Raw genomic sequence first — 56464 nt, forward strand, 5'->3', positions numbered from 1 at the left:
CCCGGGTGCCGCGGTATCGCGAAATCGCTGACAGGCCGGCGGTGATCCGCTCAGCTCTTGCCCTTCGTGTCCTTCGTACCCTTGGCCCCCTTGGCGCTCTTCCCACCGGCAGCGCCCACGGCCTCCTCGGACCGCCTGGCCACCGGGCCCCGGCGCACCGCACCCGGCGCGTTCCAGTCCGCCCGCTTCTTCGCCCGCTTCTTCGCGAGTTCCGAGGACTCCAGCTGGTACGGGACCGAGGTGACCATGACACCGGGGGTGAAGAGCAGCCGCCCCTTCAGGCGCAGGGCGCTCTGGTTGTGCAGGACATGCTCGTACCAGTGCCCCACCACGTACTCGGGGATATAGATGGAGACCACGTCCCGCGGGCTCTCGCGCCGCAAGCCCCGTACGTACTCGATGATCGGCCGGGTGATCTCGCGATAAGGGGAGTCCAGGATCTTCAGCGGCACATTGATGCCGCGCCGCTCCCAGTCCTCCTTGAGCGCCTTCGTCTCGGCCGGGTCCACGCCGATGGAGAGCGCCTCCAGGTGGTCGGAGCGCATCAGCTTCGCGTAGCCGAGCGCGCGCAGCGTCGGCTTGTGGAGCTTGGAGACCAGCACGATCGAGTGGACGCGCGACGGGCGCAGGCTGTCATCGGACGGCTCGTCCGGTGCCGCGATCTCTTCGGCCACCCGGTCGTAGTGCTTGCGGATGGCGGTCATGGTCCCGAAGAAGATCACCATGCCGAGCAGAGCGACCCAGGCGCCGTGAGTGAACTTCGTGGCCAGGACGACGACCAGCACCAGACCGGTGAAGAAGGCGCCGAAGGCATTGATCGCACGCGAACGGACCATGTGGCGGCGCTTGTTCGGGTCCTTCTCCGTCGCCAGGTGGCGGTTCCAGTGCCGGACCATGCCGGTCTGGCTGAGGGTGAAGGAGACGAACACGCCGACGATGTACAGCTGGATCAGCCGTGTCGAGTCGGCGCCGTAGATCACCACGAGCAGCACGGCCGCGCCCGCCAGCAGCACGATGCCGTTGGAGAAGGCCAGCCGGTCGCCGCGGGTGTGCAGCTGGCGCGGCAGGTAGCGGTCCTGGGCGAGGATCGAGCCGAGCAGCGGGAAGCCGTTGTACGCGGTGTTGGCGGCCAGGAAGAGGACCAGCGCGGTCGCAGCGGCGAGAACCACGAAGAAGAAGGTGCCGTTGCCGAACACGGCGGCGGCCACCTGCGAGATCACCGGGTCCTGGTTGTAGCCGGACCCCAGCGGGACACCGTGGTTGAGCAGATCGGTGGCGGGGTTGGACGCCATCCGCACCTTGGTGGCCATGGCGAGGCCGATGATCCCGCAGAACATCGTGACGGCCAGGATGCCCATCAGCGCCAGCGTGGACGCGGCGTTCTTGCTCTTCGGCTTGCGGAATGCCGGTACGCCGTTGCTGATCGCCTCGACACCGGTGAGCGCCGCACAGCCGGAGGAGAAGGCCCGCAGCAGCAGGAAGACCATGGCGAAACCGCCGAGGCCGCTCCGCTCGGCGTGAATCGTGAAGTCCGCGGTCGGGGCCTTCATGGTGTCGCCGAGCACGAAACCCCGGAAGGCGCCCCACGCGATCATGATGAAGACACCGGCGACGAAGACGTACGTCGGAATAGCGAAAAGCTTCCCCGATTCCTTCACACCGCGCAGGTTCATCAGGGTCAGCAGCACGATCGTGCCGACGGCGCAGAGCACCTTGTGCTCGACGACGAAGGGGATCGCCGAGCCGAGGTTCTCGACTCCGGAGGAGATCGACACCGCGACGGTGAGGACGTAGTCGACGAGCAGGGCACTGGCCACGGTGAGCCCGGCCTTCGGCCCGAGGTTGGTGGTGGCGACCTCGTAGTCACCGCCGCCGCTCGGGTAGGCGTGCACGTTCTGCCGGTAGGACGCCACCACGGTGAACATCAGCACCACAACGGCAGCCGCGATCCACGGGCTGAAGTGGTAGGACGACACCCCCGCCACGGAGAGGACGAGCAGCACTTCTCCCGGGGCGTACGCCACCGAGGACAGGGGGTCGGAGGCGAAGACGGGAAGCGCGATGCGTTTGGGGAGAAGGGTCTCGCCCAGCTTGTCGCTGCGCAGCGCCCGGCCGATCAGGATGCGTTTGGGCACGTCGGTCAGTTTGGACACGGTGAGGATCGTAAGCGTTCGATATAGGGGTCGCGCACCCCCACCCCCTCATCACCACGGACTCGTCACGAAGGAACTTCCCCGTCCTTGTCAGAGGCTTTCCGCACAGGGCTCCCCACCCCGCACCGCGCGTGTGTAGCTTTGCCGCTTGTCTGAGAGTCTTTATTCCTCGGCCGGGGCCATTTTCCGGTGGAACAGTTATGACCGAAAATTTACGGACGTGTGGAAGGACGGTCGTGCACATCGTCATCATGGGCTGCGGGCGAGTGGGAGCCGCTCTCGCGCAGACCCTGGAACAGCAGGGGCACACGGTCGCAGTGATCGACCAGGACCCCACGGCCTTCCGCCGTCTCGGCGCCGGGTTCGGCGGCCGCCGGGTCACCGGCGTCGGTTTCGACCAGGACACCCTCCGTGAAGCGGGTGTCGAGGAGGCCGGTGCGTTCGCCGCGGTGAGCAGCGGGGACAACTCGAACATCATCGCGGCGAGGGTCGCCCGCGAGATGTTCGGGATCGAGAACGTCGCCGCCCGCATCTACGACCCCCGCCGTGCCGAGGTCTACCAGCGCCTGGGCATCCCGACCGTGGCGACGGTCCGCTGGACCGCCGACCAGATGCTGCGGCGGCTGCTGCCGTCCGGCTCCGAACCCCTGTGGCGCGACCCGAGCGGGGGTGTGCAGCTCGCGGAGGTGCACACGTCGGCTGCCTGGATCGGCCGCAGGATCAGCCAGCTCCAGGAGGAGACGGGCGTGCGCGTCGCGTTTCTCACACGTCTGGGGGAGGCGACGCTGCCCACCTCCCGGACCGTGCTCCAGGAGGGTGATCTGGTGCACGTCATGATGCACACGGACGAGGTCGAAAAGGTCGAGGCGGCCTTCGCCCGAGGTCCCGAGGAGGGCGGTCACTGATGCGTGTGGCTATTGCCGGGGCCGGCGCGGTGGGGCGTTCCATCGCGGGCGAGCTGCTGGAGAACGGGCACGAGGTCCTGCTGGTCGACAAGGCACCCACCGCCATCTCGGTGGAGCGGGTGCCGCTGGCCGAGTGGCTGCTCGCGGACGCCTGCGAGATCACCTCGCTGGACGAGGCGGCGCTGCAGCGGTGCAACGTGGTGATCGCCGCGACCGGTGACGACAAGGTCAACCTGGTGGTCTCGCTGCTCGCGAAGACGGAGTACGGGGTACCGCGGGTCGTGGCCCGGGTGAACAACCCGAAGAACGAGTGGCTGTTCAACGAGTCCTGGGGCGTCGATGTCGCGGTCTCCACACCGCGGCTGATGTCGGCGCTGGTCGAGGAGGCCGTGAGCGTCGGCGATCTCGTACGGCTGCTGCGCTTCAGCCACGGCGACGCCAACCTCGTCGAGCTGACGCTGCCGCCCGAGTCGGCGGTGGCCGGTACCCAGGTCAGTGATGTGGCGTGGCCCGAGGACACCTCGCTGGTCACCATCATCCGCGGCACGCGCGTCCTGACGCCGAGCCCGGAGGAGACCCTGGAGGCGGGCGACGAGCTGCTGTTCGTGGCCGCGCAGGCGCGCGAGGAGCAGTTGGAGGACCTGCTGTCGGTACGCCGCGAGGGCGCGGCCGGGTAACTGCTCCGGCCGGGCACACCGTACGAGCTGCCCGCACACGCAGAACGCCGTACCGGGATCGATCCGGTACGGCGTTCTGCGTGTGCGGGTGACTCCGTGGCTCTGTATGGCTCTGTGGCTCTGTATGACCCTGTGGCTCTGGGCTGACGCCGTTTACGCCTCGCCGCGCTGTGCCTCGGCTGCGGCCGCCCTCCGGGCCTTCTCGGCCTTCTCGGCCTTCTCCTCGGCTTCCATCTCCGCGAACACGTCGATGGGCGGCGGCGCCTTCGCCAGGAAGACCCAGGTGAGGTAGACCGCGAGCAGGAACGGCGGGATCTTCAGCGCGATCAGCACCCAGCCGAACTGCGTGGTGTCGGCCCACCAGTACAGCGGGAAGAGGATCGCGCACTTGGCGAGGAGGATCAGTCCCCAGGCCCAACTCGACTTCGCGTACGCCGACTTGCGGCCGGGGTTGCGGTTGCGCCAGGAGAGGTTCTCCTTGAAGACCGGCCCGAGGATCACGCCGATCAGCGGGAAGCCGACCGCCGCCGTGATGAGGTAGGCGAGAGCCAGCCCCAGCGTGTAGAGCATGCCCGGCAGATAGAAGTCCTTGGCATTGCCGGTCATCATCGCGAAGACCACACCGAACGCGACGCCGAAGACACCGCTGAAGGCGTGCTTGACGGTGTCCCTGCGGACCAGTCGCACCACGACGAGCACCAGGGAGACCGCGGCGGCGGCGATCGCGGAGGTCTTCAGGTCCTTGTTGATCGTGAAGATCGTCACGAACAGCAGGCCCGGGAGCACGGTCTCGACCATGCCCCGCACTCCGCCGAAGGCTTCGAAGAGAGCTGCCTCCGTGACGGCTCTGTCAGCGGTGTCCTGGTCGGTTGTGGTCGGCTTGTCGGGAGACGTCACCGGCTACTCCTGTCCGAGCGGTCGCAGTTCGTATTTGGGGTTGAACAGCACCCGCCGGCCGTGGCTCATGGAGATCCGGCCGGAGGCGATCAGCTTGCGGCCGGGCTCTATGCCGACGATCGAGCGCCGTCCCAGCCAGACCACGTCCAGCGGGGCCGTGCCGTCGAACAGCTCGGCCTCCAGGGCGGGCACACCGGCCCGGGGACGCAGGGTGACCGTGCGCAAGGTACCAGTCACCTTGACGATCTGGCGGTCGGTGCACTCGGAGATCCGGGTGCACCCCGTGGCCTGCGAGTCCTCCTGCAGCTCCGCGGAGTGCAGATCCTCCTGCGAGGTCGACAGCCGGTCGATCATCCGGCGGAAGCGGCCGGTCGGCTTAGCGCTCATACGTGAAGGGTACCGGGGCCCCGGTACCCCGGTGCCCCCTGCCGCCCTCCCGGTCTCAGTGCTCGGAACCGCCTCAGCGCTCGGACTGTCCCGGTGCTCGGAACCGCCTCAGCGCCGAGCTGTCTCAGTGCTCGAAGCGGTACCCCATGCCGGGCTCGGTGACGAAGTGCCTGGGGTGTGAGGGGTCGGCCTCCAGTTTGCGGCGCAGCTGGGCCATGTAGACGCGCAGATAGTTGGTCTCCGTGCCGTACGAGGGGCCCCAGACCTCCTGGAGCAGCTGCTTCTGGCTGACCAGCCGGCCAGTGTTCCGTACGAGCACCTCCAGGAGGTGCCACTCGGTCGGCGTCAGGCGGACGTCGCGGCCCGCGCGCTGCACCTTCTTGGCTGCCAGGTCGACCGTGAACTCCGCGGTCTCCACCAGCGAGACGTCCTCACCCCCGGCGCCGGAATCCGGTCCGACGGGCTCGGCCCTGCGGACCGCGGCTCGCAGCCGGGCCAGCAGCTCGTCCATGCCGAAGGGCTTGGTGACGTAGTCGTCGGCGCCCGCGTCCAGCGCCTCGACCTTCTCGTCCGATGTGTGGCGGGCGGAGAGCACCAGGACGGGCACCCGGGTCCAGCCGCGCAGGCCCTTGATGACCTCCACACCGTCCATGTCGGGCAGTCCGAGGTCCAGGAGGACCACGTCGGGGTGGCGGGCGGCGGCGAGCCGGAGTGCGGTGGCCCCGTCCGGGGCGGCGTCCACCTCGTACTTGCGCGCCTTCAGGTTGATCACAAGGGCGCGCACAATCTGCGGATCGTCCTCGACCACGAGCACCCGGGTCATAGCTGGATCTGCCTTTCTGCCGATGGGGTGGCCGCGGTGGAGCCGGCCGGCGGTGCGGAGCCCGCGCCTGCCGGTCCCGCGGCCGCTCTCAGGGTGAGGACCATGGTCATGCCGCCGCCGGGGGTGTCCTCGGCGCCGAGCGTGCCGCCCATGGCCTCGGCGAAGCCGCGGGCGACCGCGAGTCCGAGTCCGACGCCCACGCCGCGCGGGGCGTCGCCGAGGCGCTGGAAGGGTTCGAAGATGCGTTCCTTGGCCTCGTCGGGGACGCCTGGCCCCCGGTCGGCGACGCGCAGCTCCACGCGGTCGCCCAGCGCGCTGGCGGCCACGGTGACGGGCACGTCGCCCGGGTTGTACTTGACGGCGTTCTCGACGACGTTGGCGACGGCCCGCTCCAGCAGGCCCGGGTCGACGGCCACCATGGGCAGCGACTCCGGGATGTCCAGCTCGGCGCTGCCCTCGGGGACCCCGCCCAGCGCCATCGGGACGACCTCGTCGAGGTCGATCTCGCGGATCAGCGGGGTGACGGTGCCGGTCTGGAGCCGCGAGACGTCCAGGAGGTTGCCCACGAGATGGTCGAGGCGGTCCGCGCCGTCCTCGATGCCCGCGAGCAGCTCCGCCTCGTCCTCGTCCGACCAGGAGACGTCGTCGGAGCGCAGCGAGCTGACGGCTGCCTTGATGGCGGCGAGCGGGGTCCGCAGATCGTGGCTGACGGCCGCGAGCAGCGCCGTACGGATGCGGTTGCCCTCGGCCAGCCTGCGGGCCTCCTCGGCCTCGCCGACGAGGCGGCTGCGGTCCAGTACGACAGCGGCCTGGGCGGCGAAGGCGCCGAGCACCCTGCGGTCCTCGGCGGGCAGCACCCGGCCGGTGAGCGCCATCGCCATATGGTCGCCGATCGGCATGTCCACGTCCGCGTCCTCGGGGCGGGCCAGCGGCCGGGGACCGACGCTGCCCACGCAGACCCAGGGATCGACGTCGCTCTTCCGTTCGAGGAGTGCCACGGACTCCATGGCGAACGTCTCTCTCACCCGTTCGAGCAGAGCGTCCAGCGAGGTCTCGCCGCGCAGGACGCTGCCGGCCAGGAAGGAGAGGATCTCGGACTCGGCGCGCAGCCTGGCCGCCTGGTGGGTGCGGCGGGCCGCCTGGTCCACCACGGACGCCACCGCCACGGCCACCGACACGAAGATCACGATGGCGACGATGTTCTTGGAGTTCGAGATCGTCAGCAGATGCAGCGGTGGCGCGAAGTAGTAGTTCAGCAGCAGCGAGCCGAAGGCCGCCGACGCGAGCGCCGGCAGCAGCCCGCCGAGCAGCGCCGCGGCCACCGTCAGCGACAGGAAGAGCAGCATGTCGTTGGCGAGGCCGAGCTGGGCGTCGACATTGGTCAGCAGCACGGTGAGGAGGGCCGGTCCGACGACCCCGGCCAGCCAGCCCCAGATGATCCGTACGTGCCCCAGGCGCGCCCCGCGTGCGACCGGCAGCCCGCGCCCCTTGGCGACCTCCTCGTGGGTGACGATGTGGACGTCCAGGTCGGGCCCGGAGTCCCGGGCGACGGTCTGTCCGACGCCGGGGCCGAAGATGTACTGCCAGGTCTTGCGGCGGCTGGAGCCGAGCACGATCTGGGTGGCGTTGACCCCGCGGGCGAATTCCAGCAGTGCGGAGGGGATGTCCTCCCCTATGACGTGGTGGAACGTGCCCCCCAGGTCCTCGACCAGGGTCCGCTGGAACGCCAGCTCCTTGGGCGATGCGGAGGTCAGGCCGTCGCTCCGGGCGATGTAGACGGCGAGGATCTCGCTGCCGGAGCCCTTAGCGGCCATCCTGGCCGCGCGGCGGATGAGCGTACGGCCCTCGGGGCCGCCGGTGAGTCCCACCACGATGCGCTCGCGGGCCTGCCAGGTGGAGCGGATGTTGTGCTCGCCGCGGTACTGCTGAAGGTACTCGTCCACCCGGTCGGCCACCCAGAGCAGCGCGAGTTCGCGCAGGGCGGTGAGGTTGCCGGGGCGGAAGTAGTTGGAGAGGGCCGCGTCGACCTTGTCGGGCTTGTAGATGTTGCCGTGCGCCATCCGGCGGCGCAGCGACTGGGGCGACATGTCGACCAGTTCGAGCTGGTCGGCCCGGCGGACCACCTCGTCGGGGACGGTCTCGCGCTGGGCGACGCCCGTTATCGACTCGACGACGTCGCCGAGCGACTCCAGATGCTGGATGTTGACGGCCGAGACGACGTCGATACCGGCCTTGAGCAGCTCCTCCACGTCCTGCCAGCGCTTGGCGTTGCGCGAGCCCGGGACATTGGTGTGGGCCAGCTCGTCGACCAGGGCGACGGCCGGCGCGCGTTCCAGGACCGCGTCCACGTCCATTTCGGTGAAGACGCCGCCGCGGTAGCCGATCTCACGGCGCTGGACCTGCTCCAGGCCATGCAGCATCACCTCCGTGCGCGGCCGGTCGTGGTGCTCGACGAAGGCGACGACGCAGTCGGTTCCCCGCTCCACCCTGCGGTGGGCCTCGGACAGCATCGCGTACGTCTTCCCGACGCCCGGCGCCGCGCCGAGGAATATTCGAAGCTTGCCTCGTGCCATGGCCCCATTGTCTTTCCAGCAGCGTCTTCCGGAGAGCAGGCCTCCCGGAGAACGTCGCCTCCCGGAGAACAGCTGAGTACTCTCCGTCGACCTTACGGCCAGGGATTCCGGCATAACGGACGGGGGGCCGCCCGCGCGGGTGTCTTGACGCGATCCTGATAACGGCGGCGGGACCCGTTCCGCCCTGGTCGGACAGGGCCGAACGGGTCCCGTGGCACGGGTGGACGCTGAGCGTCACAGCGCTCTGCGCGTCGCGTCCTGAGCTCGCACGGCCGCCGGCCGCCGGCCTTCGGTCCGCCCGTGGACGGCATCCCTCAGGCAGCCGCCACGCGCCCGTGCTCTCCCCCACCGTGAATCGGGTTGTCCGAGCCCGTCAGCGGGGCGCCCGTCCCTCCCCGCCGGGCCGCCACGATCTCCGCCGCTATCGACAGGGCGGTCTCCTCGGGTGTGCGGGCGCCCAGGTCGAGGCCGATCGGTGATCTCAGCCGGGCCAGCTCCCCCTCGGTCAGACCGACGTCACGCAGCCGCCGTTCACGGTCCAGATGGGTGCGTCGCGACCCCATCGCGCCGACGAACGCGACCGGCATCCGGAGCGCCTCCTTCAGCAGAGGTACGTCGAACTTGGCGTCGTGCGTGAGCACGCACAGGACCGTGCGCCCGTCGGTCTGGGCCCGCCGCAGATAGCGGTGCGGCCAGTCGACCACGATGTCGTCGGCCCCGGGGAAACGGTCCCGCGTGGCGAAGACGGGCCGGGCGTCGCACACGGTCACGTGGTAGCCGAGGAACTTGCCCGCGCGCACGAGCGCCGCGGCGAAGTCGACCGCACCGAAGACGATCATGCGGGGCGGCGGCACGTTCGCTTCGACGAGCAGGGTGAGACCGCCGGGGCACTGCGATCCGTCCTCCGAGAGGCCGACCGCGCCGGTACGCCCGGAGTCCAGCATGGCCCGGGCCTCGGCCGCCGCTGTCCGGTCCAGTTCCGCCTCGCCGCCGAGTGTCCCTTCGTACGGGCCGTCGGGGCGTACGGCGAGGGCCCTGCCGAGGAGTCCTGCCGGGCCCCTGACGACCCGGGCGACCGCCACCGGCTCCCCGCCGGCGGCGCCGGCCAGCGCCGACCGGAACACCGTCCGCCACGGCGCGTCGGCTGCGACCGGCGTGACCATGACGTCCACGGTCCCGCCGCAGGTGAGGCCGACCGCGAAGGCGTCCTCGTCGCTGTAGCCGAACCGTTCGACGACCGTCTCCCCGTCCGCCAGCGCCTGTCGGCACAGCTCGTACACCTCCGCCTCCACACAGCCTCCGGAGACCGAGCCGATGACCTGCCCCTGGCCGTCGACGGCCAGGGCCGCGCCGGGGCCTCGCGGGGCGCTGCCACCGACGGCGACGACGGTGGCGACGGCGAAGTCCCGGCCCTGCTCGGCCCAGCGGTGCAGCTCATCGGCTATGTCAAGCACGCGTATCCCCCGTACCGGCCAGGATGACGCGGTCGGGCCTGATGGGCAGGGCCCGGTGGCGTACGCCCGTCGCGTGCCAGACGGCGTTGGCGATGGCCGCCGCGGCGCCCACGATGCCGATCTCGCCGATGCCCTTGATGCCGACCGGGTCGTCGGGGTCGTCGGTGGCCGGGTCCTCGATCCAGTCCGCCTCGATATGGGGCACATCGGCATGCGTGGCGACGTGGTACCCCGCGAGGTCGGCGCCGTAGTGGCCGCCGGAGGCGCGGTCCCGGACCGCCTCCTCGTGCAGGGCCATGGAGATGCCCCAGGTCATTCCGCCGAGGAACTGGTTACGGGCGGTGAGCGGGTTGACGATCCGGCCCGCCGAGAAGATGCCGAGCATCCGCCGTACGCGTACCTCCCCGGTGGCGACATCCACGGCGACCTCGGCGAACTGCGCCCCGAAGGAGTGCCGTTCCTTCTTCTCGAGGGCGCTGACGGCCTCTGTGGTGTCGGACCGCACCGTGATGCCCTCCGGCGGGATGTCGGTGCCCGGGACGAGCCTCTCGCGCAGTTCGCCGACCGCGGCCGTGATCGCCCACGCCCAGGACCTGGTGCCCATCGACCCGCCGGCGATCATCGCAGGACCGAAGTCGCTGTCGCCGATCTCCACCCGGACACGGTCCGGGGCGGCCTCCAGCGCGTCGGCCGCCACCAGGGTGAGCGCGGTCCGCGCACCCGTTCCGATGTCCGCGGCCGAGATCCGTACGGTGAAGGTTCCGTCCGCCTCCGCCGTCACGGCGGCCGTGGACGGTGCGGCCCCCGCCGGGAACGAAGCCGCCGCCGTGCCGGTGCCGAGCAGCCAGCGCCCGTCGGTACGGACGCCGGGGCGGGGGTCCCGGTCCGCCCAGCCGAACCTGCGCGCGCCTTCCCGGAAGCAGCCGTGCAGGTTACGGCCGCTGAAGGGCAGGCCGGACACGGGGCCCAGCTCGGGCTCGTTGCGGGCGCGCAGCTCGATCGGGTCGATTCCGCACTTCTCGGCGAGTTCGTCGAGCGCCGACTCCAGCGCGAAGGACCCGGGCGCCTCGCCCGGTGCGCGCATGAAGGTGGGCGTCGGTACGTCGAGACGTACCACCAGATTGGCCGTGTGGTGGGTGTCGGCGTCGTACATGACCCGTGGGACCCCGGCGCTCGGCTCCACGAACTCGTGCACGGTGGAGGTGAGGCTCAGGGAGCGGTGTTCCAGTGCGCGCAGCCGCCCGTCGGGGTCCGCGCCCAGCCTGATCCGCTGCGCCGTGGGGCTGCGGTAGCCGGCGAGCGAGAACATCTGACGGCGGGTCAGCACGACGCGCACCGGGCGCTGGAGGACGGTCGCGGCCATTACCGCGGCCACCTGGTGGGCGCGCGCGCCCTTGCTCCCGAACCCGCCGCCGACGTGTTCGGACCGTACGCGGACCGAGGCGGGGTCGAGCGAGAACATTCTCGTGAGCTCGTCCGCGACCCAGGTGGTGCCCTGGTTGGAGTCGACGACTTCGAGCCGGCCGCCCTCCCAGAGAGCCGTGGCCGCGTGCGGCTCCATCATGCTGTGGTGCTCTTCGGGGGTGGTGTACTCCTCGTCCACGACGACGGCGGACGCCGCGAGCCCGGCCTCCAGGTCCCCCTTCGCGGTCACGCCCGGCATATGGCCGTCCACGGGGTACGCCTCCGGACGGTCGGCCGAGAACGCGATGTCGTGGGGTTCCGCTTCGTACTGCACGACCAGCGCCTCGGCGGCCTCCCTGGCCTGTTCGGACGTCTCGGCGACGACCAGCGCCACCGGCCATCCCATGAACGGCACCCGGTCCTGCTGGAAGAGCGCGCTGGTCGGGTCCGGCGGCCCCATGCGGCCGATGTAGTCGGAGTCGACACGTGGCGCGTTCCCGTGGTGGAGGACGTCGAGAACACCCGGCATCGCGAGGACCTCGTCGGTCTCCACCGAGCGGATCCGGCCACGGGCGACGGTGGACAGCACCAGCCAGCCGTGGGCCAGTTCGGCGAAGGGGATCTCGCCCGCGTAGCGGGCGGCACCGGTGACCTTGTCGCGGCCCTCCACCCGGATGTGGGCGGTTCCGACCGCGCTCTTCAGCCTGTTGGTCGTGGTGGTGGTCATCGGGCGGCCTCCTCGGCAAGTTCGGTCAGCACCGCCACGACGAGGTTGCGCATCAGCGCCACCTTGTATCCGTTGTGCGGCAGCGGCTCGGCGGCCGCCAGTTCGGCGTCCGCGGCGGCGGCGAACGTCTCGGCGTCAGCAGGCGCCCCGGTCAGCACCGCTTCGGCCGTCCGGGCCCGCCACGGCCGGGACGCGACCGCTCCGAAGGCCAGGCGTACGTCGTGGACCACTCCGTCCCGGACATCGAGCGCGGCGGCGATCGAGCCGATCGCGAAGGCGTACGAGGCGCGCTCGCGCACCTTCCGGTAGCGGGAGAGGGCGGCGACCGGGACGGGCGGCAGGGTGACGCCGGTGATCAGCGCCCCCGGCGGCAGAGCGGTCTCCAGGTGCGGTGTGTCGCCGACGGGCGCGTAGAACTCCGTGAGCGGCAACTCGCCGGGGCCGTCGGCCGTTTCGTACGACACGACCGCGTCGAAGGCGGTCAGCGCCACACCCATGTCGGATGGATGGACCGCCACGCAGTGGCCGGAGGCACCCAGGATGGCGTGATTGTGGTGCTCGCCCTCGATGGCGGGACAGCCGCTGCCGGGGACGCGCTTGTTGCACGGCTTGGACACGTCCGTGAAGTAGCCGCAGCGGGTGCGCTGGAGCAGGTTCCCGCCGACGGTGGCCATGTTGCGCAGCTGCCCGGAGGCGCCGGCCAGCACCGCCTGCGTCAACGCCGGGTAGTTCCGGCGGACTTCGGGGTGTGCGGCGAGGTCGCTGTTGGTGACGGTCGCGCCGATGCGCAGACCGCCGCCGTCGGCCGCCTCGATACGGTCCAGGGGCAGTTCGCGTACATCGACGAGGCGGGTGGGGCGCTCGACCCCTGCCTTCATCAGGTCGACGAGGTTGGTGCCGCCACCGAGACAGCGGGCGCCGGAATCGGCGCCGAGCAGCGCTACGGCGCCGGAGACGTCGAAGACACGCTCATACTCGAACTCCTTCATGCCGCCGCTCCATCTGCCGCCGAGGCCGCAGCCTCTGTGTCTTCTGTGGATTCCGTGGCCGGCTCATGGGCCGCCGCCGCGCGGGCGACCGCCTGCACGATCGACACATAGGCGCCGCAGCGGCACAGGTTGCCGCTCATCCGCTCCCTGATCTCCTCGGCGGTCAGCGGGGGCGGCCCCGCCTCGGGCCGCACATCGCCGGTGACTGCGCTCGGCCAGCCCGCCGCGTGCTCCTCGATCACCGCGACCGCCGAACAGATCTGCCCCGGCGTGCAGTAGCCGCACTGGTATCCGTCCAGGTCGAGGAACGCCTGCTGGACCGGGTGCAGTTCACCGCCTTCGGCGACACCTTCGATGGTGGTGATCTCACGCCCTTCGGCCGCCACGGCCAGCTGCAGACAGGCCACGGCACGGCGCCCGTCGAGCAGGACGGTGCAGGCGCCGCACTGCCCCTGGTCGCAGCCCTTCTTGGTGCCGGTCAGATCGAGCCGCTCGCGCAGGGCGTCGAGCAGGGTGGTGCGGTGGTCGACGGGCAGTGTGTGCTTCTCGCCGTTGACCTTCAAGGTGATGGTGGCGCTGTACGCCGTCGGGGTGGCTGGGGCAGGGGCCATGATCAGCCTTCTTTCGCGTATGCCGGAGTCCGCCGGGAGGACGGGCCGGCAGTCGGTCGAACATGGAGACGTAAGAGGGACCCCGGGCCGGCGGCCGTGGAGGCCGCCGGGCGGGCTCGGGAGAACCGCAGGCAGGGGAGGAACAGGGCGGGCACCGGCGGCGGCCGGCCGGCCGTATCGCCGACGGCCGCATCGCCGCTATGGTGAATAGAAGCGGACAGCTGTCCATTTGCAGGGAGAGTAGTGGACAGGTGTCCGGTTAGCAAGGGTCAAGATCGGCCACGCACCGCCGGGAGGACGAGTGGAACAGAAGAAGGACGTCCCCCTGCGGTCGGACGCCCAGCGCAACCGCGAGCGCATCCTCGAAGTGGCCGTGGTCGAGCTGACACAGTGCCCGGACGCCTCACTGAGCGCGATCGCCAAGAAGGCGTGCGTCGGGCAGGGCACGTTCTACCGCAACTTCCCCAACCGCGGGGCGCTCGTCCTGGAGATCTACCGCTACGAGATGCAGCAGGTCGCCGACATGGCGACCCAGTTGCTCGCAACGCGGGAACCGGACCGGGCGATGCGCGAGTGGATGGACCACCTCACCAGGTTCGCCATGACCAAGGCCGGCCTGGCGGACGCGATACGCCTGGCCACCGGCGGGCCCGGGGGGCCGCCGAAACCGGGACACACCCCGGTGACCGACGCGGCCGGCCTCCTGCTCCGCGCCGGCGAGGAGGCCGGCACCATCCGCCCGGGGGTGACCCCCGACGACTTCCTGCTCGCCATCGCCGGCCTCTGGCAGATCGACCCGCACTCGGACTGGCAGCCGCGCGCCACCCGGCTGATGGACCTGGTGATGGACGGGCTGCGGGCGGGCGCACCGGGGTAGTGCCCGCCGGGCGGCATCCCGGCGGGCACACGGTCAGGACGTGCGGGCGCCCGGGAACCGTACGCGATCGGTTCCCGGGCGGAGTCCGCCGCCGGACAGTCGGCCGCTGATCAGCCTTCGGTCAGCTGCCTCAGCGCCACGTTGAGTTCCAGGACGTTGACCCGGGGCTCCCCCACGAAGCCGAGCGTGCGGCCGGTGGTGTGGTCGGCGACCAGCCGGTCGACCCGCGCCACCGTGAGATGGTTGCGCGCGGCGATCCGGTGCACCTGGAGCTTCGCGTACTGCGGGGAGATGTCCGGGTCGAGACCGGAGCCGGATGAGGTGACGGCGTCGGCCGGCACGTCGGAAGGCCGCACCCGGTACCCGGCGGTCGAATTGTCCTTGATGACGGCGGACTTGGCGTCCTTGACCCACTTGATCAGTTCGGCGTTGTCCCCGGACCGGTTGGTCGCGCCGGACACCAGCAGCTTGTACTGGGTGTTGACGCTGTTGGTGCCGAGGCCGTTGGAGGGGCGCGGCTGGAACCACCTGAGGTCGGGCGCCGGGGTCTGCTGCCCCTTCTCCAGCGGCAGCGTGTAGCTCTGCCCGATGAGGGAGGAACCGACGACCCTGCCCCCGGACTTGATCTCCGAGCCGTTGGCCTGATGGCCCATGAACGCCTGGGCGACGCCGGTGACGGCGAGCGGGTAGATCACCCCGCAGACGACGGTGAGGACGAGGAGGGCGCGCAGACCGGCCCAGAGCAGACGGCCCGTTCCGCTCACGGAGTTGTTCATGATGGTCACCCGATACCAGGTATGAGGGAGATGAGCAGATCGATGATCTTGATGCCGATGAACGGTGCGACCAGGCCGCCGAGCCCGTAGATCCCGAGGTTGCGGCGGAGCATCCGGTCGGCGCCGGTCGGCTTGTACCGCACGCCCTTCAGCGCCAGGGGCACCAGCGCGACGATGACCAGCGCGTTGAAGACGACGGCCGAGAGGATCGCGGTCTCGGGCGACGAGAGACGCATGATGTTCAGCTTGTCGAGGCTCGGGTACGCCACCGCAAACATCGCGGGGATGATCGCGAAGTACTTGGCGACGTCGTTGGCGATCGAGAAGGTCGTCAGCGCGCCCCGGGTGATGAGCAGTTGCTTGCCGATCTCGACGATCTCGATCAGCTTGGTCGGGTTGGAGTCCAGGTCCACCATGTTCCCGGCCTCCTTGGCGGCCGAGGTCCCGGTGTTCATGGCCACCCCGACGTCCGCCTGGGCCAGCGCCGGGGCGTCGTTCGTCCCGTCACCGGTCATCGCGACGAGCTTGCCGCCGGCCTGCTCGCGCTTGATCAGCGCCATCTTGTCCTCGGGGGTGGCCTCGGCGAGGAAGTCGTCGACACCGGCCTCCTGGGCGATGGCCCTGGCCGTCAGCGGGTTGTCGCCCGTGATCATGACGGTCTTGATGCCCATCCGGCGCAGCTCGTCGAACCGCTCCCGCATCCCTTCCTTGACGACGTCCTTGAGGTGGACGACACCCAGCACCCGGGCGCCCTCGCCGTCCTCGACGGCGACGAGCAGCGGGGTGCCGCCCGCCTCCGAGATCGCGTCGGTGAGCGTCTGCGCGTCCTCGGAGACCTGGCCGCCGTTCTCCCTGACCCAGGCCACCACGGAGCCGCTCGCGCCCTTGCGGATCCGACGGCCGCCGGTGTCCACGCCCGACATCCGGGTCTGGGCGGTGAAGGAGATCCAGTCGGCGCCGGTCAGCTCACCGCGGCTGCGCTCGCGCAGCCCGTACTTCTCCTTGGCGAGTACGACGACCGAGCGGCCCTCGGGCGTCTCGTCGGCCAGCGAGGAGAGCTGCGCCGCGTCGGCGAGTACGGCCTCGGTGACGCCCCTGACCGGGACGAACGCGGCGGCCTGCCGGTTGCCGAGGGTGATGGTGCCGGTCTTGTCGAGCAGCAGGGTCGACACGTCGCCCGCGGCCTCGACCGCACGTCCGGACATGGCCAGCACATTGCGCTGGACGAGCCGGTCCATGCCCGCGATGCCGATCGCGGAGAGCAGCGCTCCGATGGTGGTCGGGATCAGGCAGACGAGCAGTGCGGTGAGCACGATCATCGACTGCTTCGCACCGGCGTACGTCGCGAACGGCTGGAGGGTCACGACCGCCAGCAGGAAGACGATGGTGAGTGAGGCGAGCAGGATGTTCAGCGCGATCTCGTTGGGCGTCTTCTGCCGGGCGGCGCCCTCCACCAGCTTGATCATCCGGTCGATGAAGGTATCGCCGGGCTTCGTCATGATCTTGACGACGATCCGGTCGGACAGCACCTTCGTACCGCCGGTGACGGCCGAGCGGTCACCGCCCGACTCCCTGATGACGGGGGCCGATTCACCGGTGATCGCGGACTCGTCGACCGAGGCCACCCCTTCGACGACGTCGCCGTCCCCGGGGATGGTGTCACCGGCCTCGCAGACCACCAGGTCGCCGATGCGCAGCGCGGTACCGGGCACCTGCTCCTCGACGGCGCCGTCGAGGCGCCGGGCGACGGTGTCGCTCTTGGCCTTGCGAAGCGTGTCGGCCTGGGCCTTGCCGCGGCCCTCGGCGACCGCCTCCGCCAGATTGGCGAAGACCGTGGTCAGCCAGAGCCAGCCGGTGATGGCCCAGCCGAACCAGTCGCCGGGGTCCTTCAGGGCGAACCCCGTGGTGACGACGGAGCCGACCTCGACCACGAACATCACGGGCGACTTGACCATGATCCGCGGGTCGAGTTTGCGCAGCGCGTCGGGGAAGGACCTGAGCAGCTGCCGGGGGTCGAAAAGGCCGCCGCCAACGCGGCCCTCGGCCTTCTGTGACGGGTCCTGATGGGGGACGCGGGCCGGGGTGAGGGTACTCATGACGCCAGCCCTTCAGCGAGCGGGCCCAGCGCGAGCGCCGGGAAGTAGGTCAGACCAGCGATGATCAGGATCGTGCCGACGAGGAGCCCGGCGAAGAGCGGCTTGTCGGTACGGAGGGTCCCGGAGGTCTCGGGTATCTGGCGCTGCTCGGCGAGCGAGCCCGCCAGCGCCAGGACGAACACCATGGGCACGAAGCGGCCGAGCAGCATCGCCAGCCCGATGGTGGTGTTGAACCACTGGGTGTCGGCGCCGAGTCCGGCGAAGGCCGAGCCGTTGTTGTTGGCGCCGGACGTGTAGGCGTAGAGGATCTCCGAGAAGCCGTGCGCCCCGGAGTTGGTCATCGAGTGGCCGGGGGTCGGGAGGGCCATCGCGGCCGCGGTGAAGCAGAGCACCAGCGCCGGGGTGACGAGGATGTAGCAGGCCGCGAACTTGATCTCGCGGACGCCGATCTTCTTGCCCAGGTACTCGGGCGTGCGGCCGACCATCAGTCCTGCGATGAACACCGCGATGACCGCCATGATCAGCATCCCGTAGAGGCCGGAGCCGACGCCGCCCGGCGCGATCTCGCCGAGCTGCATACCGAGCATCGTGATGCCGCCGCCGAAGCCGGTGAACGACGAGTGGAAGGAGTTGACAGCGCCGGTCGAGGTGAGCGTGGTCGCCACCGAGAAGATCGACGAGCCGCCGATCCCGAAGCGGGTCTCCTTGCCCTCCATGGCGCCGCCCGCGATGTCGAAGGCGGGGCCGCCGTGGTGGAACTCGGTCCACATCATCAGGGCGGTGAAGGCGATCCAGATGGTCACCATCGTCGCCAGGATCGCGTACCCCTGCTTGAGGGAGCCCGCCATGCGGCCGAAGGTGCGTGTCATCGCGAAGGGAATGACCAGGATCAGGAAGACCTCAAGGAGGTTGGAGAGGCCGTTGGGGTTCTCGAAGGGGTGCGCGGAGTTGGCGTTGAAGTAGCCGCCTCCGTTGGTGCCCAGCTCCTTGATGGCCTCCTGGGAGGCGACGGCGCCGCCGTTCCACTGCTGCGATCCGCCGCCGAACTGGCCGACCTCGTGGATCCCCGCGAAGTTCTGGATGGCGCCGCACGCCACCAGGACCAGCGCGCCGACGACGGCGACGGGGATCAGGATGCGGACGGTGCCGCGGACCAGGTCGGCCCAGAAGTTGCCCAGTTCACCGCCGCCGGACGCGGTGGTACGGGAGCGGGCGAAGCCCCGTACGAGGGCGATCGCGACGGCCATGCCGACGGCGGCCGAGACGAAGTTCTGCACCGCGAGGCCGCCGGTCTGCACGACGTGGCCCATGGCCTGCTCGCCGGAGTACGACTGCCAGTTGGTGTTGGCGACGAAGGAGGCCGCGGTGTTGAACGCCTGGTCCGGGTCGATCGACCGGAATCCCAGCGAGCCGGGCAGACCGCCCTGCACCCGCTGGAGCAGATAGAGGAAGAGGATGCTCACCAGGGAGAAGGCGAGGACCCCGCGGAGGTACGCCGGCCAGCGCATCGCGGAGTCGGGGTTGGCGCCGATGGCCTTGTAGATCCACTTCTCGACCCGCAGATGCCGGTCGGAGGAGTAGACACGGGCCATGAAGTCGCCGAGCGGTCGGTAGACCAGACCAAGCGCCACGATGAGCGCGAGCATCTGGAGCACACCGGCGAGGACGGGGCTCATCAGGACTCAGAACCTCTCCGGGTGGACGAGGGCGAGAACGAGGTAGCCCAGCAGGGCGACGGCCACCACGAGGCCGATCACCGCTTCCACAGCAGAACCGGTCACAGCTTCGACACCCCCTTGGCGATGAGCGCCACCAGCGCGAAGACCGCGACCATGGTGACGACGAAGGCCACATCGGCCATCGTGAGCTCCTGAAACAGTTCGAGGATTCGAAAGAACGGACTCCCTGAGCAAACCCCCTCGAACGGCGCGCCAGCCGTTCGTTGACGCCTCCCATACGGCGATCGCCCCGCCCTTGACGCGATCCCTACGCAGCGGCCTGTGACCGGGCCCACACGGCTTTGACCAGCAGAAAGGCCGGTGGCCCGTACTCCCGTCGAGGAGTGCGGGCCACCGGCCCTGCTGTGCTGCGTCAGGCTGTGGTGCTGTGGTTCAGGCTGTGCTGTGGTTCGGGCTGTGCTGTGTTTCAGCAGTGCGGCGGTTCAGCGCACCTCGGTGATCTCCGGACCGCGCTGGAGCTGCCCCATGCCACCGGAGAAGCGCGAGCCCTCCTGGTCCTCCTGCTGGACGCCGTCGGGCATCATCTGCGCGTCGTCCGGCAGCTTGAGGACGATCGGGTCCCGGGGAGCCATCGGCCCCTCGCCCCGGACCACCACGGTGTCCCGGAAGATCTGCTCCAGTACCCCGGCCGCCTCGGGCTGGACAGCGCCCTGCCCCGAGATGACACCGCGCAGGAACCAGCGCGGCCCGTCGACGCCGACGAAGCGCACCAGCTGCACGCCGTTCGTACCGTCCGGGAGCTGGACGGGCACCTGGGCCCGCAGCTCCCAGCCGAGCGGGCCCTCGACCTCGTCGATGATGCCGCCCTGCTGGGTGATGCCCGAGGCGATCTCCTCGCGCACCTCACCCCAGATGCCTTCCTTCTTCGGTGCCGCGAAGCCCTGGAGCTGGACGGCACTGTCGCGCAGGACGACCGTGGCCGCGACGATCGCGTCGCCCGCGACCTCGACGCGCAGCTCCATGCCCTCGACTCCGGGGACGAACAGACCGCCGAGGTCCACCCGCCCCTCGGCCGCCTCACGGACCTCGGAGATGTCCCAGGGGCCGTCGGGCCGCGGGGCGGGGGGCAGGCCGGACCTGTGTGCCCCGCTCACCTCTGCCGACTCATCGCTCCCGGCGCCGTCGTCGAACTGCCCGGCCTCGCCCGTCGCGTCCTCGTCGGAACCGCTGTTCTTGCGACGTCCGAACACGTCACTGTCCTTCCCGGTCGGATACGACCGATGCGTATCGATTCCCACCCTGTGGCCCGCCCACAGCGGCATGTCCGCCGGTGGACCCGAAGCCCCCTCCGGCCCGTGCCGAGCCGGGAAGCTCCGCCACCTCATGGAAGCGCACCTTCTCGACCTGCTGTACTACCAGCTGGGCGATCCGGTCGAAGCGCTCGAACCGCACCGTCTCGCGCGGATCGAGATTGACCACGATCACCTTGATCTCTCCACGGTACCCGGCATCGACCGTCCCCGGGGCATTCACCAGGGCAAGCCCGCAGCGGGCCGCCAGCCCGGACCTCGGGTGCACGAATGCGGCGTACCCGTCGGGCAGCGCCACCGAGATCCCGGTGGGCAGCACGGTCCGCTCCCCCGGCGCCAGCTCGGCGGCCTCGGTGGTCACCAGATCGGCGCCCGCGTCGCCCGGGTGCCCGTAGGCGGGGAGCGGCACCTCGGGGTCGACACGGCGGATCAGTACATCTACAGGGGTACGGCTCATGGGTTCACCTCGAAGGCGCGGGCGCGCTTCATCTGGTCGGGGTCGTCCATCGCGGCCCGGATCTCCTCCGGCCGTCCGTTCTCGGTGAAGTGCTCGACCTTGACCTCGATGAACAGGCCCTCGGCGCGGACCGCGACAGGCCCGTCCGGGCCGCCGATCCGGCCGGTCGCCGTGGAGTAGATCTTCCGGCCGCTCACCGCGGTGACCCGGGCGTCCAGGTGCAGCGCGGTGCCCACCGGAACGGGCCGTACGAAGTCGGTCTCCAGCCGGCCGGTCACCGCGATGACCCGCAGCAGCCAGTTCAGCGAGCCGAGCGTCTCGTCCAGCGCGGAGGTCAGCACACCGCCGTGCGCGAGGCCCGGAGCGCCCTGGTGGGCGGGGGCCACGGTGAATTCGGCGGTGACGCTCACACCTTCGCCGGCCCGCGCCTGGAGGTGCAGCCCGTGCGGCTGTCCCTCGCCGCAGCCGAAACAGTGCGCGTAGTGCGCTCCGAGCAGCTCTCCGGGGGCCGGGGCATCGTGGTGGCGCACGGGCGCTATGGCGTCGGCCGGGGGCGTCAGCGCTGAAGATGTTCGTGTCACAGCCGCAGACATTACCCGCGCGGCAACGCGGGGACGGCACCATGCCAAGCTTGGCTTCATGCAGCCTTACGAAGAACGTCTCACCGCGCCCCGTTCCTGGTGGCTGATCGCCCTGCTGGTCGGGTTCGCGGGCGCGCTGATCACTCTGCCGCTCGGCACGCTGCCGATGCTCGGCGGCCTGGTCGGCGGGGCGGCGGTGGCGGGCATCATCGTGAGTTCGTACGGCTCGGTCCGCATCCGGGTCGTCGCGGGCTCGCTCGTCGCGGGCGACGCGAAGATCCCGCTCTCCGCGCTGGGCGAGGCCACGGTGCTGGACGCCGAGGAGACAATCGCCTGGCGCTCGTACAAGGCCGATCCGCGCGCCTTCATGCTGATGCGCAGCTATGTGCGCACGGCCGTGCGGGTGGAGATCACGGACCCGTCCGACCCGACGCCGTACGCCTATCTCTCGACCCGCGACCCCGAGGCGCTCAAAACGGCGCTGACCGCGGTGCCCGCCGCCCAGGACTGACGGCCGCGGACAGGCCCTAGAGGCCCTCGGCCTGTACGCCGGGGAGCTCCTTCGGCTGCCGCAGCGGTGGCAGCTCGGGGAGGGCGTCCCAGGGGACCTGGCGCTTGCGCATGTCCTTGCGCACCTTGTCGGCGAGTTTCCTGGTGTCCCGGCGGTTCATCACGGCGCCGACGGTGGCGCCCACCATGAACGGCATCAGGTTCGGCAGGTCGCGGAAGGTGCGCTTCATGATCTGCTGGCGCATTTCGCGCTTCATCTGGCCGCCGATCGCGGTGAACGTGGACGGCTTGGTGATGTCGAAGCCGCGCTCGCCCGACCACGCGTGCAGATAGGCGGTGGAGCGGTCCTTGAGGCCGCCCGGCGGGCGCATCCCGTAGACCTCGTGCAGTTCGGCGATGAGCTTCAGCTCGATCGCGGCGACCCCGGTGATCTCCGCGGCGATCTCTGCCGGCATGGCGAGCGGTACGGGGAGCATCGCGGCCGCTCCGATGCCCGCGCCGACGGTGGACGTCGCGTTGGCCGCGCCCGCGACGAGCCGGTCGGCGATCTCCTCCGGTCCGAGACCGGGAAAGTGCTTGCGCAGCGTCGCGAGGTCGCGGACCGGGATCCGGGGTGCGATGTCGATGATGCGGTCGGTGATGTACGCGAACCCCGCCTTCGCGCCTTCGCCGCCCTTCTGGATGCCCTGCTGTATCCCGTGCTGTATGCCGTGTCTGAGGGCGCCCAGCCGACGGGCCCCGGTCATGGGTCCGTCCTGCACGCCGCGTGCCACAGCGGCGAAGGGCGCCGCTTCGTCGAGCGAGGCCGGGAGGCCCCGCTCGTCGTCACGTGCGCTGCTGACGAGCGCGCTCGCCCCGTGGTCGTTCTCCTCCGGGGGCCGGAGGGCGAGGGGCTCGGCGGGTGCTTCCGCACCTTCTGCCGGGCCCGTGCCGCCCTGCTGGTCCTCGGGGGAACCCTTCCGCCGGAAGCGTCGCTTCCGGGACGGTGTCGCGCCTGCCACTACCGACTGCCTCAGTCGCAGTCGCGGCAGATGGGCTGGCCGTTCTTCTCGCGCGCCAGCTGACTGCGGTGGTGCACGAGGAAGCAGCTCATGCAGGTGAACTCGTCGGCCTGCCGGGGCAGCACCCGGACCGACAGCTCTTCGTTGGACAGGTCGGCGCCGGGCAGCTCAAGACCCTCGGCCTGTTCGAACTCGTCGACGTCGACAGCAGCTGTCGACTTGTCGTTCCGACGCGCCTTGAGCTCTTCCAGACTGTCCTGGTCGCTGTCGTCGTCGGTCTTGCGTGGAGTGTCGTAATCCGTAGCCATGTCGCGCTCTCCCCCTCTGGGTATTTGCGGTGTCTCCAGCGCACGTAACGCGTGAGAGGCCGGACTTGTGCCCGACCCGAGGCGGAGATTTTGCCTCACATCAAGGTCTGTTACTCAATCGACACCCAACCGGATCCCTGGGGAGAGATCGATTTGGATGGCGATCGGGACCGTACACGGTCCCGGGGAGTGCTTTGCGGGCACCACCCCGTGTACTTCCCGTGATCGCACCCCCTGGAAACCCAGGGTTTTCCCAGGTTTTCGGGGATTTGGGGATCACGGAGAGTAGGTAGACGCAATATCGGCCCTGTGACCGATCGCACATCCGTCCCACGGGAACGCGTCCCGGAAATTCCGCGCAAAGCGAACATCCGACCTACCCCCACCGACCGGCTCAGACAGGCAACGTGACACGCATCACGAGGCCACCGCCCTCGCGGGGCTCCGCGATGATACGGCCCCCGTGAGCGCGGGCGACGGAGCGCGCGATGGACAGGCCCAGCCCGACGCCCTTGTCACTGCCGGTCCGCTCGGTACGCAGGCGCCTGAACGGCTCGAAGAGGTTGTCGATCTCGTAAGCGGGAACCACGGGACCCGTGTTCGAAACCACCAGCAGCGCCTGGCCCGGCTGCAGTTCGGTGGTGACCTCCACCCAGCCGTCCTCCGCGATGTTGTAGCGCACGGCGTTCTGGACGAGGTTCAGGGCGATGCGCTCCAGCAGGATGCCGTTGCCCTGGACGACCGCGGGCTGCTGCTCCCCGCGGATCTCCACCCCCTTCGTCGCGGCCTCCGCGAGGGTCTGGTCGATGGCGCGGGTGGCCACCTCCGCCAGGTCGACCGGCTTCCGCTCGACGATCTGGTTGTCGCTGCGGGCGAGCAGCAGCAGGCCCTCGACCAGCTGCTCGCTGCGCTCGTTGGTGGCCAGCAGTGTCTTGCCGAGCTGGGTGAGCTCCACGGGTGCACCCGGGTCGGAGAGGTGCACCTCCAGGAGCGTGCGGTTGATGGCCAGCGGTGTGCGGAGTTCGTGCGACGCGTTGGCGACGAACCGCTGCTGCGCGGTGAAGGCCCGCTCCAGCCGGTCGAGCATCTCGTCAAAGGTGTCGGCGAGCTCCTTGAGCTCGTCGTCCGGGCCGTCCAGCTCGATCCGCCGGGTCAGGTCCGTACCGGCCACGCGGCGGGCCGTACGGGTCATCCTGCCGAGCGGGGACAGCACCCGGCCGGCCACCGCGTAGCCGAAGGCGAAGGCGATGATGCTGAGGCCGACCAGGGCGTACAGCGACCGGGTCAGCAGGTCGTCGAGCGCGTGCTGACGCTCCGCGGAGACACAGGCCTGGAGGGCTGCGTTCGCCTGGTCCGCCGAAATACCGTTCGCCGAAAGGGCGGGGCACGAGTTGCTGGTCAGCTGCACCTTGCTGTCGGGAATCAGCCTGAACGGCGGCTGGCTGCCGTTGTGCAGCGCCTGCGCCGCCAGCATGTAGATGATCGTCAGCAGCAGGATCCCGGCGATCAGGAACATCCCGCCGTAGAGCAGCGTCAGGCGTATCCGGATGGTCGGCCGCAGCAACGGGGAGAGGGACTCCGAGCTCTTCGGGTCCCAGGTCGGTTTGGGCGGCGCCGCGGGCGCCGCCGGGCTGTTGGCCACGGGGCGCTCAGATCCGGTAGCCCGAGCCCGGCACGGTCACGATGACCGGGGGCTCGCCGAGCTTGCGGCGCAGCGTCATGACGGTCACCCGTACGACGTTGGTGAAGGGGTCGGTGTTCTCGTCCCAGGCCTTCTCCAGGAGCTGCTCGGCCGAGACGACCGCGCCCTCGCTGCGCATCAGCACTTCGAGCACGGCGAACTCCTTGGGGGCCAGCTGGATCTCGCGGCCCTCCCGGAAGACCTCGCGGCGGTTGGGGTCCAGCTTGATGCCGGCCCGCTCCAGAACGGGCGGCAGGGCGACCGTCGTACGGCGCCCGAGTGCCCGGACCCGCGCGGTCAGCTCGGTGAACGCGAAGGGCTTCGGCAGATAGTCGTCCGCGCCGAGCTCCAGGCCCTCCACACGGTCACTGACGTCGCCCGAAGCCGTGAGCATCAGGACCCGGGTGGGCATGCCGAGTTCGACGATCTTGCGGCAGACGTCGTCGCCGTGGATCACCGGCAGGTCCCTGTCGAGGACCACGACGTCGTAGTCGTTGACCCCGATCCGCTCCAGGGCCGCGGCGCCGTCGTACACGACGTCGACGGCCATGGCCTCCCGGCGAAGTCCGGTGGCCACCGCATCGGCGAGCAGCTGCTCGTCCTCGACGACGAGTACGCGCACGGCGCTTGTCCTTCCGTTACAGCCCGTGTCCGGGCAGGTCTTGCATGGGGTGTGTACTTCCATCCTGCCCCGTACGGCCATAAACCGGCTGTAAGGCAGTGCCCGGCAGCGGACGCCGGGGAATTCAGGGATTCCCGGTGCGGTTGAGGTTTCTCTGAGGCAGAGCAGGGGGAGGACGACTGCACACCCGCCGATCACGCCCTGTACGGGGCGCGCCACACCCCGCTCCGACACCACCGGGGCGCGTGATCAGTTGACAACCCTCGGCACACCCCCGTGCCACCGACCCACGACGAGGGGGCGCACCCATGGACGCATTCACCGCAGGTCTGCTGCAGCGTATAAAGGCCACACAGACCGACCTGACGCGTGCCCGCGAGTCCGGCGACGACTTCCTGGCGGAGGTCGAGCAGGGCGAGCTGGACGATCTTCACCGCCTCGCGGCCGAACACGGCGTGGCTGTCGAGCCCGCCCTGACCGCCGAGTCCGGCGCGGACATCCGTACCGCGGCGGCCTGACCCGTACAGCGCATCCACGAGGCCCCCGGCACCGTTCCAGGTGCCGGGGGCCTCGTCCGTGCTCAGTCGTGCCAGGCGCCGTACTGCTCCAGCAGCGCCTGGAGCGGTTCGAAGACGCCGGGCGACGCGGCGACCGTCAGGTCGTCCGTCGGGCGCTCCCCGGGCCGCCCACCGGTCAGTGCGCCCGCCTCACGGGCGATCAGGTCACCGGCCGCCCGGTCCCAGGGGTGCAGCCCCCGCTCGTAGTACCCGTCGAGCCGGCCGGCGGCCACGTCGCAGAGGTCGATGGCCGCCGAGCCGCCGCGCCGGATGTCCCGCAGCTGCGGGATCAGCCGCTGCGCCACGGCCGCCTGGTGGGTGCGCACGGTCGTGACGTAGTTGAAGCCGGTCGACACCAGTGCCTGGTCGAGCGGGGGCGAGGGCCTGCACCGCAGCCGCGCGCCGCCGAGGTGGGCGCCGCCGCCGCGCACCGCGTGGAACGTCTCGCCGCGCATCGGGGCCGCCACCACCCCCGCGACGGTCTCGCCGTCCTGCTCGGCCGCGATCGAGACGGACCAAGTGGGCAGTCCGTAGAGGTAGTTCACGGTGCCGTCCAGCGGGTCGATGACCCAGCGGACACCGCTGCTGCCCTCGGAGCTCGCGCCCTCCTCGCCCAGGAAGCCGTCGTCGGGACGGAGGCCGGTGAGGTAGCCGGTGATCAGCTTCTCGGCCGCGATGTCCATCTCGGTGACGACGTCGATGGGGCTGGACTTGGTCGCCGCCACCTCCAGGTGGGCGGGGCGCCCGTCCCGCAGCAGCGCCCCTGCGCGCCGGGCGGCCTCCAGGGCCAGTTCGAGCAGTTCGGTGTGGAGCGGGTCGGTCACGGTTCTCCCTCGGGCTGATTACGCGTACGGGCTGTCGGCGCCCGCGGCCGCCGGCCTGGCCGTGCGGGCCGGGCAGCAGCCGACCGGGCAGACGTCGTGCGACGCGCCCAGCGCGCCGAGTGCGCAGTGCTCCACCGGGCGGCCCCGCTCGGTGGCCGCCCGCTCAAGCAGGAGGTCGCGTACCGCGGCGGCGAAGCGCGGGTCGGCGCCGACGGTCGCCGACCGTACGGCGGGCAGGCCCAGTTCGGCCGCCTTCGCGACCGCCTCGGTGTCCAGGTCGTACAGGACCTCCATATGGTCCGACACGAAGCCGATGGGCACCATGACGACCGCGGGCACCCCCGACCCGTGCAGCTCCGTGAGGTGGTCGCAGATGTCCGGTTCCAGCCACGGGGTCTGCGGGGAGCCGCTGCGCGACTGGTAGACGAGCTGCCAGGGGTGGTCGACGCCCGTCTCGGCGCGGACCTTCTCGACGATCACCCGTGCCACGTCCAGGTGCTCGGCGACGTACGCCCCGCCGTCGGGCCCCGAGCTGTCGGCGGCGGCGGTGGGAATGGAGTGCGTGGTGAACGCCAGGTGCGCCCCGGCCCGGACCGCGCCGTCCAGCTCCGCAAGGGACTTCAGGACGCCGTCCGCCATCGGCCCGACAAAACCCGGGTGGTTGAAGTAGTGCCGCAGCTTGTCGACCCGCGGCAGTTCCAGGCCCTCCGCCGCCAGCGTGGCCAGCGCCCCCGCGAGGTCCTCGCGGTACTGGCGGCAGCCGGAGTACGAGGCGTACGCGCTGGTGGCCAGGACGGCGATACGGCGGTGCCCGTCGGCGGTCATCTCGCGAAGGGTGTCGGTCAGATACGGCGCCCAGTTGCGGTTGCCCCAGTACACCGGCAGGTCGAGGCCGTGCCCGGCGAAGTCCTTGCGGAGCGCGTCGAGGAGGGCACGGTTCTGGCCGTTGATGGGGCTGACCCCGTCGAACAGGAAGTAGTGCTGTCCCACCTCCTTGAGCCGTTCCTTCGGGATGCCGCGGCCGCGGGTCACATTCTCCAGGAACGGGACCACGTCGTCCGGGCCCTCGGGGCCGCCGAAGGAGAGCAGCAGGAGGGCGTCGTAGGGAGCTGGATCACGCTGATCGGACATGCCCCAGATCCTGCCATCCGGGTCCGACAGGCTCCGGGACCCCCCACGGAAGGCCCGGTCGGAGCCGCCCCCGGTGCTCGGCGCCGATCAGCGCCCGTAAGCTGCGCAAACCATCAGTACGCCTTACCGGAGCCCTTCTTGACCAGTCCTTACCGTGCGATCTTCGCCGCCCCCGGCACCAAGGGGTTCTCGGCGGCCGGACTCCTCGGCCGGATGCCGCTGTCCATGCTGGGCATCGGCGTGGTGACCATGATCTCGCAGCTCACCGGGCGGTACGGCCTGGCCGGCGCGCTCTCCGCGACGCTCGCACTGTCCGCGGCCGCCATCGGCCCGCAGATCTCCCGGCTCGTCGACCGGCACGGACAGCGGCGGGTGCTCCGCCGGGCGACCGTCGTCTCCGCCGTCGCCGTGGCGGGGCTGCTGGTCTGTGCGCAGCAGCGGCTGCCGGACTGGACGCTCTTCGTCTGCGCGGCCGGCGGGGGCTGCGTCCCGAGCGTCGGCTCGATGGTCCGCGCCCGCTGGGCGGCGCTCCACCGGGGCGATCCGCGGATGCTGCACGCGGCGTACTCCTGGGAGTCGATCGTCGACGAGGTGTGCTTCATCTTCGGTCCGATCCTCTCCATCGGGCTCTCCACCGCCTGGTTCCCCGAGGCGGGTCCGCTGATGGCGGGCGGCTTCCTCGTCGTGGGGGTGTGCTGGCTGACCGCGCAGCGCGCCACCGAACCGGCCCCGCATCCGCACGGGCACGGCCCCGGCGGCTCCGCGCTGGCCTCCCCCGGGCTGCGGCTGCTGGTGCTGACGTTCGTGGCGACGGGCGCGATCTTCGGGTCGATCGACGTGGTGACGGTCGCGTTCGCCGACGAGCGCGGCCACAAGGCGCTGGCCAGTCTGGTCCTCGCGGTGTACGCGCTCGGATCCTGTCTGGCCGGGGCGGTCTTCGGACTGCTGCACCTCCGGGGGGCCGCTTCCAGCAGGTGGCTGGTGGGGGTGTGCGCGATGGCGCTGAGTATGATCCCCCTCCAACTGGCCGGGAACCTGCCGTTCTTGGCCGTGGCGCTCTTTGTCGCGGGGCTCTTCGTCGCACCGACGATGGTGACCACGATGGCCCTCGTCGAGCAGCACGTACCGCGCAGCAGGCTGACCGAGGGCATGACCTGGACCAGTACCGGGCTCGCTGTCGGTGTGGCACTCGGCTCCTCGGCCGCAGGCTGGGCGGTCGACGCGGGCGGGGCACGCCAGGGGTATCTGGTGCCGCTCGTGGCGGGAGCGCTCGCGGCCGCGGTGGCGTTGCCCGGCTACCGCCGGCTCAATGTGCCGGTGCCACTAGACGGGAGCGGGGCGGATGACCGGTACACCAAGAACACCGGCTGCGGCACGGACGGCGACCGCGGTACGGCCGGCGGGGACCTGGCGTAACTGGGCGGGGAATGTCACCGCCCGACCGGCGCGGGAGGTGACCCCGGCGTCCGCCGCCGAGCTGGCCGACGCCGTCAGGCGGGCGGGGGACGAGGGCCTGAAGGTGAAGGCCGTCGGCACCGGCCACTCCTTCACGGCGGCGGCTGCGACCGACGGGCTGCTGATACGTCCCGGTCTCCTCACCGGCGTCCGGGAGATCGACCGCGCGGCGGGCACGGTGACGGTCGAGGCCGGCACACCGCTGAAGCGGCTCAACCAGGCGCTGGCGCGTGAGGGGCTCACCCTCACGAACATGGGCGACATCATGGACCAGACGGTGGCGGGCGCCACCAGCACCGGCACCCATGGCACCGGCCGCGAGTCCGCCTCCATATCCGCGCAGATCCGGGCGCTCGAACTGGTGACGGCCGACGGCTCGGTGCTGACGTGCTCGGCGACGGAGCACCCCGACGTCTTCGCGGCTGCCCGGATCGGGCTCGGCGCGCTGGGTGTCGTCACGGCGATCACCTTCGCGGTGGAGCCGGTCTTCCTGCTGACGGCCCGCGAGGAGCCGATGGGCTTCGACCGGGTGACCGCCGACTTCGACCAGTTGGTCGCCGAGAACGAGCACTTCGAGTTCTACTGGTTCCCGCACACCGGCAACTGCAACACCAAGCGCAACAACCGCAGTGCGGGCCCGGCCGCCCCGCCCGGCCGGGTGTCCGGCTGGATCGAGGACGAGCTGCTCTCCAACGGCGTCTTCCAGGCGGCGTGTTCGCTGGGCCGGGCCGTGCCCGCGACGATTCCCGCGATCGCGAAGATCTCCAGCCGGGCGCTGTCCGCCCGCACCTACACGGACATCCCGTACAAGGTCTTCACAAGTCCGCGCCGGGTGCGCTTCGTGGAGATGGAGTACGCCCTCCCCCGGGAGGCCGCGGTCGGGGCGCTGCGGGAGGTCAGGGCGATGGTGGAGCGCTCGCCGCTGCGGGTCAGCTTCCCCGTGGAGGTCCGCACCGCGCCCGCGGACGACATCGCGCTCTCGACGGCCTCCGGCCGGGAGACCGCGTACATCGCGGCGCATATGTACCGGGGCACCCCGCACCGGGCGTACTTCACCGCGGTGGAGCGGATCATGACCGCGCACGGCGGCCGGCCGCACTGGGGCAAGCTGCACACCCGCGACGCGGCGTACCTGGCGGAGGTCTACCCGCGCTTCGGCGAGTTCACGGCCGTACGCGACCGGCTCGACCCGCAGCGGCTGTTCGGCAACGACTACCTGCGCCGGGTCCTGGGCGAGTGACCTCCGCCGGGTGACGGGCCGCCGGGGCCCGTCACCCGGCGGGGTGCTGTCCCGCCGGGTTCTCCGCTGCGGCGTCCGGCGCGCTGTCCTGCCCGCCGGTGCCGCCCTGGCCCGAAGTGGAGCCCGAGCCGTCACCGGACGAGGCGGACGGCGTCGGATCCGGGGTCTGCGCGCCGCCGCCCGTCGCGGGCTGCGAGGGGCTGGGTGTCGGATCGGCCGACGTGCCGCTCTTGCCGGGGTCGGGCTTCGACTGGCCGGTGCCGCCGGATCCGGAGCCGGTGCTCGGCGACGGGTCGGGGCCGGTGCTCGGCTGCCGGTCGTGCTGCTGGGGGTCCTGGCTCTGCTGAGGGTCGGCCGGAACCGACGGCTCCGGCGAGTGGTGCCGGGTCCCGCCGCCCCCGACCACTGAGCCCACGGTCGTCCCCGAGCCGCCGCTGAGCCCGTGCCCGGAGAGCAGCTCGAAGCCGCTGATCCCGGCCATCGCCACGAGGAACACGACCAGGGCCGCGAGGGACGAGCGCTTCCAGCCCCGCACCCTCGTCCCGTGGGTCGTGGCCTCGGTGAACTCTTCGTCGGTGAACCCTTCGCCCGCGACCGGCGTCAGCAGCCGCGTCGCGTCCGGCTCCCCGTCGCCGGGGAGGCCCGTCCACCCCGTCCGGTCCGCGTCGGACCGTCCGGGCCGCGGCACCATGATCGTCGGTGGCGCCTCCCCAGGCTCCGAGGCCCCCGGCACCTGCCGCACCGGGATCTTCATGGCCTTGGGCTTGACCTGGACCGTCACTTCGCGGATCTGTTCCCCGGTGCGCCGGAAGAAGTGCTGGAAGATCGTGCCGCCACAGGTGGCGATCACGCTCACCAGGCCCGCGCCGATGATCGTTCCGTACACGCCGAGCTTCGAGGCCAGCACCGCCGCCACCACAGCGGCGAACGCGCTGCCCGCGACCTGAGGGACGCTCAGATCGAGCTGCCTCCCCTTCCCGCTTCCGGTCTCTGCGCCGCCGTCCGGCTTCTGCTCCATCACCAGCCCCTGTTTGTCCATCTGGGTACACCCTGCACCAGAAAAGGACATTTGAGCGAAGTGGATAGTTCCACTTCAGAAGATTGTGTGAAGCACAACACCCGCAGGCATACGCTGGCGGCACTGACGAGGCTCCCCCTCCGCCGGACCCCGGGAAGTTCAGCGGCGAGCCGTCCACCCCCTTGGCCCGAATGGAGTACTGTGGCGAGCCCTGGGCCCGGCCTCCCTCAGGGGTGTCCGGACAGGCGGGAGGGGGCCTAAGACGGCACTCGAACCGGCGGCACCATAGGCAGCGCACGGGCGCCTCGCTGCACAGAGTGACCGACGGTCGCTCTGTGTCGCAAACAGGTAACCGTGCCATAACGGCGTTCCAGGGCTGAGGCCCGACACGCCGGATAACTCGGCAAGGTTGTGGCGTGCTGTACCCGGGCAGGCCACACTCGACTAGCGGAAGCAGCGACGCACGTGACGTCGGCAGGCACCACCCGGGAGGTTCCCATGCCCGAACTGCGTGTCGTGGCCGTCTCGAATGACGGCACACGACTGGTGCTCAAAGCTGCGGACAGTACGGAGTACACGCTTCCGATCGATGAGCGGCTGCGTGCTGCGGTCCGTAATGACCGCGCCCGCCTCGGCCAGATCGAGATCGAGGTGGAGAGCCACCTCCGTCCCCGTGACATCCAGGCGCGTATAAGAGCCGGCGCCTCCGCCGAAGAGGTCGCCCAGATGGCCGGGATCCCGGTCGACCGGGTCCGCCGCTTCGAGGGGCCGGTGCTCGCGGAGCGCGCGTTCATGGCGGAGCGCGCCCGCAAGACACCCGTACGGCGTGCCGGTGAGAACACCGGCACCGGTCCGCAGCTCGGCGAGGCGGTGAACGAGCGGCTGCTGCTGCGCGGCGCCGAGCGGGACACCGTGCTCTGGGACTCCTGGCGCCGCGACGACGGGACCTGGGAGGTCCTGCTGGTCTACCGGGTCGCCACCGAGACGCACTCGGCGAGCTGGAGCTACGACCCGCCCCGCCGCCTGGTGCAGGCGATGGACGACGAGGCGCGGTCCCTGATCGGCGAGTCGGACGACTCGCTGGCCGCGCCGGAGCCGAGCTTCCCGTTCGTACCGAGGATCGCCCGGCTGCCTCGCGACCGGCCGCTCGACCGCGCCCTGGACCGGCAGATGGAGCGGCCCACCGCACCGGTGCCCGCCCCGCCCGAGCCCGAGGAGAGCGGCAGCGGTGAGCGGGACTCGCTGACCAGCCTGCTGGAGGCCGTACCGAGCTTCCGGGGCGACATGGTCGTGCCCGAGCGCCCCGCGCCGCCCGAACTCCCGCCGTCCGAGCCCGCGCAGGAGCCGGAGTCCGAGGAGCCGCCCGCGGCGTCCGCCGGGGCCGGTTCGGCGTACGCGGACGTGCTGATGCCGCGTGCGGTGGCCGGTCACCGCGACCGGCTCACCGGGACGACGGACCGGCAGGCCGAGGCGGACGGCGTCCGCCCGGGCCGGCGTGCCGCCGTGCCGAGCTGGGACGAGATCGTCTTCGGCACCCGGCGCAAGAAGCAGGAGTAGCGAGAACAGCAGCACCCGGAGCGGGGGCCCGTACGCAGTGCGTACGGGCCCCGTTCTGCGCCCGCAGCTCTAGGGCATGGGCCCCGTGGCGACCGGGCGGGACTCGTCCGACGACCACTCGGACCAGGACCCCGCGTAGAGCGCGGCCCGGATCCCGGCGATCTCCAGCGCCAGCACCTCATGTGCGCCCGACACACCTGATCCGCAGTAGACGCCGACCTCCGCGCCCTGGTCCGCCGCCCCCAACGCGGCGAACCGCGCGGCCAGTTCACCGGCAGCGAGGAAGTGCCCGCCTGCTCTGGTGTTCTCCGACGTCGGGGCCGACACCGCGCCGGGGATGTGCCCGCCGACCCGGTCGATCGGCTCCACGTCGCCCCGGTAGCGCTCGGCGGCGCGGGCGTCCAGCAGCACGCCCTTGCGGGCCAGCTCGGCCGCGCCGTCCGCGTCGAGGAGCGGCAGCGCCCCCGGCGCGGGTACGAAGTCGCCCGGCGCGGGCGCCGGCGTGTCCGTGGAGAGCGGCCCGGACCAGGATGCGAGACCCCCGTCCAGCACCCGGACGGCCGGGTGGCCGGTCCAGCGCAGCAGCCACCAGGCGCGCGCCGCGGCCCACCCCTGGCCGCCGTCGTACACGACGACCGGGGTGTCCGCCGAGACACCCGCGCGGCGCAGCACCGCGCCCAGTCCGGCGGGGTCGGGCAGCGGGTGGCGGCCGCCCGCGCCGGGCGGACCCGCCAGCTCCGTGTCCAGGTCGACGAAGACCGCGCCGGGGAGGTGGCCGGCCTCGTACTCGGGGCGCAGGTTCGGGCCGCCGAGCTGCCAGCGGATGTCGAGGAGCACCGGCGGACGGGGTCCGGCCAACTCGCTCGCGAGATCGGATGCGGTAATGATGGGTGTCATGACTGCCATCCTCGCCCAGAGTCCGGCGCACACGTAACGCCGTAGAAAAGGACGAGGAGTACCAAAACAGGCATCCTCCTGCTGGAACGTGCAAAATGCGGCGCGGCCGGGGCGCCGCGCGCGGCAGGTGGTGGAAGCATCTGGGCGGGGGGCGGCCCACCGACCCCCGCACGGCCACCACCGATGGTCCGAGGAGAGAGCGAAAATGACCGAGGCAGCATCGCGGCGCAGGCCCGGAACCCCCTGCTGGGTGAGTCTGATGGTGCACGGCCTGTCAGAGACCCAGGAGTTCTACGGCGGCTTGTTCGGCTGGGAGTTCCGGCCGGGTCCCGACCAACTGGGCCCCTACGTACGTGCGCTGCTGGACGGCCGTGAGGTCGCTGGGATCGGACAGATGCCGCCCGACCGGCACCTGCCGATCGCCTGGACGACGTATCTGGCCTCCGACGACGTCGACGCCACCGCGGAGGCCGTCAGACACTGCGGCGGGACGGTAGGAGTCGGCCCGCTCGACGCGGGCGAGGCGGGGCGGCTGGCCATAGGTTCGGACCCCGACGGCGCGGTCTTCGGCATCTGGCAGGCGGCGGCCCACGTGGGCACAGCGGAGTGGGGTGTGCCCGGAACTCCGGTGTGGAACGAGCTGATGACCCGGGAGACCGGGTCGGTCAGCAAGTTCTACCAGGCGGTGTTCGGTTACGAGACGGAAGCGGTCGTCCCGGACGGCTCCGACTGTCTGACGCTGTATCTGGAGGGCCGGGCAGTCGCCTCGCTGCACGGGGCCGGGCAGGCGCTGCCCCGCGACAGGGGTCCGCACTGGATGACGTACTTCGAGGTGGCGGACGTCGACGCGGCCGTACGCCGGGTGACCGAGCTGGGCGGGCAGGCGCTCCAGCCGCCGCGCCAGGGCGAGTCGGGGCGGCTGGCCACCGTCGCCGATCCGGAGGGCGCGGTCTTCACCGTCGTACGGACGGAGCGCTGACGCCCCGTCGGACACCAGGAGGCGGACGGACGCGCGCCGTTGGCGGTTTCTCAGTGATCCGGGGGCGGCCTGAGCACGGGTCATCCGCACGGGCCCGCGGGGAGCGGGAGAGCCGATGGGGCAGGTGCGGCTGCCGTGGTGGCGAGCGCCGAGAGCAGAACCCGGACGTCGGGCAGGTCCGGCAACTCCCGTACCGTGCCCGCGACGGTGAGTGCGGCGGCGGGGTCCAGTACCCGGGTGGCGAGCCCGTGGAACTTGGCGGTGACCGCGGCGCCGTCCAGGGGGTTCGTGGGCGAGCCGAGCGGGTCGGTTACCTGGCCCGTGTGGCAGGCACCGGTGCGGGTGGTGAGCGTGATCACGGGCTCGGTGTCGCCGGTCATCCCCTCGTCCACCTCCAGGGTGATCCGGTCCAGCACCGACCGGACCGCCGGCGACGCACGGCTCTTCGCCGAGTACGCCGTCAGGTCGGCCGTTCCGAGCGCGACCCGCACAGCCACCGCGTACGGCAGGCTGAGCTGGGCCGCCGCGAGAGTGCCGCACGCGGTGGCACCGCACATCCCGTGGATGAAGGCGGAGAGCCGTACATGAACCGAGGCGACGTCGTCGGGCCCGAGGCCGTGGTCCGCCATGAGCCCGGCCACGGCGTCGACCGATGAGTGGGTGGAACGGCACGACGCGTACGGCTTGATCGAGCAGCGGGAGACGCGCCACCGGTCACCGAGACCGGCGGTGAGCGCGGCCGGTGTGGCGGAGCCGGGCGCGATGGTGCGCAGGAATCCGCCCCAGGTGTCGTCGAACACCGCGCGCGGTCCGGTGATCCCGTGCCGCGCCGCGAGCGCGGCGGTGAGCCCCGCCTCCGCTGCCCGCCCCGCGTGCAGTCGCTTGCTCATGGCCCCGTCGTGGACGAACGCCCAGATGCCGCCGCTGAAGCTGGCGGAGAGCGCGAGGGCGTGGGCGGTTCTGTCCGGGTCGAGCCCCAGGACGGCTGCCGCCGCCGCGGCTGCCCCGAACGGGCCGCAGGTGCCGGTGGAGTGCCAGCCCGCCTCGTTGTGCGGCGCGTAGCCGCCGCAGGCCTCCAGAACACGGCGGGCCACGTCGTAACCGACGATGACGGCTGCGAGCAACCGGGCCCCGGACACCGGGTGTCCGGCCACCTCGGCGGCGGCGAGCGCGGCGGGGACGACGACGGCGCCCGAGTGGTCGCAGCCGCCGGCGTCATCGAGTTCGAGGGCGTGCGCCGACACCCCGTTGACGAGCGCCGCCGCACGCGGTGCCACCCGGGAACCGGTTCCCCAGACCGTGCCGGCTCCACCCGGTTCGGAGGCGGCGAGCAGCCCGAGCAGGGCTGTGGCCTCCGTACTCGCGGAACCGGCCAGCGCGGCCCCGAGCGTGTCCAGGACGTGGTGCTGGGCCTTGGTGACCACAGGCTGCGGGATCGCGGCGAGCCGGGTGTGCGCGGTGAACCGGGCCAGCGCGCCGAGCGCGTCACCGGTACGTCCGGAGCCGGGCGCCGCTGTGGCAGTCATGCCAACTCCCTTGTGAGACGGTCGAATACCTCGGCGGGATGGCCGGGCGCGTTGGTGGCGTTCCTGGCCGCCCACCACTCGGCGACCTCACCGGCCGTCGCGATCCAGACGTCGTCGTGGCTCCGGATATGGCGGAGGAGTTCCCTGACGAGGCCGATCCGGCCGGGGGTGCCGGTGACCTCGGGCTGGAGCCGCAGGACGTAGCAGAGTCCGAACCGGTGGTAGGCGTCGAACTCGGTGGTCCAGTTGCCCAGCACCTCGCGGTACGGCGCGATCCTCGACTGGCCTGCGGGGAACGCCGGGTCCAGGTTGAAGAAGAAGTACGGGTGGTCGTGCAGCTCGTGGTGGACCGGGATTTCGGTCAGCCGGCGCTCCGTGCCCGTACCGGTACGGGGACCGGCCGTCCGGGCCGGATGGAAGTGGGGCAGATCGTCGCCGTGCAGCGACGAGGACCAGGTGAATCCCCGGTCCACGAGGGCATCGGGAAAGCCCGCCGCCCACTCCCCCGCCGGGATACGGAAGCCGCGGGGCCGTTCACCCGTCACGTCGGCGATGGCAGCGGAACCCCGGTCGACCACGTCCAGCTGCCCGGCCAGGCCGAGGCCGCTGAAGTCCTCGTGGGCGTGGCCGTGGTGGGCGATCTCGTGTCCGTGCCCGGCGATGGCGTGGAGGAGGTGCGGGTACCGTTCCGCGTTGCGGCCGGGAACGCACCAGGTGGCCGTCACCCCCTGCGACTGGAACTCGGCGAGCAGCCGGTCCACCCCGCGGGTCGCACCGTAGCGGCCGACCGAGAGGGTCTTCACCCGCTGTGCGGTGGTCGGGTCGGCGGCCAGCAGCGGGAGTTCGGCGTCGAGGTCGACGCTGACGACGACGGCGCAGCGGATGCCCCGGGGCCACCGCGGGGGCTCCGCCGCGGCCACGGCCGCACAGGAGGCGGCAGGCGTGTCAGACATGCGCGGTCACCTCCGGCCCGCCGACGGCCGGCGGGGCCTGGCGCGCCCACCATCCGGCGATCTCCCGGCAGGTGGCGAACCAGACCCCGGGCTGTGCGCTCATGTGCGCGAGGAACCGTTCGAGCAGCAGCAGCCGGCCCGGCTTGCCGGACACCTTGGGATGGAACAGGGTTGTCATGCAGAGCCCTTCGGCGTGATGGCCGTCGAACTCCCTGATCCAGTTGTCCAGGGTCAGTTCGTAACTGGCGATCCGGTCCTGGCCCTTGGGGAAGTCGGGCTCACGGGTGTAGGCGAGGGAGGCGTAGTCGTCGAGGTCCCACCGGCCGGGAATCTCCACCAGGGATGTCGCCGCCCCGTCGATCTCGTGGAAGTAGGGCCGGTCGTCGCCCCGCATGGAACTGGAGTAGGTGAATCCCGCTTCGAGCAGGAGCCGTGGTGTCTGCGGATGCCAGTCGCCCGAAGGGGTACGGAACCCCTCGGCGGGAGCGCCGAGCAGCCGTGTGAAGACCTCCTGGCTACGGGAGATCACCTCGGCCTGCTCAGCAGGCGTGAGGTCCCAGTACCGCTCGTGCCGGTAGCCGTGGTGGGCCACTTCGTGTCCCTGCTCCACGATGGCGGTGCACGCGTCGGGCCAGGTCTCGATCACCCACGCGGGCACGAAGAAGGTGGCGGTCACTCCGGCCGACCGGAGGAGACCGAGAATGCGCGGCAACGCGCGGTAGGGGCCGTAGGCGCCGAGCGAGAAGTAGCCGGGCTTGTGCCAGATCTCGCCGCTCAGCATCGCGTCGCCGGTGGGGCCGTCCAGATCGAAGGCGAGCGCGACGGCGCTCCGGGCCCCGCCGGGCCAGCGCCCGTCGGGGGCGGGCGCCGCTGCGGCGGACAGGGGGGTTGTACGGGCAGACGTGGTCAAGGGTGCTCGATTCGCTGGGAGTTGCCGGGACCGGGGAGCGGGGCTTGATGTGCTTCCGGCCGGGTCATGACCCGGTGCCGTTGATCACCGGCTCCGTGATGCCGTACCCGAGGCCCGCCGCCTTGAGGATGCGCTGGTATTCGCCCGACTTCTCGATGGCCTTCAGTGCCTTCAGCACCGCGTGGGCCATCGTGGTGTCGCCCTTCTTGATCACGACGGCGAAGGGGGTGGTCGGCAGCGGGGGCATCACCACGGAGAACGCGGAGGGGTCGCTCCTGCTGAAGTAGGTGAGGTTCTCCTCGCCCTGGGCGGCGAGTTCGACCCGGCCCTGCTGGAGCTGGAGCCGGGCTGCGGCACCCGAGTCGGCGGGCAGGATCCGGATCGGCGGACGCCCGGCGTCCACGCAGTACTTCCGGCTCACATCCTGGATCTGCTGGTAGTAATCCACCTTCTTGCCGACCGCGAGGTGTTTGCCGCAGGCGTCCGTGAACTTCCGGTACGCGCCGGCCTTGCCCTTGAGGGTGTAGATGCGCCCGCGTGCCGCGAAGTAGTCGACGAAGTCGACGGTCTTCTGCCGTTCCGCCGTGTCGGAGAGACCGGACATCGCGATGTCGGTTCTGGTGGTCTGTACGGAGCTGGTCAGCTGGTCGAAGGACTGCTGGACGATGTCGACGCGCACGCCCATCCGCTTGCCCACGGCCCTGATCAGATCGATGTCGGCCCCGGCCACCTTGTGCGTCTTGTCGTCCAGGTACTCCATGGGCGGGAAGTCCGGCGACATGCCCACTCTGAGGGTGCCGGTCTTCGCGACGGTGTCGGGGAGACCGGCGGCCTTGGCCTTCGCCGCCGGCACCGGGTGGTAGTGGGTACAGCCCGAGATGAGAAGGACCGCGGCCGTCGCGAGCGCGGCGAGGCGCAGCGGGCCGGAGTTTCGGAGCATGTGGATCTCCAATGGGCGTCTTCCGGCCGATGTCCGCCGAGGGGGCAGGTGTTCGCCGGTTCACGGGACACAAGACACAGGACACGGGACACGGATGGTCACAGGACGTGGGACAGGAAGGCCCTGGTGCGCTCGTTGCGGGGAGAGCCCAGCACCTCGGACGGTGTACCGATTTCGAGGATTCTGCCGCCGTCGAGGAAGGCCACCCGATCCGCCACCTCACGGGCGAAGCCGATCTCGTGGGTGACCACGATCATGGTGAGCCCGGTGTCCGCCAGGTCCTTCATGACGGTGAGGACTTCACCGACGAGTTCGGGGTCCAGGGCGGAGGTGGGCTCGTCGAACAGCATCAGCCGGGGTTCCATGGCCAGCGCCCGCGCTATGGCCACCCGCTGCTGCTGTCCGCCGGAGAGCTGACGCGGGTAGGCGTCACTCTTGTCCGCGAGGCCCACCCGCTCCAGCAGCCGGATCCCCTGCTCGCGCGCGGCTTTCGGCTTCTCGCCCTTGACCCGCACGGGCCCCTCGATGACGTTCTGGAGCGCGGTGCGGTGCGGGAACAGATTGAAGCGCTGGAAGACCATGCCCATGGACAGCCGCTGGCGCACGATCTCCCGCTGGGTCCTCTCGACCAGGTGCCCCTTCCGGCGGCGGTAGCCGATCGTCTCGTCGCCCAGCCAGATCTGCCCCGCGTCAATGGTCTCCAAGTGGTTGATGCAGCGCAGGAATGTGCTCTTGCCGGACCCCGAGGGGCCCAGCAGGCACAGCACCTCGCCTGCCGGGACTTCCAGATCGATGCCCTGGAGCACGTGGTTCTCACCGAACCGCTTCTGGACGCCTTCGGCACGGAGCAGCGGGACGTCGGCCGGCCCGGAGGGGTGGTGGTTCATCGGAGCACCGGCTTTCCGCGGGTGGCAGCGAGCAGGCGCCGCAGGGGGCTGGGAGGGACGGGCCGGGCGGAGCCCCTGGCGAAGTACCGCTCCAGATAGAACTGCGCGATGCTCAGCACGGAGACGGCCAGCAGATACCAGACGGCACAGACGATCAGCAGTTCCATGATCCGGTTGTTGACGAAGTACAGATGCTGGGCCTGCAGCAGGATCTCCGTCACCCCGACCGCCGATGCGAGCGAGGTGGTCTTGAGCATCCCGATCGTCTCGTTGCCGATGGGCGGAATGATCACTTTCATCGCCTGCGGAAGCACCACCCGGCGCATCGCCTTGGCCGTGCTCATCCCGATCGTGTACGCGGCTTCGAGCTGTCCTTCGTCCACCGACAGAATCCCGGCGCGGACGACTTCCGAGGTGTACGCGCCCTGGTTGATGCCCAGGCCGAGCGCGGCCGCCACGAACGGCGTCATCAGGTCGACGGTCCGCGCCGTGTAAACGCCGGGCACCGAAACCAGCGGGAAGATCAGCGCCAGGTTGAACCACAGGAGAAGCTGCAGATACACCGGGGTCCCGCGGAACACCCAGACGTAGAACCAGGCGACACCGCTCGTCACCGGATTCTTCGAGAGGCGCATGACGGCGACGAGCAGGCCCAGCGCGATACCGAGCACCATGGAGACGACTGTCAGGACCAGGGTCGTCACGAGGCCCGTCATCAGCTCGGTGGCCCCGAGATAGTGGCGGACGACGCCCCAGTCGATCTGGGCTCCGGCAAAGGCACGGACGAAGAACACCGCGACCAGGAAGACCGCGGCCGCGCCGGCCCAGCGGCCGGGGTGACGGCGCCTGCGGGTGAGCAGATCCTGGTCGGGGGCGGGGCCCGGCGAAGGGCGTGCCCGGCCGGCCGTGAGCGCTGGCTCAGTCATGTCGTTCCTCTCGGGGTCTGAATACCGTCGCGGTGGTGGCGTACGGCCCGGTCCGGCCGTCGCATGCGGAAACCGGGGCGGAGGCGGGGCGGACCGGGGGTCTTGGAGTTCAGGTGCGCTGTGCGTCGGCGGGGAACGGAACCGGCGCGCTTCAGACGCGCGGGCCCCGGTAGTCGGCGGCCCACCGGCGGTGCGTCCCGACGTGTTCGGTCAGTTCACCGATCTGCGCGACCACTTGCGCCGGCGCGGTGCCGCCGGTCGCGGACCTCGCCGCGAGCGCGCTCTCCACGGTGAGTACGCGACGGACCTCAGGGGTGAGTCTCGGGTCTGTCTCGGCGAGCTCGGCATCGGTGAGCTCCGTCAGGTCGACGCCCGAGTCCTCGCACCTGCGGACGACGGCCCCGGTGATCTCGTGGGCCTCGTGGAACGGCACGCCGCGCAGCGCCAGCCAGTCCGCGATCTCGGTCGCCAGGGTGAACCCCGCGGTGGCCTGGACCCGCAGCTCCTCGGTGTTCACCCGGAGGGCTCCGATGAGACCGGCCATCGCGGGCAGCACGATGAGCAGTGTCTCCACGCTGTCGAACGCGGCGTGCTTGTCCTCCGCGAGATCGCGGTTGTAGGCGAAGGGCAGCCCCTTGAGAGCGCCCAGCAGGCCCATGAGATTGCCCGTCAGACGGCTGGCCTTGCCACGGGCGAGTTCGGCGATGTCCGGGTTCTTCTTCTGCGGCATGATCGAGGAGCCGGTGGCGAAGCGGTCGTCGAGTTCGACCCAGCGGAACTGCCGCGACGACCACAGGCACACCTCTTCGGCCAGCCGTGACACGTCCACCGCGAGCATCGAGGCCACGAACAGGAATTCCGCCACATGGTCCCGGCTGCCCACCGCGTCCAGCGAGTTGGCGCAGGGCCGGTCGTAACCGAGCTCGGCGGCGGACAGCTCCGGATGGCCCGCGATGGAGGATCCCGCGAGGGCCGCGGCGCCGAGCGGTGAGCGCGCCGTACGTACGTCCCAGTCACGCAGCCGGTCCATGTCCCGGTCGAGCGCGTGGGCGTGAGCGAGCAGCTGGTGTCCGAACACGACCGGCTGGGCGGGCTGGAGGTGGGTGAACCCCGGAGCCGCGGTGTGCGTGTGGTCGGCCGCCTGCGCGGTCAGCGCCTCGATCAGTTCGCAGGAGGCGTCGCTGATCCGGCGCGCCCGGTCGCGCAGGTAGAGCCGCAGGTCGTTGGCGCACTGGTCATTGCGGGAGCGACCGGCTCTCAGCTTTCCGCCGAGCGTCCCGAGCCGCTCCATCAGCACCCGCTCCAGGAAGGTGTGTACGTCCTCGTCGTCCGGTTCCGGAGTCACCGCACCGTCGCGGTAGTCCTGGTCCAGTACGTCGATCGCGTCGAGCACGACGGTCAGTTCGCCGTCGTCGAGGATGCCTGCCCTGACCAGTTCCCTGGCATGGGCGCGGGAGCCCGCGAGGTCATAGGGGGCCATGTCGAAGTAGCTCGGCTCGGAGCGGGAGAGCCGGGTGAGAGCAGATGACGGCGGTTCACGGAATCGGCCGCCCCACAGGCGGGTGGTCACAGTCACGTGGGTACGCTCCTCAGGGCCTCAGGCAGGGGCATGACAGCGGGCATGGCCCTGCCGGGATCGAGCGGGAATGGGATCCTCCGCGGCGCATGTCTCGCGCACCGGATTGTCCGACAACTTGTCATCGCAGCTCACGGGAAGTCAATAGATCGTCCGACAATCAGACAACCCGGCAGTAGAGTGGGCCCATGGAACCAATCCAGATCTCCCGCTCCAGCGTGGTGGACCGGGTCGCCGAGGCTCTGCGTCAGGAGATGTACAGCGGGCGGCTGCGCCCGGGAACGCCGTTGCGTGAGAGCAGCCTGGTGGAGAGCTTCAAGATCTCCCGCAGCACCGTGCGTGAGGCCCTGCAGATGCTGACGGTCGAGGGGCTCCTGGTGAAGGTGCCGAACAAGGGCGTCTCCGTCCGCCGGCTGACGCACACGGAGATCGACGACATCTTCCGGACCCGCCGCATCCTGGAGGTCGCCGGAGTCCGGGCGGTGGTGGACGCGGACCACGCCGAACTGGCCGCGCTGGCCGACGCCATGTCCGCCTACGAGGCCGCGGTGGCGGGCGGTGACCCCTCGACGATCAGTGAGGCGCATCTGCGGTACCACGTGTCGATCGTGGGACTGCTCGGCAGTTCGCGGCTGGCAGCGGTCGAGGAGTCGCTGATGGCCGAACTACGGCTCGCGCTCACCCTGGTGGACATGGACAGCGACGATCTGCCGGAGATGCTGCGCGAGCACAGCGAGATGATGTCCCTGATCCGGCAGTCCAGGGTCGAGGAGGCGGTGGTCCGGGTCGAACGCCATCTCTCCCATGCGAAAGCGTTCGTCATGCTGTCGGACTGAGTACGCCCCGGTGGGGCACCGGCCACGAGGAGCGACGGAAGCCCCCGCTCAGACGGAGTTGGAGGGCAGGACGTCAGGAGAGAGCGCCGCGGCCCTGACCGCTCCGCTCGTCATGCGCCGGCGGTGATGCTGTCGGCAGAGCACCTCGTAACCGACCTCCTCGGCCGAGCGGTCGACGTCACCCACGACGACCTGCTCGCCCTCCACGACCATCGCGCCGCCCACGGTGCGGGCATTGTGGGTGGCCCGCGCGCCGCACCAGCACAACGCCTCGACCTGCAGGGACTCGATGCGGTCCGCCAGTTCGATCAGCCGCTGCGAGCCGGGGAAGAGCTTGGTCCGGAAGTCGGTCGTGATGCCGAAGGCGAAGACGTCAAGGTTCAGGTCGTCCACGACGCGGGCCAGCTGGTCGATCTGATCGGGCGCCAGGAACTGCGCCTCGTCCACGATGACATGGTCGACCCTGCCGCCCTTCGACATCAGGCCCACCAGATAGGCGTAGAGGTCCATGCCGGGCGCCGCCTCGACAGCCTCCGTCACCAGACCGAGGCGGGAGGAGAGCCTGCCCTGGCCGGCCCGGTCGTCGCGAGTGAAGATCACGCCCTGCAGACCACGCGCCGAGCGGTTGTGTTCGATCTGGAGCGCCAGCGTGCTCTTTCCGCAGTCCATTGTTCCGGAGAAGAACACCAGTTCAGGCATGGGAAGTCGAGGGCCTTTCAGATCTGCGGAGGGGGACGGCGGTGAGCAGAGGCGCGAACGGGCGTGGTTACGACCGCACTTCGAGCAGCGGTACCAGCTGCTCCGCGGGGGTCATGGAGCCGTGCATGCCGACCATGGCCGACTCGTGCGGCTCGCGGCGGGACGCGGTGATCACCACATCGGCGTGGGCCGCGGCGACGACGTCGCCGATCCGCCCGTACACCCGCTCGTCGACCGCCGGGCCGAACCAGCCCGCCGCGATGGCCTCGTCGCGGCTCGCCACCCAGAACTGCTCGCCGAGCACCTCGCGCCAGACGGCCAGCACATCGCTCCGGGCGCCCGGGACGGCGTAGACGTGCCGGGCCCGGCCCTCGCCGCCCAGCAGGGCGACGCCCGCGCCCAGTTCCCAGTCCTCGTCGAAGTCGATGCGCGACTCCTCGTCGAACGGGATGTCGATCATGCCGTGGTCGGCGGTGACATACAGCGCCGACCGGGGCGGCAACTGCTCGGCGAGGCGCTGGACGAGCCGGTCGACGTACATCAGCTGGCCGCGCCAGGCGTCCGAGTCCATGCCGAACCGGTGGCCCTTGGAGTCCACCTCGCTGTAGTACGTGTAGATCAACGAACGGTCGGCGGCGCCCAGTTGTGCGGCGGCCAGGTCCATCCGGTCCTCGCCGGTGAGCCGGCCCCTGAAGGTGCCGCCGCTCAGCGCGATCTTGGTGAGCGGGGTGTTCTGGAAGTCCGGCGATGAGACCTGCGCGGTGTGCACGCCCGCCGCGTCGGCGAGCTGGAAGACCGTGGGGTACGGCTGCCAGACATGCGGGTCGGTCCACGGGCGCCAGCGCAGCTGGTTCATCAGCTCGCCGGTGTCCGGGTTGCGGGTGGTGTACCCGGTGAGGCCGTGTGCGCCGGGCGGCAGCCCGGTACCGACCGAGGCGAGCGAGGTCGCCGTGGTGGCGGGGAAGCCTGCGGTGAGCGGACGGCCGGTGCCGCCGCGCGAGGTCGGCAGCAGCGAGTGGAGGTACGGGGCCTCGTCGGGGTGCGCCCGGATCTGCTCCCAGCCGAGGCCGTCGACAAGGAAGACGCAGTTCCGGTCAGCGGGTGCCAGTTCCGGGATCGCGGAGATGAAGCCGGGAACTCCCAGTCCGGCGGCGAGCGTCGGCAGCAGGTCGGCGAGCGAACCCGAGCCGTACTCCGGCACCGGGGCGGTGGAGAGGGCGAGCGGAGCGGTGTCGTCCGCGTACGGCCAGTCGGGCAGAGCCATCAGCGGCCGGCCGCCGCGGTCGCCTCGGAGAGCGCCTGGGAGAAGGCGAGGGTCTGGCGGACCGTGTCCGGGCCGTCGCCGGCCTCGCTCACGCGCAGGCTCAGGTCGTCGGCGGTGGAGCTGCCCGTATACCCGTGGTCCGCCTCGCAGTTGGGGTCGCCGCAGGCGGCCGGCTCCAGGTCGAGCCGGGCGACCGCGCCCCAGCCGATGGTCAGGACGACCTCGCGGGGCAGGGTGCCGGGGACGTACTTCTCCGGGTTCGCCACGACCCGGCTGAGCACCACGGAGGAGATCCGGCCCAGCTTCACCGACTCGGTCGACGTGGTGGCGAACGGCGTCGGGGAGCTGCCGTCTGCGGCCTGCTCGTCGGTGTGGCTGACGATGAAGCGGTTGCCCGTCAGGACGAGGACCGTGACATGGCGGCGGACCTCGTTGGAATCGAACGTCGTCTCCTGATGCACCAGGTACGAAGAAACCGGCTCGCCGCCGACAGCGGCCTCCACCGCCTCGGCCACGAGGGCCGGGTAGTAGCCGCTGCGCTCGATCGCCGCGCGGAGCCCCTGGGTCGTTGTACCGGTCTTCGCCATGGGCTCCATCTTAGACCGATGGCGGTGGGGGGAGAGGCCCCCGGAGCAGGGCCTGCACGGGGCCTCTCCCCCGGCGGCATTCGGCGGCCGCTGCCCTCAGCGGCTTGCTCAGGGCAGCTTGCCCTCAGTAGCTGGGAAGGCGGCGCGGGCCGAGGTCGCCGAGTGCGTTCGCCGGCGCGAGCCGTACGGCGGCCCCGAGCACGGAGAGTCCGTTCTGCCCGACCACTACCGGTTCGAGAGCGACGGACACCACTTCGGGGTGGTCGTCCACCAGCCGTGACACACGCAGCAGCAGCTCTTCGAGGGCCGCGGTGTCGACGGGTGCCGAGCCGCGCCAGCCGAACAGGAGGGGTGCGGTCCTGATGCTCCTGATCAGTTCGGCCGCGTCCCGGTCGGTGGCTGGGACGAGACGGTGGGCGGTGTCGCCGAGCAGTTCGGACGGCGCCCCGGCCAGGCCGAAGGAGAGGACGGCTCCGGCGGCCGGGTCGATCGCGGACCGTACGACGGTGTCCACACCGCGCCCCACCATGGACTGCACCACGGGCCGGACCTCGGCCGGGCCGCCCAGGCCGGCGGAGAGTTCGGTGTAGGCGCGGCGCAGTCCCGCCTCGGTCGCGATGTCGAGCCGCACGCCGCCGAGATCGGGGCGGTGGCGCAGGTGGGGTGCCGTGGCCTTGAGCGCGACGGGATAGCCGAGGTGCTCCGCCGCCGCCACGGCGGTGTCCGCGTCCGGGGCGGGACGTGCCGGCAGCACGCGGATGCCGTAGAAGCCGAGGAGTTCGCAGGCGTCGTCCGGCGAGAGGGCCAGGCCGCGTGTGACGTCGACGCGGGCGGTGGCGAGCAGCGCGTCGATCCGGCCGGCGGCCGCGTTCTCGTCGATGTCCTCGTACTCGGGGACCCGGCCGGGCTCGGCGGCCTCGCGGCGCCACTGCGCGTACCGGACGGCCTGGGCGAGCGCGCGGACGGCCCGCTCGGCGGCCGGGTAGGCGGGGATGCCGCGGGTGCGGGCGGCGGGCGGCGCGGCGGGGGTGTCCGCCGGACGTGCCGAGGCGGCTGTATCCGCGGCGCCGGTGTCCGCTGTGTCTGCTTCCTCAGCCGCGTCGGCTGTCTCCGCTGTGTCCGCTGTGTCCGCTGAATTCGCGCCGGCCCGCTGGGCCTCTCCCCCGTCGCTGTCCGGGGTGGCCGTCCCGCGGCGGCCGCGCACCGTGCCGGTGGCCGCCGCCAGGGCCTCGGCGAGACCGCCGATCTCCAGATGCACCACGGCGACCGGCTTGGCGGGGGCGTCCGCGGCCGCTTCGCGCAGGGCGGCGGCCAGCACCTCGCCGTCACCCGACTCGGTCACTCCGTTCTCGCCCACCCAGGGGATCGCCGTGATCAGCACCGCGTCGCAGCCGTCGTCCGCCAGGGCCCGGCCGAGCGCGTCGCGGAAGTCCTGCGGGGTCGCGTCCGTCGTCAGGTCGACAGGCGGGAGCGGACGCAGGCGCTCGGTGAGACAGGCGTCGTACGTCAGCAGGCCGAGCGACTCGGAGTTGCCGAGGATCGCGACGCGCGGCCCTGCGGGCAGCGGCTGGTCCGCGAGCAGCAGACCCGCGTCGACGAGTTCGGTGACGGTGTCGACCCGGATCACACCCGCCTGGCGCAGCAGCGCGGAGACCGTGGCGTCGGGGACCCGGGTGACCGGGACCGCGTGACCGGGCGGGGCACTGCCGCTGTGCCGGGCGCCCTTGACGACCACGACCGGTTTGACCGCCGCGGTGCGCCGGGCGAGGCGGGTGAACTTCCGGGGATTGCCGATCGACTCCAGATAGAGCAGGGCGACATCGGTGTCCGGGTCGTCGTGCCAGTACTGGAGGAAGTCGTTGCCCGACAGATCGGCGCGGTTGCCCGCCGAGATGAAGGAGGACAGTCCGGCGCCGCGCCGGTGCAGCGTGGAGAGCAGCGCGATGCCGATGGCGCCGGACTGGGTGAAGAGTCCGATCCGGCCGCGCGCCGGTGACTCGGGGGCCAGCGAGGCGTTCAGCCTGACCGCTTCCGCGGTGTTGATGAGGCCGAATCCGTTCGGCCCGATGATGCGCATGCCGTACGAGCGGGCCCGGCGCAGCAGTTCGCGCTGGCGCAGCAGCCCTTCGGGCCCGCTCTCCGCGTAACCGGCGGAGATCACGACGAGCCCCTGCACCCCGCTCGCCCCGCAGTCGGCGACCACCTCGGGCACCTGTGCGGCCGGTACGGCGACGACCACCAGGTCGACCGCGTCCCCGGTGGCGGCGATGGACGCCACCGAGCGGTGGGCGGGGGCGCCGTCCACCTCGGCGAGGCCGTCGGGGAAGGCGCGGTTCACGGCGTAGGTGCGCCCGGTGAAGCCGGAGCCGTGCAGATTGCGCAGGACCGCGCGCCCGACCCCGCCGGGGGCGCGTCCCACTCCGACGACGGCGACGGAGCGGGGGGCGAGCAGCCGCTGCACCGACCGTGCCTCCGCTCGCTGTTCGCGGGCGCGCTGGACGGCGAGGGACGCCTCGGTGGGTTCCAGATCGAAGGTGAGGTGGACCGAGCCGTCCTCGAAACTGCGTTGCTGCTCGTACCCGGCGTCCGTGAAGACCTTGATCATCTTGTTGTTGGCGGGCAGCACTTCAGCGGTGAAGCGGCTGACCTCGCGCTCCCTGGCGACCGCCGCGATGTGTTCGAGCAGCGCGGAGGCCACACCGCGCCCCTGGTGCGCGTCCTGGACGAGGAAGGCGACCTCGGCCTCGTGCGCGCCGATCCGGTCGTAGCGGACGGTCGCAATGAACTCGCCGCCGACCATCGCCGCCAGACCCACCCGGTCGACGTAGTCGTGATGGGTGAAGCGGTGGACGTCCTTGGCGGAGAGCCGGGGGTACGGAGCGAAGAAGCGGTAGTACTTCGACTCGGGCGAGACCAGTTCGTAGAAGCTGACGAGCCGGTCGGCGTCCTCGGCGGTGATCGGCCGGATCCGCGCGGTACCGCCGTCGCGCAGCACCACATCCGCTTCCCAGTGGGCCGGGTACTCCTGGTGCGGGTTCTCCTCCAGCGGGGGCTGCATGCTGAAAGCGTACGGGTCGCGGCGGTACGGGGAGCGGTGCAGTCTGGGATCCGGCAGAGCCGTCCCGCGCCCCATCCATCCCACACCGCACCGTGCAAGAATGGTCTAGACAACAGTCGCAGAACTCGAAGGGCAACACCATGGCTGAGCGTCGCGTCAAGGTCGGCTGGACCGAGGGCCTGCACGCCCGGCCGGCGTCCATCTTCGTCCGCGCCACCACCGCTTCCGGCGTCCCGGTGAAGATCGCGAAGAACGGCACCGACCCGGTCAACGCGGCGTCGATGCTCGCCGTTCTCGGCCTGGGCGTGGAGGGCGGCGAGGAGATCGTGCTCACCTCGGACGTGGACGGCGCCGACGCCGCTCTGGACCGGCTGGCCAAGCTGGTCGCCGACGGGCTGGACGAACTCCCCGAGACCGTCTGAGCGAGCGTCCGAACGGGCACCCGGCCCGGGCGACGGGAAGCACGTTCCCGCCGCCGGGATTTCAGCATGCCGGGCCGTGCGACTGCACGGGAACGGCTCAGACGACGATGACCCGGCGCCCGCGCGTGTGACCGGCCCGGCTGTCGATGTGCGCCGCCGCGGCCTCGGCGAGCGTGTACGACTTCTCGACCGGGATGTGCAGCTTTCCCCGCGAGATGAGGCCGGCGGCCTCGGCCAGCGCGTCCGGCACGCTCCCGGCCACGCCGGAGAACCGGACACCGAGCGCGGGCGCACCGAGATCGGCGATGGAGATCACCTTCTGCGGATCCCCGGTCAGCTCGACCAGCTCGCGGATCACCCCCGCACCGGCCAGATCGAGAGCCGCGTCGACCCGGCCGAGCTGCCGCACCCGCTCGGCCCAGCCCTCGCCGTACGTCGTGGCGACGGCACCCAGACTCCGCAGATAGTCCTGGTTCGCGGCCCCGGCCGTGCCGATCACCGTGATGCCGCGGTCGCGGGCGATCTGCAGCACCGCCGAACCGACTCCCCCGGACGCACCGCTGACCAGCAGCGTCTGCCCGGGCCGCACGCCGGTCTCACGGATGATGCGCAGCGCGGTCTCCACCACTGAGGGGTACCCGGCCGCCTCTTCGAACGTCAGCCCGTCGGGCATCGGGGCCCAGGCCGACAGCACGGCGAACTCGGCGTAGGTGCTTGCCCCTTCGCCGAACACGTGGTCGCCGGCCTCGACCCCTTCCACGCCCTCGCCGACCTCGTCCACCACCCCGGCGGCGTCCAGCCCGACCCCGGAGGGCAACTCGGTCGGATGGGCGCCCAGGATCTGGCCTTCACGGACCCGCCAGTCGACGGGATTGACGCCCGCCGCCCGCACGGCGATGCGTATCCGGCCGGGGCCCGCGTGGGGCTCCTCGGCGTCGATGAGTCGCAGGACTTCCGGGCCGCCGAACTCGGCGAAGCTCACTTTCTTCATGTCGCCGAACGTAACACTAACGGTTAGGGTTTAACAACTGTTCCGGATTTGTACCTGATAGCATCAGGGCATGACCGTGCCGCCGGGACGCCGTGAGCGCAAGAAGGCCGCGACCCGCCAGAAGATCGCTGACACCGCCCTGCGGCTCTTCCTGGACCGCGGGTACGACGCGGTGGGCATCCGCGACGTGGCCGCCGAGGCCGACGTGGCTGTCACCACGCTCTTCTCCCACTTCGCCTCGAAAGAGGCCCTGGTGTTCGAGCGGGACGACGACTTCGAGCAGCGCCTCACGCAGGCGGTCACGGACCGGGCGCCGCACGAGCCGCTCATCCCCGCGCTGCGCCGAGAGGTCCAGGCTCTGGTGCGGCATTGCACGGCGGACAGCGCCGCCCCGGTCTGGCACCTGATCGACGGATCACCGGCCCTGCGGGAGTACGAGGAGTCGATGAGGCTGCGTCACGCGGAGTCGCTGGCAACGGCCATCGCCGCTGATCCCGGCCTGTCACAGACCACAACGGCCTGCCGGACGATCGCGAGGTTCGTGATCGACGCCTACTCGCTGGCCCGCGAGGCGGCCGATCCGCAGGCAGCGGTGGACGAGATCTTCCGGATGATCGAGGCGGCCTGGGAGGTCACCTGACCGTCCCACTCTTTCCGGAACCGGGCGCCCGGCACCGGACATCCCGCGACGGGACATCGCATCCGGGCATCAGGCCGGGACATCGCACACCGGGACATCGGAAAAGCCGAACATAAACAGACAGCACGGGACTGAGCGGCGAATACGGCAGAGAGAAAAGCCGGAATTCCCCTTCCCTGTATACGGCAGTACTGTTAATCGGTGATGCTCGCAATGTTTACAGCATGTTGCGAATCCCTCACGCGTCCCTGCTGCCGCAGCCGGTGCGCCGCCGTTGCGCGCTCGGCGTGCACCGCGGTCAGAGCACGGGCCCGCTCCGCGTCGCCGCGCGCCACCGCGTCCACGATCGAGCCGTGCTCGGCCCAGGACACGACAGGGAGGGCCGGCTGGCCGACCGCGTACATCCAGCTGATCTTCTGCCGCAGCTGACCGAGCAGCGTGGTCAGCGCCGAGCTGCCCGATGCCTGCGCCAGCGTCTCGTGGAACCAGCCGCCGAGCGACCGCAGATCCTCGCCCTGGCCGTGCCCGGCCCGCTCCTGACCGAGCCTGACCAGGCCGCGGAGCACCTTCAGATGGGCCTCGGTCCGCCGCTGGGCAGCGCGCGCCGCGCCCATCGGCTCCAGCAGCATCCGTATCTCCAGCAGGTCGGCCGCCTCCTGCTCGGTCGGTTCGGCGACACAGGCGCCCGCATGGCGGCGGGTGACCACGAACCCCTCGGACTCCAGGGTCCGCAGGGCCTCACGGACAGGGACACGGGAGACGCCGTAGCGGCGCGCGAGCACCTCCTCCGTCAGCCGGCCACCCCGCTCGTACACCCCCGAGATGATGTCGTCACGGATTGCCGTGCATACCGAATGTGCGGGAACGCGCATGACCGAACCTCCGCATCGACGCCCGCATTTCGCGGTCCGTACGCACCTGTGCGGCGACTCTATGACAGGGCAGGTTAATTCCCGAAGGCCCCCGGTAAATCATGGATATCTTTTGGCCAGGCAAAAACCGGACGTACGAAGACCGGGCGCGGGGAAGATATCCGTGCGAATGCGAACACCGGAACGCGTGTGGCCGCGGCGCTTGGACGACAGGGCCGGGAGCGCCGGGGCCACACGGGCGGGACAGCCGGGGTCAGACGTTGACGCCGTGTGAGCGCAGGTAGGCGACGGGGTCGATGTCCGAGCCGTAGTCCGGTCCCGTGCGGGCCTCGAAGTGGAGGTGCGGGCCGGTGGTGTTGCCGGTGGCGCCGGAGAGTGCGATCTGCTCGTCCGATGTGACGGACTGGCCGACCGAGACGCCGATGGACGAGAGATGGCCGTACTGCGTGTACGTGCCGTCGTGCATCCGGATGACGATGTTGTTGCCGTACGCACCGCCCCAGCCGGCCTCCACGACCGTGCCCGCGCCGACGGCGTGGACCGGGGTGCCGCTCGCGGCGTGGAAGTCGATGCCGGTGTGGCTGCCGGACGACCAGAGGCTGCCGCCGGTCTTGTAGCCGGTGGAGACATAGGAGTTGGCGACCGGGACCACATAGGCGTTGAGGCGCTTGCGGGCAGCGGCCCGGGCCGCGCGCTGCTTGGCCGCCTTCGCCTCGCGCTCCCGCTCGGCCTTCGCCTTCGCGGCTGCGGCCCTGGCCTTGGCGGCGGCCTTGGCCTTCGCCACGGCCTCGGCGTGGTCGGCCTCGTGCTGCTGTGCGGTGACCTGGGCGGCTATCCGGTCTGCCACGGTGTCACCGACGAGGATGGTCCGGTCGAGACGGGCTTCCTGCGCGGTGGAGACCTGTGCGCTGTCGGCCATCGCCGGGGAGGCGAGGGTGCCGAGAACACCGGCCGTGGCGAGGGTGGCGACTCCGGCGACGCCCGCGGTCCTGCGGGTCAGGTGCTTCGGGGCACGGTGCTTGCCGGTAGGGCGGCTGAACGCCATGAAGAGGCTGGTCCTTTCCTTCCCTCTCGCCTACCGGGTTAGCTGACGGGTTCGGAGCAGGAAGGTCTCCTACGGGCCCGCCCCTGCGGAGCGGCCCCGATTCACCCCAGGGACTGAGTGGGTCCCCGGCTCCCCGGGCTCGCGCCTGACGGGGACTCGGCGATCGCTGCCCGGCGCCGCGGTTGCGGCTTACGTCCGACGGACAGCGAGTGCGACGGTAAGTGGTGCGTCCCGGTTGCGCCAAACAGACAGCGGGTTTTGTCGCACATCCCACAGGCACACGTACGGGCACACCTCCCGGAGGCCGCGCACAGCCCCGGCACGCAGCCGGGGTCCCGGCGGGCGCACTGCCCACCGGGACCCCGCAGATCCGCCCCGGCCGCCCGGCGCACCGGGTCAGCCGGAACTCAGCTCGCGACCACGGTCACTTCGCCGATGCCCAGCGCCCTGACCGGCTCCGCGATCTGCGCGGCATCCCCCACCAGGACCGTCACCAGCCGGTCGTCGGGGAACGCGGAGACCACGGCGGCGGTCGCCTCGACCGTGCCGGTCGCGGCGAGGCGCGCGTACAGCTGTGCCTGGAAGTCGTCCGGCAGGTGCTGCTCCACCTGGTCGGCGAGCGTGGCCGCGACCGCGGCGGCCGTCTCGTACTTCAGCGGTGCGACGCCCACCAGGTTCTGTACCGCGATGTCCCGCTCGGTGTCGGTCAGTCCGTCGGCGGCCAGCGTCCTGAGGACCTTCCAGAGGTCGTCGAGCGCGGGTCCTGTCGACTCGGTGTCCACCGAACCGCTGATGGCGAGCATGGCGGCGCCGGTGCCGTCGGGGGCGGAGCGGAGGACCTGGCTGAAGGCCCGCACGCCGTAGGTGTAGCCCTTCTCCTCGCGCAGGACGCGGTCCAGACGGGAGGTGAGCGTGCCGCCCAGGCAGTACGTGCCGAGGACCTGGGCGGGCCAGACACGGTCGTGCCGGTCGGCGCCGATCCGGCCGATCAGCAGCTGGGTCTGGACCGCTCCGGGGCGGTCCACGACGATGACGCGGCCGGTGTCGTCCGCGGTGATCGGGGGCACCGGCCGGGGCGTGCCCGCGTTGCCCTTCCACTCGCCGAGGCTCTCGGCGAGCACCGCGTCCAGGTCGGTCCCCGCCAGATCGCCGACGACCACGGCGGTGGCTGTCGCCGGCCGTACGTACGCGTCGTAGAAGGCGCGGACGGCGGCCGCGTCGATGCGCGCCACCGTCTCCTCGGTGCCCTGGCGCGGACGCGACATACGCGCGGTGGCCGGGAAGAGCTCCTTGGAGAGCTGCTTGGCCGCGCGGCGGGCCGGGTTGGCCAGCTCGTGCGGGATCTCGTCGAGCCGGTTGCCCACGATCCGCTCGACCTCACTCGGGGCGAAGGCGGGCGCCCGCAGCGCGTCGGCGAGCAGGCCGAGCGCCTTGGGCAGCCGGGAGACCGGCACTTCGAGGGAGACCCGGACCCCGGGGTGGTCGGCGTGCGCGTCGAGAGTGGCGCCACAGCGCTCCAGCTCGGCGGCGAACTCCTCGGCGCTGTGCTTGTCGGTGCCCTCGGAGAGGGCCCTCGCCATGATCGTGGCGATGCCGTCGAGCCCCTCGGGCTCGGCGTCCAGCGGGGCGTCGAGGCTGATCTCGACAGCGACGACCTGCTGTCCGGGACGGTCGCAGCGCAGCACCGTCAGGCCGTTGGGCAGGGTGGAGCGCTCGGGGGCCGGGAATGCCCAGGGCCTGGGGGCACCAGCCTGGGGCTGCGGGTGGAAGGCCATCATCACGGCCGCGGGGTCGGTCACTGGTCCGCCTCTGTGCTCTCGGTGGTCGCGGTGGCTGCGGTGGCCTCGTCGGACCCGCCGTCCGCACTGGTCTCTTCGGGCTCATCGGCGGTGACGGGCTCGTACACCAGCACAGCCCTGTTGTCGGGGCGCAGCCGGGCCTTGGCGACCTGCTGCACCTCGTCGGCCGTGATGTCGAGCACCCGGCCCACCGCGGTCAGCGCCAGCTGCGGGTCGCCGAACAGCACGGCGTACCTGCACAGTTCGTCGGCCCGGCCGGCGACCGTACCGAGCCGGTCGAGCCACTCGCGCTCCAGCTGGGCCTGCGCGCGCTCCATCTCCTCGGCCGTGGGGCCCTCGGCGGCGAAGCGGGCCAGCTCCTCGTCGACGGCCGCCTCGATCTGCGGGACCTCGACACCGCCCGATGTCTTGACGTCCAGCCAGCCGAGCGAGGGAGCGCCGGAGAGGCGCAGCATGCCGAAGCCGGCGGCGACCGCCGTACGGTCCCGGCGGACCAGCCTGTTGTGGAGCAGCGACGACTCGCCGCCTCCCAGGATGGTCAGCGCGATGTCCGCCGCGTCGCACGCGCGGGTGCCGTCCTCGGGGAGCCGGTAGGCGGCCATCAGGGCACGCGAGGGCACTTCCTCGTACAGCTCCTCGCGCACCTCACCGCCGAGGGTGTCGGGCAGCGAGCCGTCCCGCGGCGGCTGCTTGCCGTCGTGGGAGGGGATGGTGCCGAAGTACTTCTCGACCCAGGCGAGCGTCTGCTCCGGGTCGATGTCGCCGACGACCGACAGGACGGCATTGTTGGGCGCGTAGTTCGTACGGAAGAACGCGCGGGCGTCCTCCAGCGTCGCCGCGTCCAGGTCGGCCATGGAGCCGATCGGCGTGTGGTGGTACGGGTGGCCCTCGGGGTACGAGAGGGCGGTCAGCTTCTCGAACGCCGTGCCGTACGGCACGTTGTCGTAGCGCTGGCGCCGCTCGTTCTTGACGACGTCCCGCTGGTTCTCCATCGACTCCTCGTCGAGCGCGGCGAGGAGGGAGCCCATCCGGTCGGCTTCGAGCCAGAGCGCCAACTCCAGCTGGTGCGTGGGCATCGTCTCGAAGTAGTTGGTCCGCTCGAAGCTGGTGGTGCCGTTGAGCGAGCCCCCGGCCCCCTGTACCAGCTCGAAGTGGCCGTTCCCCTCGACCTGTCCGGAGCCCTGGAACATCAGGTGCTCGAAGAGGTGGGCGAGTCCGGTACGCCCCTTGACCTCGTGGCGTGAACCGACGTCGTACCAGAGGCAGACCGCGGCGACCGGGGTCAGGTGGTCCTCGGAGAGCACCACCCGCAGGCCGTTGGCCAGCCGGTGCTCGGTCGCTGTCAGGCCGCCGGAACCGGCCTCGGCTGTGGCCGTG

The 56464-nt window shown here is 71.0% G+C and carries 52 protein-coding genes and 1 riboswitch (1 of these 53 running past the window's edge); of the genes, 12 read left to right on the forward strand and 40 right to left on the reverse strand.

Translation table 11 applies throughout. The features are described 5' to 3' along the window. Positions 1-50: 50 nt before the first annotated feature. Complete coding sequence (locus OG210_RS03975) at positions 51-2153, reverse strand: APC family permease (RefSeq protein ID WP_371535004.1); 2103 nt, start codon at positions 2151-2153, stop codon at positions 51-53. 236 nt (positions 2154-2389) lie between these two features. Between OG210_RS03975 and OG210_RS03980 the strand changes: the two genes are divergently transcribed. Then, positions 2390-3058: a TrkA family potassium uptake protein gene (locus tag OG210_RS03980; protein ID WP_328332385.1), complete on the forward strand. Its 669-nt coding sequence runs from the start codon at positions 2390-2392 to the stop codon at positions 3056-3058. Further along, positions 3058-3735 carry a TrkA family potassium uptake protein gene (locus tag OG210_RS03985; protein ID WP_328332383.1) on the forward strand — a complete coding sequence of 226 codons (678 nt, stop codon included), beginning with the start codon at positions 3058-3060 and terminating at the stop codon, positions 3733-3735. The genes OG210_RS03980 and OG210_RS03985 overlap by 1 nt, the downstream gene beginning before the upstream one ends. Before the next feature lie 153 nt (positions 3736-3888). On the opposite strand, the gene OG210_RS03990 is transcribed toward OG210_RS03985, so the two are convergent. The 8 genes from OG210_RS03990 to OG210_RS04025 form a co-directional block, all read right to left on the reverse strand. Continuing rightward, entirely contained in the window at positions 3889-4632 is a 744-nt protein-coding gene (locus OG210_RS03990) for a DUF3159 domain-containing protein (RefSeq protein WP_328332381.1), read from the reverse strand. A gap of 3 nt (positions 4633-4635) precedes the next feature. Next, on the reverse strand, positions 4636-4986 hold the full coding sequence (locus OG210_RS03995; protein ID WP_327299539.1) for an OB-fold nucleic acid binding domain-containing protein: 351 nt from the start codon (positions 4984-4986) through the stop codon (positions 4636-4638). 157 nt (positions 4987-5143) lie between these two features. After that, on the reverse strand, positions 5144-5842 hold the full coding sequence (locus tag OG210_RS04000) for a response regulator (protein WP_328332377.1): 699 nt from the start codon (positions 5840-5842) through the stop codon (positions 5144-5146). Beyond that, a complete protein-coding gene (locus OG210_RS04005; RefSeq protein WP_371535005.1) occupies positions 5839-8415 on the reverse strand; it encodes an ATP-binding protein in 2577 nt (858 codons plus the stop codon). The genes OG210_RS04000 and OG210_RS04005 overlap by 4 nt, the downstream gene beginning before the upstream one ends. Before the next feature lie 314 nt (positions 8416-8729). After that, on the reverse strand, positions 8730-9869 hold the full coding sequence (locus tag OG210_RS04010; RefSeq protein WP_371535006.1) for an XdhC family protein: 1140 nt from the start codon (positions 9867-9869) through the stop codon (positions 8730-8732). Then, complete coding sequence (locus tag OG210_RS04015; protein WP_371535007.1) at positions 9862-12000, reverse strand: xanthine dehydrogenase family protein molybdopterin-binding subunit; 2139 nt, start codon at positions 11998-12000, stop codon at positions 9862-9864. Before OG210_RS04015 ends, OG210_RS04010 begins: the two co-directional genes overlap by 8 nt. Then, positions 11997-12989: a xanthine dehydrogenase family protein subunit M gene (locus OG210_RS04020; RefSeq protein WP_328332368.1), complete on the reverse strand. Its 993-nt coding sequence runs from the start codon at positions 12987-12989 to the stop codon at positions 11997-11999. Before OG210_RS04020 ends, OG210_RS04015 begins: the two co-directional genes overlap by 4 nt. Next, complete coding sequence (locus OG210_RS04025; RefSeq protein ID WP_328332366.1) at positions 12986-13600, reverse strand: 2Fe-2S iron-sulfur cluster-binding protein; 615 nt, start codon at positions 13598-13600, stop codon at positions 12986-12988. The genes OG210_RS04020 and OG210_RS04025 overlap by 4 nt, the downstream gene beginning before the upstream one ends. A 301-nt stretch (positions 13601-13901) precedes the next feature. Between OG210_RS04025 and OG210_RS04030 the strand changes: the two genes are divergently transcribed. Next, positions 13902-14477 (forward strand): TetR/AcrR family transcriptional regulator, encoded by a 576-nt coding sequence (locus OG210_RS04030; RefSeq protein ID WP_371535008.1) that lies wholly within the window; start codon positions 13902-13904, stop codon positions 14475-14477. A gap of 110 nt (positions 14478-14587) precedes the next feature. On the opposite strand, the gene OG210_RS04035 is transcribed toward OG210_RS04030, so the two are convergent. The 7 genes from OG210_RS04035 to OG210_RS04065 form a co-directional block, all read right to left on the reverse strand. Next, complete coding sequence (locus OG210_RS04035) at positions 14588-15253, reverse strand: potassium-transporting ATPase subunit C (RefSeq protein WP_328332362.1); 666 nt, start codon at positions 15251-15253, stop codon at positions 14588-14590. Positions 15254-15258: 5 nt separating this feature from the next. Continuing rightward, positions 15259-17349: a potassium-transporting ATPase subunit KdpB gene (kdpB, locus tag OG210_RS04040; RefSeq protein ID WP_328332360.1), complete on the reverse strand. Its 2091-nt coding sequence runs from the start codon at positions 17347-17349 to the stop codon at positions 15259-15261. Beyond that, on the reverse strand, positions 17346-19025 hold the full coding sequence (gene kdpA / locus OG210_RS04045) for a potassium-transporting ATPase subunit KdpA (protein ID WP_328332358.1): 1680 nt from the start codon (positions 19023-19025) through the stop codon (positions 17346-17348). The genes kdpB and kdpA overlap by 4 nt, the downstream gene beginning before the upstream one ends. 6 nt (positions 19026-19031) lie before the next feature. Beyond that, a complete protein-coding gene (gene kdpF / locus OG210_RS04050) occupies positions 19032-19115 on the reverse strand; it encodes a K(+)-transporting ATPase subunit F (RefSeq protein ID WP_164260163.1) in 84 nt (27 codons plus the stop codon). Positions 19116-19510: 395 nt separating this feature from the next. After that, a complete protein-coding gene (locus OG210_RS04055) occupies positions 19511-20278 on the reverse strand; it encodes a DUF3710 domain-containing protein (RefSeq protein WP_328332356.1) in 768 nt (255 codons plus the stop codon). Position 20279: 1 nt separating this feature from the next. After that, positions 20280-20795, reverse strand: a complete 516-nt coding sequence (gene dut, locus OG210_RS04060) for a dUTP diphosphatase (protein WP_328332354.1) — start codon at positions 20793-20795, stop codon at positions 20280-20282. Further along, positions 20792-21376: a PaaI family thioesterase gene (locus OG210_RS04065; protein ID WP_328332352.1), complete on the reverse strand. Its 585-nt coding sequence runs from the start codon at positions 21374-21376 to the stop codon at positions 20792-20794. Before OG210_RS04065 ends, dut begins: the two co-directional genes overlap by 4 nt. Before the next feature lie 58 nt (positions 21377-21434). Between OG210_RS04065 and OG210_RS04070 the strand changes: the two genes are divergently transcribed. Beyond that, the gene (locus tag OG210_RS04070; RefSeq protein ID WP_328332350.1) at positions 21435-21887 is read left to right on the forward strand and encodes a DUF3093 domain-containing protein; all 453 of its coding nucleotides are present in this window, start codon (positions 21435-21437) and stop codon (positions 21885-21887) included. Positions 21888-21903: 16 nt separating this feature from the next. On the opposite strand, the gene OG210_RS04075 is transcribed toward OG210_RS04070, so the two are convergent. The 4 genes from OG210_RS04075 to OG210_RS04090 form a co-directional block, all read right to left on the reverse strand. Next, positions 21904-22887: a hypothetical protein gene (locus OG210_RS04075; RefSeq protein WP_328332348.1), complete on the reverse strand. Its 984-nt coding sequence runs from the start codon at positions 22885-22887 to the stop codon at positions 21904-21906. An 11-nt stretch (positions 22888-22898) separates the two neighbouring features. After that, positions 22899-23195, reverse strand: a complete 297-nt coding sequence (locus tag OG210_RS04080; RefSeq protein ID WP_164260119.1) for a DUF4193 domain-containing protein — start codon at positions 23193-23195, stop codon at positions 22899-22901. Positions 23196-23589: 394 nt separating this feature from the next. Continuing rightward, positions 23590-24837: an ATP-binding protein gene (locus tag OG210_RS04085; RefSeq protein WP_328332346.1), complete on the reverse strand. Its 1248-nt coding sequence runs from the start codon at positions 24835-24837 to the stop codon at positions 23590-23592. Between the two features lie 7 nt (positions 24838-24844). Then, positions 24845-25498 carry a response regulator transcription factor gene (locus tag OG210_RS04090; protein ID WP_327294825.1) on the reverse strand — a complete coding sequence of 218 codons (654 nt, stop codon included), beginning with the start codon at positions 25496-25498 and terminating at the stop codon, positions 24845-24847. Between the two features lie 308 nt (positions 25499-25806). On the opposite strand from OG210_RS04090, the gene OG210_RS04095 reads away from it, so the two are divergent. Further along, positions 25807-26016 carry a hypothetical protein gene (locus OG210_RS04095; RefSeq protein WP_328332344.1) on the forward strand — a complete coding sequence of 70 codons (210 nt, stop codon included), beginning with the start codon at positions 25807-25809 and terminating at the stop codon, positions 26014-26016. Between the two features lie 62 nt (positions 26017-26078). On the opposite strand, the gene OG210_RS04100 is transcribed toward OG210_RS04095, so the two are convergent. Both OG210_RS04100 and OG210_RS04105 read right to left on the reverse strand, forming a co-directional pair. Continuing rightward, complete coding sequence (locus OG210_RS04100; RefSeq protein WP_328332343.1) at positions 26079-26879, reverse strand: inositol monophosphatase family protein; 801 nt, start codon at positions 26877-26879, stop codon at positions 26079-26081. An 18-nt stretch (positions 26880-26897) separates the two neighbouring features. Further along, positions 26898-28010 carry a ferrochelatase gene (locus OG210_RS04105; RefSeq protein WP_371535009.1) on the reverse strand — a complete coding sequence of 371 codons (1113 nt, stop codon included), beginning with the start codon at positions 28008-28010 and terminating at the stop codon, positions 26898-26900. A 138-nt stretch (positions 28011-28148) separates the two neighbouring features. Between OG210_RS04105 and OG210_RS04110 the strand changes: the two genes are divergently transcribed. Continuing rightward, positions 28149-29426 (forward strand): MFS transporter, encoded by a 1278-nt coding sequence (locus OG210_RS04110; protein ID WP_328332340.1) that lies wholly within the window; start codon positions 28149-28151, stop codon positions 29424-29426. Continuing rightward, entirely contained in the window at positions 29353-30705 is a 1353-nt protein-coding gene (locus tag OG210_RS04115) for a D-arabinono-1,4-lactone oxidase (protein WP_371535010.1), read from the forward strand. The genes OG210_RS04110 and OG210_RS04115 overlap by 74 nt, the downstream gene beginning before the upstream one ends. Before the next feature lie 31 nt (positions 30706-30736). Here OG210_RS04115 and OG210_RS04120 read toward each other — a convergent pair whose 3' ends face one another. After that, complete coding sequence (locus OG210_RS04120; RefSeq protein ID WP_371535011.1) at positions 30737-31744, reverse strand: hypothetical protein; 1008 nt, start codon at positions 31742-31744, stop codon at positions 30737-30739. A gap of 477 nt (positions 31745-32221) precedes the next feature. Here OG210_RS04120 and sepH point away from each other — a divergent pair, with 477 nt between their 5' ends. Continuing rightward, positions 32222-33280, forward strand: a complete 1059-nt coding sequence (gene sepH / locus OG210_RS04125; protein ID WP_328332334.1) for a septation protein SepH — start codon at positions 32222-32224, stop codon at positions 33278-33280. Positions 33281-33349: 69 nt separating this feature from the next. Here the strand turns inward: sepH and OG210_RS04130 are convergent, their stop codons facing one another. Continuing rightward, a complete protein-coding gene (locus tag OG210_RS04130; RefSeq protein WP_328332332.1) occupies positions 33350-34177 on the reverse strand; it encodes a sulfurtransferase in 828 nt (275 codons plus the stop codon). Positions 34178-34382: 205 nt separating this feature from the next. Here OG210_RS04130 and OG210_RS04135 point away from each other — a divergent pair, with 205 nt between their 5' ends. Beyond that, a complete protein-coding gene (locus OG210_RS04135) occupies positions 34383-35156 on the forward strand; it encodes a VOC family protein (protein ID WP_328332330.1) in 774 nt (257 codons plus the stop codon). Between the two features lie 80 nt (positions 35157-35236). Here the strand turns inward: OG210_RS04135 and OG210_RS04140 are convergent, their stop codons facing one another. The 7 genes from OG210_RS04140 to argH form a co-directional block, all read right to left on the reverse strand. Next, complete coding sequence (locus OG210_RS04140) at positions 35237-36682, reverse strand: MmgE/PrpD family protein (protein ID WP_371535012.1); 1446 nt, start codon at positions 36680-36682, stop codon at positions 35237-35239. Further along, positions 36679-37635, reverse strand: coding sequence for a polysaccharide deacetylase (locus tag OG210_RS04145; protein ID WP_371535013.1), 957 nt, complete (start codon positions 37633-37635; stop codon positions 36679-36681). The genes OG210_RS04140 and OG210_RS04145 overlap by 4 nt, the downstream gene beginning before the upstream one ends. Further along, positions 37628-38545, reverse strand: a complete 918-nt coding sequence (locus OG210_RS04150; RefSeq protein WP_371535014.1) for a polysaccharide deacetylase — start codon at positions 38543-38545, stop codon at positions 37628-37630. The genes OG210_RS04145 and OG210_RS04150 overlap by 8 nt, the downstream gene beginning before the upstream one ends. 64 nt (positions 38546-38609) lie before the next feature. After that, complete coding sequence (locus tag OG210_RS04155; protein ID WP_371535015.1) at positions 38610-39485, reverse strand: ABC transporter substrate-binding protein; 876 nt, start codon at positions 39483-39485, stop codon at positions 38610-38612. A gap of 98 nt (positions 39486-39583) precedes the next feature. Continuing rightward, entirely contained in the window at positions 39584-40372 is a 789-nt protein-coding gene (locus OG210_RS04160; protein WP_328332321.1) for an amino acid ABC transporter ATP-binding protein, read from the reverse strand. Beyond that, positions 40369-41298, reverse strand: coding sequence for an amino acid ABC transporter permease (locus tag OG210_RS04165; protein WP_328332320.1), 930 nt, complete (start codon positions 41296-41298; stop codon positions 40369-40371). The genes OG210_RS04160 and OG210_RS04165 overlap by 4 nt, the downstream gene beginning before the upstream one ends. Before the next feature lie 151 nt (positions 41299-41449). Continuing rightward, positions 41450-42874: an argininosuccinate lyase gene (argH, locus tag OG210_RS04170; RefSeq protein WP_328332319.1), complete on the reverse strand. Its 1425-nt coding sequence runs from the start codon at positions 42872-42874 to the stop codon at positions 41450-41452. Between the two features lie 188 nt (positions 42875-43062). Here argH and OG210_RS04175 point away from each other — a divergent pair, with 188 nt between their 5' ends. Next, complete coding sequence (locus OG210_RS04175) at positions 43063-43710, forward strand: GntR family transcriptional regulator (protein WP_328332318.1); 648 nt, start codon at positions 43063-43065, stop codon at positions 43708-43710. A 48-nt stretch (positions 43711-43758) separates the two neighbouring features. Here the strand turns inward: OG210_RS04175 and OG210_RS04180 are convergent, their stop codons facing one another. The 4 genes from OG210_RS04180 to OG210_RS04195 all read right to left on the reverse strand — a co-directional run bounded on the left by OG210_RS04180 (position 43759) and on the right by OG210_RS04195 (position 49318). Continuing rightward, the gene (locus OG210_RS04180; protein ID WP_328332317.1) at positions 43759-44409 is read right to left on the reverse strand and encodes a thymidine kinase; all 651 of its coding nucleotides are present in this window, start codon (positions 44407-44409) and stop codon (positions 43759-43761) included. Between the two features lie 67 nt (positions 44410-44476). Beyond that, on the reverse strand, positions 44477-45673 hold the full coding sequence (locus OG210_RS04185) for an alkaline phosphatase family protein (protein ID WP_328332316.1): 1197 nt from the start codon (positions 45671-45673) through the stop codon (positions 44477-44479). Beyond that, complete coding sequence (locus OG210_RS04190; protein WP_164260094.1) at positions 45673-46260, reverse strand: DUF5998 family protein; 588 nt, start codon at positions 46258-46260, stop codon at positions 45673-45675. The genes OG210_RS04185 and OG210_RS04190 overlap by 1 nt, the downstream gene beginning before the upstream one ends. A 124-nt stretch (positions 46261-46384) precedes the next feature. After that, positions 46385-49318 carry a GNAT family N-acetyltransferase gene (locus OG210_RS04195; RefSeq protein ID WP_371535016.1) on the reverse strand — a complete coding sequence of 978 codons (2934 nt, stop codon included), beginning with the start codon at positions 49316-49318 and terminating at the stop codon, positions 46385-46387. A 140-nt stretch (positions 49319-49458) separates the two neighbouring features. Between OG210_RS04195 and OG210_RS04200 the strand changes: the two genes are divergently transcribed. Next, positions 49459-49740 carry an HPr family phosphocarrier protein gene (locus OG210_RS04200; RefSeq protein ID WP_328332314.1) on the forward strand — a complete coding sequence of 94 codons (282 nt, stop codon included), beginning with the start codon at positions 49459-49461 and terminating at the stop codon, positions 49738-49740. A 97-nt stretch (positions 49741-49837) separates the two neighbouring features. Here OG210_RS04200 and OG210_RS04205 read toward each other — a convergent pair whose 3' ends face one another. Beyond that, positions 49838-50731 (reverse strand): NADP-dependent oxidoreductase, encoded by an 894-nt coding sequence (locus OG210_RS04205; RefSeq protein WP_328332313.1) that lies wholly within the window; start codon positions 50729-50731, stop codon positions 49838-49840. A 70-nt stretch (positions 50732-50801) separates the two neighbouring features. Here OG210_RS04205 and OG210_RS04210 point away from each other — a divergent pair, with 70 nt between their 5' ends. Then, positions 50802-51371 carry a helix-turn-helix domain-containing protein gene (locus OG210_RS04210; RefSeq protein WP_328332312.1) on the forward strand — a complete coding sequence of 190 codons (570 nt, stop codon included), beginning with the start codon at positions 50802-50804 and terminating at the stop codon, positions 51369-51371. A 194-nt stretch (positions 51372-51565) separates the two neighbouring features. Here the strand turns inward: OG210_RS04210 and OG210_RS04215 are convergent, their stop codons facing one another. The 4 genes from OG210_RS04215 to OG210_RS04230 form a co-directional block, all read right to left on the reverse strand. Continuing rightward, positions 51566-52243, reverse strand: a complete 678-nt coding sequence (locus tag OG210_RS04215) for a GntR family transcriptional regulator (protein WP_328332311.1) — start codon at positions 52241-52243, stop codon at positions 51566-51568. Between the two features lie 253 nt (positions 52244-52496). Next, entirely contained in the window at positions 52497-53288 is a 792-nt protein-coding gene (locus tag OG210_RS04220; protein ID WP_371535017.1) for a M23 family metallopeptidase, read from the reverse strand. 12 nt (positions 53289-53300) lie between these two features. Continuing rightward, a riboswitch (cyclic di-AMP (ydaO/yuaA leader) is annotated at positions 53301-53460 on the reverse strand. Positions 53461-53695: 235 nt separating this feature from the next. After that, positions 53696-55063: a pitrilysin family protein gene (locus tag OG210_RS04225; protein ID WP_328335639.1), complete on the reverse strand. Its 1368-nt coding sequence runs from the start codon at positions 55061-55063 to the stop codon at positions 53696-53698. Positions 55064-55083: 20 nt separating this feature from the next. After that, positions 55084-56464, reverse strand: partial view of a M16 family metallopeptidase gene (locus tag OG210_RS04230; protein ID WP_371535018.1) — the 3' portion only. 14 nt of this gene lie beyond the right edge of the window; the window shows 1381 of its 1395 coding nt (coding positions 15-1395); its start codon lies off the right edge, out of view — the gene reads right to left on this strand; the stop codon is at positions 55084-55086.

It is taken from the genome of Streptomyces sp. NBC_00466 (assembly GCF_041433995.1).
Lineage (GTDB): Bacteria > Actinomycetota > Actinomycetes > Streptomycetales > Streptomycetaceae > Streptomyces.

Excerpts from the sequence above, each read along its gene's own strand:
- OG210_RS04175 (WP_328332318.1), top strand. The coding sequence starts at position 43,063 with ATGGAACCAATCCAGATCTCCCGCTCCAGCGTGGTGGACCGGGTCGCC.
- OG210_RS04015 (WP_371535007.1), bottom strand. The coding sequence starts at position 12,000 with ATGACCACCACCACGACCAACAGGCTGAAGAGCGCGGTCGGAACCGCC.
- dut (WP_328332354.1), bottom strand. The coding sequence starts at position 20,795 with ATGAGCCGTACCCCTGTAGATGTACTGATCCGCCGTGTCGACCCCGAG.
- OG210_RS04070 (WP_328332350.1), top strand. The coding sequence starts at position 21,435 with ATGCAGCCTTACGAAGAACGTCTCACCGCGCCCCGTTCCTGGTGGCTG.
- OG210_RS04105 (WP_371535009.1), bottom strand. The coding sequence starts at position 28,010 with ATGTCCGATCAGCGTGATCCAGCTCCCTACGACGCCCTCCTGCTGCTC.
- OG210_RS04080 (WP_164260119.1), bottom strand. The coding sequence starts at position 23,195 with ATGGCTACGGATTACGACACTCCACGCAAGACCGACGACGACAGCGAC.
- OG210_RS04215 (WP_328332311.1), bottom strand. The coding sequence starts at position 52,243 with ATGCGCGTTCCCGCACATTCGGTATGCACGGCAATCCGTGACGACATC.
- OG210_RS04185 (WP_328332316.1), bottom strand. The coding sequence starts at position 45,673 with ATGGCTCTGCCCGACTGGCCGTACGCGGACGACACCGCTCCGCTCGCC.
- OG210_RS04210 (WP_328332312.1), top strand. The coding sequence starts at position 50,802 with ATGACCGTGCCGCCGGGACGCCGTGAGCGCAAGAAGGCCGCGACCCGC.
- OG210_RS04190 (WP_164260094.1), bottom strand. The coding sequence starts at position 46,260 with ATGGCGAAGACCGGTACAACGACCCAGGGGCTCCGCGCGGCGATCGAG.
- sepH (WP_328332334.1), top strand. The coding sequence starts at position 32,222 with ATGCCCGAACTGCGTGTCGTGGCCGTCTCGAATGACGGCACACGACTG.
- OG210_RS04115 (WP_371535010.1), top strand. The coding sequence starts at position 29,353 with ATGACCGGTACACCAAGAACACCGGCTGCGGCACGGACGGCGACCGCG.
- OG210_RS04035 (WP_328332362.1), bottom strand. The coding sequence starts at position 15,253 with ATGAACAACTCCGTGAGCGGAACGGGCCGTCTGCTCTGGGCCGGTCTG.
- OG210_RS04200 (WP_328332314.1), top strand. The coding sequence starts at position 49,459 with ATGGCTGAGCGTCGCGTCAAGGTCGGCTGGACCGAGGGCCTGCACGCC.
- OG210_RS04000 (WP_328332377.1), bottom strand. The coding sequence starts at position 5,842 with ATGACCCGGGTGCTCGTGGTCGAGGACGATCCGCAGATTGTGCGCGCC.
- OG210_RS03995 (WP_327299539.1), bottom strand. The coding sequence starts at position 4,986 with ATGATCGACCGGCTGTCGACCTCGCAGGAGGATCTGCACTCCGCGGAG.
- OG210_RS04180 (WP_328332317.1), bottom strand. The coding sequence starts at position 44,409 with ATGCCTGAACTGGTGTTCTTCTCCGGAACAATGGACTGCGGAAAGAGC.
- kdpA (WP_328332358.1), bottom strand. The coding sequence starts at position 19,025 with ATGAGCCCCGTCCTCGCCGGTGTGCTCCAGATGCTCGCGCTCATCGTG.
- OG210_RS03985 (WP_328332383.1), top strand. The coding sequence starts at position 3,058 with ATGCGTGTGGCTATTGCCGGGGCCGGCGCGGTGGGGCGTTCCATCGCG.
- OG210_RS04220 (WP_371535017.1), bottom strand. The coding sequence starts at position 53,288 with ATGGCGTTCAGCCGCCCTACCGGCAAGCACCGTGCCCCGAAGCACCTG.
- OG210_RS04005 (WP_371535005.1), bottom strand. The coding sequence starts at position 8,415 with ATGGCACGAGGCAAGCTTCGAATATTCCTCGGCGCGGCGCCGGGCGTC.
- OG210_RS04225 (WP_328335639.1), bottom strand. The coding sequence starts at position 55,063 with ATGGCCTTCCACCCGCAGCCCCAGGCTGGTGCCCCCAGGCCCTGGGCA.
- OG210_RS04025 (WP_328332366.1), bottom strand. The coding sequence starts at position 13,600 with ATGGCCCCTGCCCCAGCCACCCCGACGGCGTACAGCGCCACCATCACC.
- OG210_RS04140 (WP_371535012.1), bottom strand. The coding sequence starts at position 36,682 with ATGACTGCCACAGCGGCGCCCGGCTCCGGACGTACCGGTGACGCGCTC.
- OG210_RS04130 (WP_328332332.1), bottom strand. The coding sequence starts at position 34,177 with ATGACACCCATCATTACCGCATCCGATCTCGCGAGCGAGTTGGCCGGA.
- OG210_RS04195 (WP_371535016.1), bottom strand. The coding sequence starts at position 49,318 with ATGCAGCCCCCGCTGGAGGAGAACCCGCACCAGGAGTACCCGGCCCAC.
- kdpB (WP_328332360.1), bottom strand. The coding sequence starts at position 17,349 with ATGAGTACCCTCACCCCGGCCCGCGTCCCCCATCAGGACCCGTCACAG.
- OG210_RS04205 (WP_328332313.1), bottom strand. The coding sequence starts at position 50,731 with ATGAAGAAAGTGAGCTTCGCCGAGTTCGGCGGCCCGGAAGTCCTGCGA.
- OG210_RS04160 (WP_328332321.1), bottom strand. The coding sequence starts at position 40,372 with ATGAACCACCACCCCTCCGGGCCGGCCGACGTCCCGCTGCTCCGTGCC.
- OG210_RS04145 (WP_371535013.1), bottom strand. The coding sequence starts at position 37,635 with ATGTCTGACACGCCTGCCGCCTCCTGTGCGGCCGTGGCCGCGGCGGAG.
- OG210_RS04165 (WP_328332320.1), bottom strand. The coding sequence starts at position 41,298 with ATGACTGAGCCAGCGCTCACGGCCGGCCGGGCACGCCCTTCGCCGGGC.
- OG210_RS04020 (WP_328332368.1), bottom strand. The coding sequence starts at position 12,989 with ATGAAGGAGTTCGAGTATGAGCGTGTCTTCGACGTCTCCGGCGCCGTA.
- OG210_RS04120 (WP_371535011.1), bottom strand. The coding sequence starts at position 31,744 with ATGGACAAACAGGGGCTGGTGATGGAGCAGAAGCCGGACGGCGGCGCA.
- OG210_RS04155 (WP_371535015.1), bottom strand. The coding sequence starts at position 39,485 with ATGCTCCGAAACTCCGGCCCGCTGCGCCTCGCCGCGCTCGCGACGGCC.
- OG210_RS04095 (WP_328332344.1), top strand. The coding sequence starts at position 25,807 with ATGGACGCATTCACCGCAGGTCTGCTGCAGCGTATAAAGGCCACACAG.
- OG210_RS04135 (WP_328332330.1), top strand. The coding sequence starts at position 34,383 with ATGACCGAGGCAGCATCGCGGCGCAGGCCCGGAACCCCCTGCTGGGTG.